Here is a 57671-nt window from a genome sequence, read left to right on the forward strand (position 1 = left end):
ACACCACTAGATCAAATTCCTATGTTAAAGGGAATTAAGGGTGCACCTGACTTTGAACTATTAATTAGCTTAACTCCATCTGGAGACGTAGCTATTGGATGGATTAGGCAATGGGTTACACCTTATGGTGTAAAGTACTTAAACGTTGTACTAGCAATGATGATGCCAACTATTGAGCCCTACTATCCAGAGCAAGTCAAAGCTTTAGTGGGTGCAGACAAGGGAGGAGAATACGAGTTCTTAATTGGAAAGCCAGGTCAAGGAATTAAGAAGGCTGATTCCTTTAGCCTAGGACATATAATGGTAATACTTTTCATAATACTAGCAAACATAGCATACTTCTCCTTGAAGCTCCAGAAGAAGGGGGGTTAAGTAGATGGCCGAGTTTTGGACAGAAGTTGGTATATGGGTTGGAGCTCTCCTAAATATATTCTTATGGAGCATTGCCTATAGAGATAATCCATTATTCAAGTTTGCAGAACATACTTATGTAGGGGCTTCAGTAGGCTATGCACTAGCTGTTTCATTGGCTAGCATTAAAACTTATGGAGTTGATCATGTTACTGCCGGCGAAGCACACTATATCATTCCTATTATACTAGGATTACTCTTATACATGAGATACCATAGAACACTATATTGGCTTTATAGATATGGTATCGCTGTAGTTGTTGGCACTGGTATTACTGCTGCATTTACTCGAACTATAAGTACGAGCTTCTTAGATCAAATTGCAGCAACAGCTAAAGTGAGTCTTGCACAGCCAGAAGCCTTTGCTCTACTAAGTAATGTAATATTCATTGTCGGTGTTACTACTTCGCTATACTACTTCATCTTCACGTTTCCAGTATTACATACTGGAAGTGGTAAGAGAATAGCTGATGTTGGCAGATGGTTTATGATGCTTGCCTTCGGCTTCGCATTTGCTAAAACTGTGGTAACAAGGTATAACTTAATGCTAGGCAGACTAAGCTTTCTATTATTCGACTGGCTTAAATTGGCTGGATAAGTTTCCTCTTTTTTTCTGCTTCTTCTCTATTAATTTCCCTATTTTCTTTGCTTTTAATACAACTTCAAGGGCAGTTCTTCCAAGAATCCTTATCATTGGTTCTTTTCCTTTTTCTCCTTCATCATAGATTATGTCTGGTATTTCACTTAGATTTTTAATCGCTTTCTTTATTCCCCATTTCAATGTAGCTCCTTCAATTTTCTTAATTTCTGGTGGTTCTTCCTCTCTTTTAAATTCTGCAATTTTCATTCCTAATTCTTTGCAGACATCTAATATTTCTTTATCATATTTTATATTTAGTGCAGCTCTGAATTCTGGATTTATTTCCATAGTTGTAAGTATAATTTTCGCCACATGTTTTGATGCTCCGAACTTTGGGCATCCTGCTCCTTTTAATCTTCCGTTTACAAGTGTTATTCTTCCATCTATTGCACAGATATCTTTCACTGTTTCAGCATATAATGGTGCTTCGCCTAGATTCATTCTTACTTCGGGGAGTAGTGGGATTAATTCAGGGGAGTTTTCAATTATTTTTAGTGCCTCTAACACATTTTTCCATACTTGATATTTCTCTGCGTTTTCATATAGAATTGCCATTGGATTTACTGGACCGTGTCCTCTTCCAATTTTTAGTCCAAATTTTACTGTCTTCTCCATGAATTTACTGGCTTTTTGAACGGCTTCTGGTATAGTATATCTTTTTGCTATTAATGCGGTTACTGCAGCTGAAAATGAGCAACCAGTTCCATGTGTAGTCTTACAATATATTTTCTTCTTTTTATATTTGAAGATTTTGCCTCGATAATATAAGATATCAATTACTTCATCTCCTTCTAGGTGTCCTCCCTTTACAACTACTGCTTCTGCTCCCTTCTCTGAAATGTCTTCAGCAGCTTTCTCCATGTCTCCTAAGTCTTTAATCTTATAGCCGACAATTTCTTCAGCTTCAGGGATGTTGGGTGTTACTACAGTTGCTACTGGTATTAAATTTTTTTTCAATTTTTCTATTGCCTCGTCTAATAGGAGTCTTGCTCCTGATTTGGCTATCATTACCGGATCTACAACAGTTGGAATACTATATTCTTCAATTTTCTTTGCCACTGCATCGATTATTTCCTTTGTATAAAGCATCCCTGTCTTAGCTGAATCTGCTCCAATGTCTTCTACTACGCAGTCTATTTGCATTGCAATAAATTCTGGTGGTAGGACATGTATTCCTCGTACTTCGGTTGTATTTTGAGCTGTTATTGCTGTTATGGCTGTCATTCCATGAACCCTGAAGGCTGCAAATGTCTTTAAATCAGCTTGAATTCCTGCTCCTCCACCTGAATCTGATCCAGCTATTGTTAGGGCTTTATATATTTTCATAGGCATCCATTTAGAAAATAGATAATATTCCTATAAATCCTGCTATCACTACTATAAGACCTGAATTTTTCCTGATTTTCTCTATATATCTCTCACAGTCATCTGCATTTTGAATGATTATTGAACCATAGTAGCAAGATGTTATTGTTGATATTGTGATTCCAAGATATAATGCCAAGAAATACCATATTGCTTGACTTGGATTGTTTATAATAGTTGACATGATAAATGCTATGCTTCCTACAATTGTCGGTTTAAAGTATAGTATAAATCCTAGAAGTGTTGATGATCCTGATGGTTTCTCTTCGACTATTTCACATATTTTTCCTGGAGGCTTGCCATGCCAAGGTTGACCAAACACTCCGATAGTACCTAGCCCATATATTAGCATGATTGCTGAGAGTATCATTAATATGCATAGTTCCGTGTTTTTATCAATTATGTTTTCTATTATTAAATGCATACCTGATGATGCAATATACAGTGTGGTTGTTGCTAAAAGTCCTCCTGCAACTGATCTAATTACTTCTAGTACACGTTTTTTCTTGAAGTATAGTATCATAGTTGCTAGTGCTGATGATAAAGAGTATGCTGGTATACTGATTCCAGCTAACAATGCTATTAGAAGTGTGAATGTTTTGTTCATTTTCCCGCCTCAATTATAAATTTTACTGCGTTAAATTTAATATTAGCATAGGGGGACATTAATATCGGAGTCCTTCGGTGGTTATGGTAATGCTTCAATTGTCCACTGATTTATTTATTGCTCTTTGTGTTTTAATATTTTTAGCTTTAATATCCATAAGGTTTAAACTTGTAGATTATACTGGTACAATTGCTGCTTTCATAATTGGTTTTATTATCTTGTTTTTTGGCGGATGGAAATGGTTTGCAATCCTACTTACTTTTCACTTTTTTGCAAGCCTCTTTACCAAGTACAAGTATGATCTTAAATGTAGATTAGGAGTTGCTGAGGCTAAGGGTGGGGCAAGAGCCTGGACTAACGTTATTGGTAATGGTGGCGTTGCCGCCTTTTTTGCATTTGCTGAAGGTCTTTTAGGTGGAGGGGTCTTCTTTGGTGGTTTTCTGGGGGCTATTAGTACTGCTGCAGCAGACACTCTCGCAACTGAAATCGGCCTACTTTACCCTAAAAAACCAAGACTTATAACTAACCTTAAGAGGGAGGTTCCTCCTGGTACCTCTGGTGCTATTTCCCCGTATGGTGAAGTTGCTATTTTTCTAGCTTCAACAATAATTGGTTTGATTGCATTATTAATAAATGTGGAGCCGTCGTTTTCTCCATTTAAGATATTCGTTATATCTATTCTCTCAGGTTTTTTTGGTTCTACATTTGATAGTTTTCTGGGAGCAACCATTCAAGCTCAATATTGGTGTGAAAAATGTGGAGAGATGAGTGAGCATCTCTTTCATAATTGTGGATCTAGAGGTAAACTTGTTAAAGGGTTTTCCTTCCTCAATAATCATGTAGTTAATTTTATGTCAACTGCTTTTGGAGGGTTTATTGGCTTTTCTTTAAGCTTTATTCTTTAAGTTTAAGTTAATATAATTGTTAGTCTGTATTTCTTAGGGGATTATGTTGAATGTAAAGATTGAACGTCTTTCTACTGGGATAATAGAACTCGATAAAATGCTTGCGGGTGGAATACCTAGAGGATTTTTTGTTGCAGTTACTGGCGAGCCTGGAACAGGTAAAACTATTTTATGTTTGCATTTTATTTGGCAGGGAGTTAAGGTTAGCGATAAGTGTATTTATGTAACAACTGAGGAGAGTAGAAGTTCGATAATTCGTCAAGCTGCCCAATTTAACATGAATTTTGAAACTGCAATTGATGAGGGTAAATTGATAATTGTGGATGCATTGCTTTCAGTTGGTGATGATCCATGGTGTCTTCGAACATTAGATATTGAGGAGTTGATAAATAAGGTTATTGAAGCAAAGAGAAAGCTTGGTTATGGTAGAGCTAGACTCGTTATAGATTCTTTATCTGCATTTTGGCTTGATAAGCCTGCTATGGCTAGAAAATATAGCTACTTTATAAAGAAAGTTTTGTCTAAATGGGATTTCACTATAATGGCAACTTCTCAATATGCAGTTACAACTTCTCAAGCCTTTGGTTGGGGTACAGAGCATATTGGTGATGGTATAATTAGATTTAGACGTTTTGTGAGAAGTGGAAGATTAAGGAGGTTTATATTAATTGAAAAGATGCGTCAAACTCCACATGATTTGAGGATGCATGAAATTGAAATTGTTGATGGTAAGGGTTTAATGATTGTTGGTCCTATTGAAATTAGAAAGGAAGATATTTCTCTTCCATTTAAGGTCATGCGAAATATTAAAAAAGCTGAGTATTTGAAAGAACTTGAATTTCCAGAAAATGACGTTAGCATGAATAAGTGTTAAACTGGTTGTTTAACTTTTCTTCTTAGAAAAATTATAGTTAATATGATAGGCATGGTAATGGCAATTATTATGGTAATTTGACTTTCTATTTTGCTGCTCTCTTCTATCTTCTCAATCCAAGTAAGTGTTTTTCCAATTATATATAGGACTGAATAATATGTTTTTTCACATATTTCATTTACATCAATGTCTGTGGTTGGATTATAAAAGTTGAACCAATCTTTTTCTAATTGTTCCCTATTTCCATATAGTTCCATTATTATTGACAATGCCTTATTTTCATATGCGAATAGTATCCAGTTTGCTGATCCTCCGTAAAATTTTCCTCTAGCTATTGGGTGATCAAATATGTTTGCTATTCCTCTTGCAATTTCATTTATATATAACTCCCTGTAAGGGTTTCTTTCATATCCTGGGATTAATGTGGCACTTATTCCTGAATGTAGGTTTATATAGAATTTTATGTTTCTATTTTTGAAAACATTTAGCAGTGCTTTTACCTCTGGCTCGGTTTCAGGTGCAATACCTCTATAGTCGGGGCTTTTATAATCTGTTGATCCACCATCACTCCATCCATATGGAAAATTTCTATTTAGATCTACTCCCCTTGCATTTCTTCTTGCATATTTCAGTAGGATTGGAGGTTTGGCTGGAAGAAATTTTGATGCTTCTACACCATCTGGATTAACCATGGGAATTATTATTAGTGTAATATAGTCTAAAGCCTCGATTTGAGAGCTTTCATTGAGAATTCTTGTAAGAATATATATTGCGGTTTTAACTCCTATTACTTCACTTCCATGCATTCCTCCATCAATAATTATAACTGCCTTCTCTGTTTTTCTAGCCTTTATTTCACAAGCCCAGATATCTCTTCCAAGACAGCTTTTTCCTATAGAGTATATTTGTACTTGATTTTTATTGATTTTTTTAAGAATACTTGTTAACTCTTCCCAGTCTATATAGATGTTTTGGAAGAGCATCCGTCTAAAATGCATGTTAGTCTTTTTTAATGTGACTTCATATTGTCTATCTCCTAGTATTAGGTCTCCTTTTATGAATGAACCTGAAAATTTATCGTAAGTTAATGTTAAAGTTTGATTTGATATAATAATTTCATTTTTGTTGATCTCTATAACTTTGAATTTTGAGTTGTATATTTTAATTTCTGAGTTGATTTTTAATCCTTTAGGTATCCATAGAGGATAATATCTCCATTCCTTTAGTGTCCCATTTTTTAACTTTCTATTTCTCAGTGAAAAAACTGACCAGTAATTTTTTCCATTCACTTCTATTGTTACGTTTATTTGCGGATCTTCATGGTATTCTCTTAATGAATAATATGTTATATTGAAAGTTGTTTCTCCATCTGTGTCTTCATAGAATACGTATATGCCTGGTCTGACATCTATACTTTCCAATATCACTTCTTTTCCTGTTGTTTGGATGGGTGTTAATAGGAAAATTTGGATTGACAATAAAATTAGAATAAAAAGCGTCTTAGTTGATCTTACTTTTACTCTCATTCTTTCACCAGTACTTAAATATTTTATATTTTCTTTCTAATTCATTGGTCCATGATACTCTACCTTCAGCTATTGCCTTGTGAATCTCTATTTGAAGTTTTACTGCTTTTAAATAATCTCCTCCGTAATATGCATTTTCAAGTTCTTTTAGCATCTTCATAAAGTCTTCATCCTTCATAGTGACTAGGGTTCCTTTTTCTCTTACTTCTTCATTTAATATTCCAACTACTCTTACAGGTCTTTTCCCGAGTCTTGATGCAAAGAACATTGCTTGCTTTTCAGAGTAGGCATACACTGTCTCTATGCTTCCATCAGCCATTTTGACTCGAAATGGTATTTTTTCTTTTCTTTTTGCCATTTCTTCACCAAATGAATTTAATACTCTATTTTCTTAAAAATGAAGTGGCTGAGAATATTGCCGTCTAATTTAATAATGAAGCATTATTCGAGGGATGATGTACAAAATGAAATTGTGAAGTGGTGTCATACTTATGTTGAGGGATTTGATAGACTAAAAAAGAGATGGATTGCATTTCACTGTAAACGGGAAAGTGGAAAAGAGAAATTCTTATTGAGGCGGTATTTTAAGGGTGTTCCTCTCCATATTTCTTCTAAATTTGATCTTGAGAAGTATGTTGATTTTTGGGGAAGGATGGGTTTGAGAACTATATATGCAACAGCTAATGTCTATGGTAAATTGAGCAAATTCGAGCATATTGTTGACTTAAATAATATTGTTGCATGTACTCCTACATGGGATATAGATAATGATTTGCTTCATTGGAAAGCTACTATTGATGCTTGTAGAGAGATTGTTTCTTTTCTTGAATCTAATGATATTAGCAAGTCTATTATTGTAAAGTGGAGTGGTGAGGGTGCACATGTACATATCCATCATAATGCCCTTTCTCCAGAGTTAAGGGATAAGCATAATCCTTTAGATTTGGCGTATGCTTTAGTTGAATACACTATTATGAAGCTTGAATGGAAATTTCATAGTCTTTCCTTTTCAGCTGAAAACTTAAGGATTGATAATGAACATGATCCTCAGAGATTGTTTACTTGTCCATTGAGTCTACATAGGTCTTTGAATAGGGTTGCTGTTTGTATTAGTCTAAATGACTTAGATTCTTTTGATCTAAGCTGGACTGATGTTAATTCCTTTAAGCACTATTTAGGATGGGATAAATTTGAAGTAGGAGAGGCTGATGAATTAGCTCTCAAGGCTGTCGAAGTTGTAGGTAGGTGCCCCTTCTTTCCTAGAAGGAGACGTAGAAAACACCCTCCAGTAGATGAACTTATATTGAAGTGGCTTAAGAAATTTGAAGGTTTGAAATGTTAATTTTATTTATACTTCTTTCATCAATTATTTGTTGGTGATCGTTATGGTTAGAAGGGTAATTATAATGGGTGCTGCTGGGAGAGATTTCCATAACTTTAATGTCTATTTTAGAAATAATCCTAACTATGAAGTTATTGCTTTTACTGCTACTCAGATACCGGGGATAGAGAAGAGAGTGTATCCACCTGAATTGGCTGGTCCTCGTTATCCTAATGGTGTTCCAATATATCCTGAAAGAATGCTTCCAGAGTTAATAGATAAATATAATGTAGATGAAGTTGTTTTTTCATATAGTGATGTTTCACATGAATATGTTATGCATAAGGCTTCTATAGCCATGGCTTCAGGGGCAAGTTTTAGATTACTTGGACCAAAGGATACTATGCTTGAGGCTAAAGTTCCAGTTGTGGCTGTATGTGCAGTTAGAACTGGAGCAGGGAAAAGTACTGTAAGCCGGAGAGTTGCAAGGATATTAAAGAAAATGGGGGTTAATGTTGTTGTTGTTAGACATCCAATGCCCTATGGTGATTTACGTAAACAAATCTGTCAGCGTTTTGATAAAATTGAAGATCTTGAAAAACATCAATGTACAATTGAGGAGAAGGAGGAGTATGAGCCACATATTAACTTGGGATTAACTGTATATGCTGGAGTTGATTACGAATTAATTTTAAGAAGAGCTGAGAAGGAAGCCGACTTAATTTTATGGGATGGTGGAAATAATGACTTTCCATTCTATAAGCCTGATTTGTTAATAGTTGTAGCTGATCCAATGCGACCTGGTCATGAGTTAAGATATTTTCCAGGAGAGCTAAATGTTCGAATGGCTGATGTGATTATAATAAACAAAGTTAACTCAGTGGATAGAGAAGCCGTAGAAAAAGTCGAAATAAAAATCAGAGAGGTTAATTCAAAGGCCATTATAATTAGAGCTAATTCAGTAGTTTCAGTGGATAAACCTGAATTCATTAGAGGTAAGAGAGTTCTTGTAATTGAGGATGGCCCTACTCTTTTACATGGAGATTTAGCCTTTGGTGCTGGATATGTTGCAGCAAAGCAATATGGTGCCTGCGAAATAATTTCTCCCTTAACGTGTGCTGTTGGATCTATAAGAGAAGTGGTTGAGAAACGTAACACCCTAGCTATTCCTGCCCTAGGTTATGGGGAAGAACAATTGAGAGAGTTAGAAGAAACCTTGATTAGAGCAGATTGTGATAGTATTGTAATGGCTACACCTACAGATTTAAGACGATTTATTAAAATTGACAAGCCTGTTGTTAGAGTTACCTTTGAGTTAGAGGAAATTAGTAAACCTAACTTAGAGGATGTTTTAAGTGGATTTGTAGAAGAGCACTTGAGGTAAAATTATGAAAAACAAAGTCTTAAAAATCGTACTAGTAATAGGGGATGGAATGGGTGATCGAATAGTTAGAGAGCTTGGAGATAAAACTCCACTTGAAGTTGCTGATACACCGAATTTAGATTTTCTTGCGAAGCGTGGTATAACAGGGATAATTGATGTTATTTCTCCTGGTATTGCTCCTGGAAGTGCGCCTGCACATTTAGCTTTACTTGGATATGACCCAATAAAAAATTATACAGGTAGAGGAGCCTTTGAAGCTATAGGTATGGGCTTACCAATAAGGGTTGGTGATATAGCTTTTAGATGTAATTTTGCAACTGTAACTGATGACTTAATTGTGGTGGATAGACGTGCCGGTAGATGTGTGAGTGAGGGTCCAATTTTTGAAGAAGTTTTAAATAAATTAAGACTTGTTTCTACAGGTAATGTAAAGTTAATTTTTAAGCATTCTATTGAACATCGAGGTGCTTTAGTTCTTAGAGGATCTGGAATTTCCAGTTTGGTTTCTAATACTGATCCAGGAAAGAATGGGTTGAAGGTGTTAAAAGCGATGCCTTTGAGTAATGATGAAGCTGCCATAAAAACAGCTAGAATCATTAATGAATTTACTTTAAAGTCACATGAAGTCTTAAAGGATCATCCGGCAAATAAAATTAGAATTTCAAAGGGTTTACCTCCAGTTAATATTGTTTTATGTAGAGGTGCAGGAACGCTTCCCCATGTTCAATCAATTAAGGATAAGTTTAATTTAAAAGCTGCTTGTATTGCTGGAGTACCTTTAATTAAGGGTATTTGTAAAACATTAGGTTTCACTGTAATTAATGTTAACGGTGCTACTGGAGGATTGAATTCAGATTTAATGGCTAAAGCTAGAGCTACAGTTGAAGTTATTGAAAATTTTGATTTAGTTGTAATTAACGTGAAGGGTACTGATGTGGCAAGTCATGACGGTCTTGTTAAAGAGAAAGTTTGGATGATTGAACGTATAGATAGAATGGTTGGCTTTTTACTTGACAATATTGGTTTGGATAAATTATGTATTGCAGTAACTGCAGATCATGTGACTCCTTTAAGTTATGGTGATCATGTTGGTGATCCATCGCCAGTACTGATTTCGGCTTCAACGATTGTTCCTGATGATGTAAGGGAATTTAATGAGAGAAGTGTTCTGAGGGGTGGTTTGAGGCGAATTAGAGGTGTTGATTTAATGCCATTATTATTGAATTACTCATTGAGAAGTAGAAAGTTTGGAGAATAGATTTTTAATATTCTTTTGAGCAGTTTTCATTTAACCAACAATTTTTACATAGCTTCCATTCTTTATCGTAGCACCATCTTTCTGCTACTGCTCTCAGCACAATCATTTTGGAGGGGTCTTCCGGGAACAATGTTTGTGAAATTGTCTGGTATACTTGGTAATGTAAAGATAGATATGTTAAGTTTTCAAGTTTTTTATCTGTTAGTCCAAGGCTTAAGCTTACTTCAGATACTCCTGTATCTATGGGTGCATTTAATTGGCTTTTAATTTTGCTGTTCCAAATTTTATATACCTTGCTTGTTAAATAGAGGAATATGTCTGCGATGTAGGGATGACCTTCAGGTAAGCATGATATTGATAATCTAATGGCTTCTAATGCTGATAAATTATTTTCAACTATGTTGGATGTTAGTAATCCAAAGTATCTTGCTTTTCTGAGAAATATTGAATCTCGTATTTCTTTAGATACATTAAACATTACATGGTTTCTCAATTTTTTAGAAAATTCAATTATACTTCGTTTGTTAACTCTTTTTATTGATTCAGCCATGTGTCTTAATGTTGTGATTATTTTTTCAATATTTCTTCTAGTTAATTTTCCTATATGTTTACATTCATCTTTGAGTGTGTAATATGTTAAGTCTTCATCTAGGTATTTTTCTAAGGTGTCTATTGTCTTTCTAAATCGTTTTAATTCCTCTGCTGGAGTTGTTCCTCGTTTTCTGAGTTTCCAGTAGTATAGGTCGAAGATACTATAGGTGAAAATGTCCATTAATGCTTTCTTACTTTTTTTATTTATTCCGGATTTCTTCAATCTCATGTAATGATGTTTTATGACGATTATTTCCTTTTTTCTAATAATTTCTTTTAAGTTTTCTAGATATCCTCCTTCGAGTCTTGCTGTAAATTTTGTCAGGTATTCATTCCAGATTTTCCTTTCCCTCATTTCTTTCCCCTCGTGCATATTTCAAATATCCAACATTTTCTCCCAGCTAAGCCATAGCATCTATATGGTTTGGTGCACCATTCATGTCCAACTATCCATAGAAATGAAATTTTAGCAGGGTCTTGTGGGAACAATTCTTCTGCTAGTCTATAAATTGCACGAGATGCTTTTTTTGGATCTCTTCTTAGTTCTTTAAGGGTCATGCAGCTTAACTGTAGCATTCCATAGGGCTTAACTATGTTCCAGTCTATGGGGCATTTAACATATTTCTTTACTTCAGGCCATATTTCAAATATCCAGAAGGCATAGAATGGGAATAGTGTAGCTATTTTTGTTCCTACTGCTGGTAAGCATTCCAGGGATATTGTCAGTGATTCCATTAATTTTTCCGTTGAGTTTTCCGCTTTTGAAAATAGTCTTAGCAATTTTCCTAAATTGTAGGATGTATCCCATCCTGACACTTTAGGTGCAACTTCGAATAGAATGTATGCTCTAAGTTTTATGGCAAATTCATTGAAGTTTTTAAAGGGTCCATATTTTGAAAGAAACTCTGCAAATAATGATATTCCACTTGCAACTTCAATTTTCCTTCTTCTAGCAATTCCTCTTAATGCTCTGCTCTTAAAGAATGCTTCCTTTACTGTTTCAAAATCCTTATATCTGTCTATTTTATCTATTCCTCCAATTAATCCTACTATTCCTCTATATTCTATTTGAGGATCAAATTCCTCTGATGTCCAGAAGAATTGATCCATCATTGAATATAGGAAGCATCCCAGGAGTATTTTTTGTTGGGGATTATCTGGTTTTATTCCTATTTCATCAAATCTGATTAAAAAGTATTTTCTTATTTGTTGTTCATTTTTTTCTATTAAATCTTTTAATTTTTTCCTAATTGTTATGAGTCTTTCTACTTCTTTTTTAATTTTCTTTCTGTCTATGACTTTTGCTAGTAGTAGTTCTTCTAATACTTTTATAGCTTCATTTGTACTTATGCTTCTTTTATCGCCAAATCTCCATTTCTCTGTTTTCACGTAGCTTTTAAGTACTCTTCTAACAGCCTCTGCTTCGCCCAACCCAGCTTTTATTAATGCCTCTGTAATAATTATTGCTTCTTTAGGTGGATCACTCCATTCTTCTGTTGCTTTTTCCATGAACCATTTCCATATCGCATCTATTCCTAGTTTGGCTACTTTAACTGAGTATTCATCGTTTAGTTCTAGTAATGTTAATGCTGCTTCATTTGTTGCTTCGAGGTCTATTTCTGCTACTTCATTTGTTGATGTTAGCCAGAATCCGTCTTCTCTCTGTCCCCTTATTAGGAATTTTATCGCCTTCTCAATTTTTTCTCCTTTAATGTTATGTGATAAGAGTGACCTGATCACTTTAGCAGTTAGGAGAATTGTTCTAGGACTTTTTCCTCTAATGTGCTCTTCTTCTTCTCTCCAGCTTCCATTTATTAATTGTCTTTGTAGTAAGTATTTTATTGCTTTTTTAGTGGCTTCGTTTTTAATTCTTAGTTTTGATAGGAGCTCTACTGCCGTAGCGGTTTCCATTATCCCTGAACTTTTCCCCTTAATCCATTTTTTAGGGAATCCTCCATCTTGATTTTGCAGGTCTACTAGTTTTTTAAGGTATATGTCGAGGTTTTCTATATCAATTTCTAGCTCAGCTAATAACTTAAGTTTTTCAATCCATTCTCCCCATTCCATAATGTATCTTGCAGCTCTTGTCTCAAAGTTTTCTATCATTTGGTTCCTCCATTTCATTGTTCTATTAGTTCTATTACATTGAGTACTGGTGTCTTATTAGTTTTCCTGATTACTCTAGAGTAAGTCTTATTAAGACTTAATGATGAACTTTTTTTGCATGGTGATGACAATTGTCTGCGAGGGTAAAGAGAGTTTGGGGACATTTATATTCAGAGATTATTCGCCGTGATTCCTGCACTTTGTGTGGAGCATGTGTTGCTTCATGTCCAGTTTCAGCTATTGGAATTAGAGACGAGTATCCAGCATTAATTGGACGATGTATTGCATGTGGTTACTGTTATAAGCAGTGTCCTAAAACTCCTACTGACTGGGCTTTAATTGAGCGGAAATTATTTGGAGAGATATTTTCGAGTAGTCCTATTGGATTTATCAAATCTGTTTATGCAGCTAAGGCTATTGATAATGATATAATAGTAGTGGCTCAAGATGGTGGTGCTACTACTGCTCTACTAAATTATGCTTTAGATAATGGTTTGATCGAGGCTGCTATTGTGACTGGGATTGATGAAAAACTTTATTGGAAACCTAAACCGATGATTGCCTTTAATAAAGATGACCTTTTAAAGTCAGCTTCCTCTAAGTATGTTTCAAGTCCATCTTTGATGGCTTTGGCATCTGCTGTTGAAGAATATAACGTTGAGAGTGTTGGTTTCGTAGGTGTTGGATGTCAAATTAGGGCTTTGAGGAAAATGCAATTTTCTGATTGGGGTCATATTAAGTATGGTCTAAGGGTTAAGTTTGCTATTGGATTATTTTGTTCCGAAAGTTTCTTCTATAAAGGCTTATTCGACGACTTCTTAGCTAGTAGGAATATTGATTTATCTAGAGTAACTAAGTTTGAGATTACAAAGGGTAAGTTTATTGTTAAATCTAACGCTGAAATTCTGCTTAGTGTACCCTTGAAGGAAGTTAAGGTTTTTGGTAGATATGGCTGTAAATTCTGTGATGATTTTTCAGCTAGATTTGCTGACATTTCAGTTGGTGGTGTGGATTCCCCTTCAGGATGGACAACTGTTTTGATTAGAACTGATAACGGTGAAAAGTTGTTTAATGATGCAGTTGCTTCAGGATATCTAGAAGTCAAGAAAATGTCAATAGATGATTTGAAGGTCACCGTTAAGCTTGCTAAAATGAAGATGAAGAGTGCTACTGGGGCGGTAGCTCGATCTTAAGTTTCTTTACTAGCTCTTTATACCTATTACGTACTGTGACTTCAGTTACTCTAGCTGCATGGGCAATTTCTTTTTGTGTTCTTCTTTCATTTTCAAGTAATGATGCAATGTATATGGCTGCGGCTGCTAAGCCAGCTGGATCTTTACCTGCAGTTATACCCATGGCTTTAGCCATTCTTACAATATCTGCTGCTCTTCGTTGTACAGTTCCACTTAAATCTAAGTCACTTGCAATTCTAGGTATGAATGCTTCTGGATCTGATAGAGGGACTTTTACATTAACTTCTCTTAAAAGTAGTCGATAGCATCTAGCAACATCTTTTCTACCAGCTCTTGTGAATTTCGCTATTTCATCTAACGTTCTCGGTATTCCTCTAATTCTACATGCAGCATATATTGATGCGGCCATAACTGCTTCAATACTTCTTCCTCTAACTAAGCCTTTTTCTACTGCTCTCCTATAAATTACTGCTGCTTCTTCCTTGATGCCTTTAGGTAATCCTAGTTGGGAGCTTATTCTATCTAGTTCACTCATTGCTTGAGCTAAATTTCTATCTAGTGAGCTATGAACTCTAGTTCTGATTTGCCACTTTCTCCATCTAATAACTTCAATTCTTCTTTTTGGTTCAAGTTTTTTGCCGAATGCATCTTTGTCTCTCCAATCTATGACTGTTGATAATCCTTTGTCGTGTACTGTTAATGTTATGGGTGACCCAACTCTACTTCTTTTTTGTTTTTCTTCTGGTGTGAATGCCCTCCACTCTGGTCCCATATCAATTAACTTTTCAGTTATAACTAGACCGCAATCTGCACATACAATTTCTCCACGTTCGAAATTTTTAATAAGACGTGTACTACCACATTCAGGACATTTTTCGATAACTGATGAAGTTAGCTTTACTTCTTTCTTTTCTTGAGCTTCACTTGAGTTTACAATCATATTTTCCACCTCCTATGTTAGCATGAGAAGCCGTCAGAGAACTAATCGGACATTATAATCCCGTTATATTATACTTCATTCGGCAAATAACGACTTCATTAGCAACATATATATAAACTTTTCGGTATTCTTATATAAACTCTATCTCTTGAGATTTAAAATTGATCTTCATTCTTTATATCTTTAATTTTAAGTTAAGTTTTGCTTCTAAATGTATTGTACCTTATTTTTGTTACTCTTATATTGAGGGTGGTTTTGAAATCTACAAAACACTTAAATAATAGTATAATGATAGTCCAGCTATCGAAGGCTACAAAGAAAGCTTTGTAGCCTTCAATAAAAGTAAGGTGTGCATGTCTGTGGTAAATGTGAGGGATTTAAGGCCTGGTATGAGTCGAGTAAATGTTGAAGTAACAGTGATGAGGGCTTTTCAGCCTAGGACTGTTACAACTAGAGATGGAAGGAGAGTTACCTTAGCGGAGTTCGAAGTATCTGATAATACTGGCTCAATAATACTTACATTATGGGGCGATGACATTAATTTAGTTAAGCAAGGTGACATTGTACGAATAAGAAATGGATATGTAACTTCCTTTAGAGGTGAACCTCGACTGAATATTGGTAGATATGGAAAAATTGAACATTTAACCAGTGAATCTGGAGGCTCTAATGTTAAGCCTTATAAAAGGAAAGCATAATTTATGGAGGAGAAAAGTTTGTCTAAACCTGAAAAAGAAGCTCCTACACTTCCCAAACCATCTGAAGAGGAATTAAGTAGAAAACCCTTAAAGATGGGTGAAGAGTTAGGCTTAACTCCTCAGGGAATATTAGTGCATCTGCATGAATCTGAATCAACGTATCAATTACCTCCCGCAATATATGCTATCTGGTCAAGATGTGATGGTGAAACTACAGTTAAGAAAATGGCAAATCAACTTAGTGAAGAAACAAAAATTCCTACTGAACGAATGGAATCAATAGTATTCGCAATATTAACCACGTTGGCAGAACATCAATTAATTGCATGGAATACATAAGCTCCCCTATCTATTTATTTTAACATAAAACTTTAATTTAATTTTAGATAACTGATTTTATGGAGCCGGGTGGTGTAGCGGCCAAGCATGGCAGGCTCTGGCCCTGCCGACGGGAGTTCGAATCTCCCCCCGGCTACTATACAAGTAAATGAATTGTATTGCTTTTCGGTTTTCAGTTTTGTAGGGATATTATAGAAAACTAGTTATTATTTAGTGTTGTAATATAGTATACTAGAATTTGAATGTATCTTACTAGTTATCCTTTAGTGGTGGTTAGCATGGTCTTTGATGATGAATCTAGTGTGATAACTTTAAAATTTAATGAGTACGATGAAGTGTTATTTTGGTTTAGGAGAGCTTCTGAATTTTTGGTTAAATGTCAAGTTTCAGATCCGTTTGTTGTTGAGGGTTCACTTAAGGGTTTTGTTTCCCCTTGGGAAATTTCTAAGGGAAAGCCTATCCTTGAGGATTTCCATGATACTTTAGAGGCTTCTTGGGTTTGGACTTTTTATACTATGATTAGTGATGACAAGCGTTTCTTAAGTAATATTAGTTTGGCTTGGCTTTATGTTGTATCTAATTGGGATAGATTTATTGATGAAGATGCAATTTATGATTGTACCCATGTAATGTTTGCAGGTTCCATGTATGAGAAGACTTTCAAAGTTATTAAGTATCGAGAGCTTATGGATCATTGTGCATCTATTGTTGCAAGTCATGTTGAGTCTAGGGATAATGCCGATGGTAGGGAATATTCTGATCCGTGGTGGGCTACTGCAATTCTGGCATGGTATGGAAAGCATGTAGCCAATCCACGTTTTCTAGGTATTGCAAAGCGTTTTGTAAATAAATTTTTAGTAGAGGCTGAAGTTAAATTTACGAGATTTGAGGATGAGCCTGAGCATCTTGGACCTGGTAATCATGATTTCTTTTCTACTAATGCAAACAAAGCCATTGCATTAATCGCATCATATGGTGATTCTGAATTATCCAGAAAAATTCTTTTAGAGAATTTCTTGCATATTATCCCAGAGGGATTCATCCATAGACATGTTGATGAGAATGCTTGGAATGCAAATGTTGCAACGGCAATGGCCTTGGCCTATAGAGTTACAGGGGATGAAAGATTCAGAGATGTTTATGTAAAGATTCTCAAGGAACTTTCGAATCGAGATGTTGAAAATGAAGCTGCATTACCGAGACATCCGGATTTTCCAGTTAGAGAATCATGGGTGACCTTTTTCTGGGCACTTGCCCAGGCAGCGTTATCGCTTTTCTGGCCCTTTTCTTGATTTTTATTTAAAGTTTAAATTTTAATTCTTTGCATAAATTTCTTCATGAGAGTTATAGTTTTAGGTTCTGCTCAAGATGGTGGTTTTCCTCAGTGGGATTGCAATTGTATTAACTGTAGTTTATTTAGAAATAATGAGTTAAAGTCTAGATTGAGATCATCAATAGCTTTAGAGGATGAACTAGGTAACTTTGTAGTCTTAGATGCTTCACCTGATTTGAGATGTCAGGTGGAGATGGTTAAATCTAAATTTGGGATGCATGATTTTTCCTCTCGTAGGTTTTCACCTGTTGATGCTGTTTTAATCACACATGCCCATTGGGGTCATATTATGGGTCTACTTGAATTCTCAGCTGGTTATCCCTTTCAAATTCCAGTTTATTGCTCGTCTCGTGTCTCCTCAGTTATATACATCTCTCCTATTTTTAAATCACTCATAGACGGAGGCTTTATAAGGACGGTTACGTTTGATAATTCTCTCATTAGAATAATTAATTACATGGGAAAGGAGACTGAATTTACATTTAAGGCATTTAAAGTTCCTCATCGTGAGGATTTTACTGATACTTATGGTTTTAAGGTTTATCATAGCAAATTATCAATAGCATATATTCCTGACATTAAAGTATTAAATGAAGGAATCATAAGGGAAATTGAAGATGTAGATATACTGTTTTTTGAAGGAACTTTCTTTTGGGATGATGAGCTTCGGCGTATAAGTGGGATTAATAAGACTTCAAAGGAGTTAGGCCATATCCCAATAGTTGAGAGTTTACAGATACTAAGAGAACTAAACGTCCCACTGAAATATTACATTCATATTAACCATACTAATCCTGTCTTGAGGACTGGTAGTAAAGAGAGAAAAATTGTTGAAAATGCTGGGATTAAGATCGTAGATGACGGATTAGTTCTTAATGTCTAAATTCTGCTAAGCATTTCCTTAAAGACTGTATGGAATGCTTCTAATGCCTTATCAATTTGTTCTTTAGTTATCAGTAATGGTGGCTCTATTCTAAGAGTACACCCATATGCTCCGCCAGCTCCTATTAGAAATCCTTTTTTCCTCATTTTCTCCCTGATTTTCTGTGCTTCTCTAACTGCTGGTGTTTTCTTTTCTCTATCTCTGACTAGCTCTACCCCTATCATTAAGCCTAATCCTCTAACTTCACCTATTAATTCATATTTTCTAGCAAGTTCATTTAATCCATCCATAAAGTATTTTCCAAGTATCTTAACTTTTTCGCAGATTTTTTCTTCTAAAATAACATCTATCACTGCTGTAGCTGCTGCACATGAAACTGCATTTGGTCCCCAGGTTGACGAATGGTTTCCTGGTTCAAATGCGTCTGCTATTTCTGCTTTTGCTCCTATCGCTCCGAGAGGTAAACTGCTTGTTAATCCTTTAGCCATTGCAATAATATCTGGTTCAACATTATAGTTCTCTACAGCAAAGATTTTTCCTGTCCTAGCGAATCCAGATTGAACCTCATCTGCAATGAAGAGTCCATCATAATCTCTAATTATTTCAACAGCTTTTTTGAAGTATTCTTGCGGTGGAACGATTATTCCTCCCTCACCTAAAATTGGCTCTGCTAAGAATGCTCCAATATCTCTTGAGGTTTCAAATTTTATGACGTCTTCAAGATATAGTGCACAGTACGTGTCGCATTCTGGGTAAGTCATTTTGAATGGACATCGATAGCAGTAAGGTGCAGGTATTATTTTTATTCCTGGGATGGCAGTAACTGTTGCCATCCCCAATTTATATTTACTTTGACCTGTGAGAGTTGTTGTCATATGTGTTCTTCCATGGAAGCTATATCTTAATGTAATTACATCAAGTCCAGTTTTATTTTTATTTTTAAGCATATATTTTCTCATTAATTTTATTGAGCCTTCAACTGCTTCAGCTCCACTTACACAGAAGAATACTTTTTTATCTCCTTTCATAGGGAGTATTTTAACTAGTTTTTCAGCAAGTATTGCTGATGGGATGTTAAAGTAGTCATATGAAGAATGATGAATTTTCTTTGCCCATTCAATTATTGCGTTTACAACTTTAGAGTGGCAATGTCCTATATTGACTGCTGCATATCCAGCAAATAAGTCTATGTATTCATTTCCTTCAAGGTCTTTTACTATTGCCCCTCTTCCCTCTACAAATACTACGGGTTGTCTATATTTGGGCATGCAGGGGAACATTAATTCTTCTTGACTTTTTACAATTTCTTCTGTTTTTGTAAATTTGACTTCCATATTTTCACGGCCAATTCATTATTTCAAAAATGTATCTAATAATATTTTTTAAATGTTGCTAATCATTTTTATTTCTTTGACTTATTACTTTAGTTATTGCATCAATTATTTTTACATATCCAGTACATCTACATAGAATACCTTCTAATGCCTTCATTATTTCTTTTCTTGTAGATTTCCTTTTCTGATTTAGTAGTGCATATGCTGTCAGTATAAATGCACTTGTACAAAAGCCACATTGAACTGCACCTGAATCTATAAATGCTTTTTGTATTTTATGCAATTCACCGTTTCTTGATAAGTATTCGATAGTTATTATCTCTCTTCCATTAATCTTTGGAGCTAATATTAAACATGAGTATACTGGTTTTCCATCCATCAAAACTGTACATGCTCCACATTCTCCCCTCTCACATCCTCTTTTTACACTTTTAATTCCAAGCTGTCTTCTTAATAAGTCTAGTAGTGTGATATTTGGTGGTGTTTCAACTTCAATTTTCTTTCCATTTAGCGTAAATTTGACTTTCATGTTTATCCTCCAAATGTTAAACCAATTTTTCTTAGTGATTGAATTATTGAATCTCTTGTCAAAATTACTGACATTTCTCTACGGTATTCTGCTGATGCCCTTATATCTGATATTGGCTTAATTTCTTCTGTAACAATCTTAACTTTCTTCTCTATGGTGTTTAAATTAACTTTCTGTTTTTTTAGTGCATTTTCAGTTTTATAAGCTCTAATTGGTGTTGGTGCAATGGCGTTAAGAGCTATCCTCACTTCATTAAAGACGTTATTTTCAACGGTAATTAATGTTGCTACTCCCACTATTGATAGGGTGAAGGCATTTCTTCTCCCTATTTTCAAGAAGCTCATCCCTGCATTTGTTGGTGGTTTTGGTATTATTATTTCAGTTAAGATTTCTTTACTTTTTAGTTCTGTTTGTCTTGGTCCATGAAAGAATTTTTCTATTGGAATTACTCTTTTCTCGTTGATACTTTCTATTTTTAGTTTTGCATTTAATATGAGTAATGGCGGGGCTGTGTCTGCTGCTGGTGAAGCATTACATAGATTGCCTCCTATGGTGGCAATATTTCTAACATGCCATGATCCCATACTTTCTATTGCTTCAGTCAAGGCTGAAATTTTTTCACGTAGAATTTTATTTTCACATATTTCTTGTAAAGTTGTTGCTGCGCCAATTCTTATTCCATCTTCATTAACTTTGATATATTGTAGCTCATTAAGTGATGATATATCAACTAAATTTTCCACTTTTATCCTACCTGTTTTTAAATCTACAATTAGATCTGTTCCACCTGCAATGAGTTTGAAGTTTTTGAGACTATTGATTAATGATAGGGCTTCCTTCAATGTTTCAGGCTTATAGTAATTAAGTTTGGGGATTACGTAGAAGGATGCCATATATTTTAGCCTCCATCCAATGCTGGCCATACATAAATTGTTATATCCTTTGAAAATTCTAGTTTTAGTGCTTCATCCACACTATAGTTTACTCCATTAATAATTAGGAAGTTAAAGGGGTGTCCTCTACCTTTTTCATTAAAGAATATTTTCATTATATTTTCACCATATGATCTGATGAGTTTAGTTAATACTTCCTTAAAGTTTCTTGCTTCTATCATGATTTCCTCTTTACCCACTAGGCTTCTTAGAGGGCCAAATAATAGTACCAGTCTTACATTAGGCATGATTTACTTCCTCCTTTTATTAGGAAGTATATTTTTTCTGAGTTTAATGGAAGCTCTTTTATTCTAATTTTTAGTGCATGTGATACTGCATTTGCAATAGCAGCTGGTGTTGGTATGAGTGCCATTTCACCTACACCTTTGGCTCCGAAGGGTCCGAACTTGAATAGGTCTTGTACGTATATTGGTTTCTCGATCTTTGGAATATCAAGTATTGTTGGTATCACATAGTCAGTTAAGTTTGGGTTAATTACCTCTCCATTCTCATTAAATTCTACCTTTTCCATTAGAGCGAGACCTAGCCCTTGAACTATTCCTCCTTCTATTTGTCCCTCTACAGCTAGTGGGTTAATTATTCTTCCTGCTGCAAGTGATGGCCACATTCTTATTACTTTAACTTTGCCTGTGTAGGTGTCAACTTCTACTTCTGCAATATTGACTATGTAGCTGAATGCTGGATAAGCATATCCTTGTCCCCTTTCATGGTCAAAGCTTCCCTTGGGTAGGAAAAAGTATCCTGTTGCCGATAATTCAATACCTTTACTCCAGGCTTTTTCTATTAGTTTTTTCCATGAAATGCTTTTCTCTTCATTGTTTTTTACATAGATTCTTCCTTTTTTGAACACTATTTTCTCCGGTTTACAGTTAAATATTTTTGCAACGAATTTGCTTAATCTTTCACGTATTTTCGCTGCTGCGAGGAGGATGCCAATTGCACCTATACTTGTTCCTCTTGATGCATGAGTTGCTCCAGTATCTGGTGCATCTGTTGTTCCGAAATGAATGGTTATGATTTCTATTGGTACACCAAGTATTTCTGAGACTATTTGTACATGTGATGTGGTTGGTGATCCTTGACCTATCTCTGTTATCCCTGTGAAGACCTCTATGCTTCCGTCTCTATCTATTTTTATCATGGCATTGGACCAGTCTGGTACTCCTCGACTTGTACTTATTCCATGCCATGCACATGCTACACCGATGCCTCTTCGAATTCTTCCGTTATCCTTACTGTACATTTTTCTTTTTTCTTTCCATCCTGACTTCTCGGCTACTAGTTGTAATGCGTCGCTAATTCCCACTGAATGATCTAGACGTTGGCTTGTTATGGTTAGTGATTCTGGCTTTAGAATATTCTTTAGTCTAAATTCTATGGGGTCCATGCCGAGTTTATTAGCTAATTCATCCATTTGTGCTTCGGCTGCGAATTGAATGTCTGGATTTCCGAATCCTCTGAATGATCCTTGATATACCTTGTTTGTATAAACACAGTATCCATCTATTTTAGCATTTGGGACTTCATATGGTCCTGATGCATGCATTGTTGCTCTCCATAGAATGAATGGACCTCTATTTGCATAAGCACCAGTGTCCATTATGATGTTAACTTCTATAGCTTTCAGTTTTCCTTTTTCACTAGCTCCTGACTTATACTTTATTATGGCGGCTTCTCTTTTACATCTCGCTCTGAACGATTCTTCTCTTGAATAGATTAAGAGTGATGGTCTTCCTGTCTTATAGGCTATTAATGCTGCTTGTGCTGCTACTAAAGGGCCAGTATCATCCTTTCCTCCAAATCCACCGCCAATATATGGTTGAATTACTTTTATTTTTCCTGCAGGTATGCCTAAAACTCTTGAGGTTATTGCTTGTGCTAAGTGAGGATATTGAGCACATGATAGAATGGTAATTTTTCCTTCTCTCTCAGGTATTGCTAATGCTCCTTCTGTTTCTAAGTAGACATGGTCTTGATGTTGAGTTCTATATTTATTTTCAACTATTACTTTCGATTTTTTGAAGCCTTCTTCTATGTTACCTTTTCTAACCTTTGTTGTAAATGCGATGTTACTTCCTCTCTCTTCATGGACTAGTATGTCTTTTCTTTTCATTGCTTCAATTGGGTCAAGTATGGCTGGTAATTTTTTGCAATTAACTTTAACTTTTAGGGCTGCTTCAAATGCTGCTTCTATTTTTTCAGCGGCTATGAGAGCTACAGGTTCTCCATGATATCTAATTTTACCTTCAGCCAGTAATGGTTGATCTGGAATAGCATAGCCAACTTGGTTTTCACCTGGGATGTCCTTATGAGTATATACACCTACTACTCCCGGAATTTTCAAGGCTTCACTTATATCTATTTTTTTGATTATTGCGTGTGAATATTTGCTTAGGACAAGTTTAACGTAGATCATTTGGGGAAAGACATAATCCTCCATAAATTTTGCTTTACCTGTAACTTTGTCTATTGCATCTATTCGCCTTACACTTTTGCCTACAACTGTGAATTCTTTTGCTTTAAGCCATTTTTCAATCAGATATATTGGATCTTCAATTATCTTCATTCTTAATCATTTCTCCTTCTAATTTAATTATAGTCTTGTTTTTAATAATAATGATTATCATTTTCATGTTGGTACAAATTTAAAGGCTTCTTCCATTTCTTCAGTGACTTCTAACTTCATTTTTCTACGTATTTGGTTTGCATATTCTGCTACTGCGAATGGAGGGCATCCATGAATTATTAGAGATTTATCTCTTAATTCTCCTTGTGTAAATATCCAGTATGATTCTCTTCCAGTTGTAGAGACAGCGCATTCGCCAAATATTATTATGAGCCCTCTATCTGTCAATTCTCTAAGTTTTTCTAGTTTATGGGGTATTGGTGTATTCAATCCCACGAAAAAATATAGTTTTTTACCTGATTTTTCTACTTCTTCAAAGAAGCCTGTGTCTTTAAGCATGTATAAAGTGAATTTTATCCAAGCTTTACAAGTTCTACATGTCGCGCCGTCAATGACATGGACTGATGGGAAGTATGGTTCAATAATCTCACAACTTGCAAATCTAAATCTTCTCCTTACATCTTCAATTTTCTCTCCTAAAACTTCTATTTTATTTGGGTCCCCTACACCTAAACCTATTGTATGAGCGATTGCTATAGGTCCAACTTCATAATGTGGATATTCATAGCCAATTATTTTAGCTGCTATTGCATCAGTAGCAATCGGGTCGTCTCCTGCTATTATTAAGTTTAAGTCAACTGGGTCTCCATGTATAGGACCGTCTCCTTCCATACACTTTATGGCATCAATTACTCCTAGTACATACTTTTTTCTTAATGGCCTAATTTCATCAACGAGTTTATACCATAAATCTGATCTATGCCATCTTAGTCTATCTGAGAATGTGTTTGGTAGTCCATGCATTAATTTTATACAACCAGTTATTCCCCCTCCTTCCATACTGGTTTTTAAGACTGGTACTCCAATGATTTTGTCGACTTCAAATATTATTTCAGCGAGTTCTATTTCCTTGATTAAAATGCCATCCTCTATTTTCACTAATCTGCTTTTAAATTTTCCATGCTCATCAAAGGCAACTATTTTTACTCCAATTTCTTTAGCCATTTCCATGTAACCTAAAACTTCCATAACCTCTCTTGTGGTCATTCCTTCTCTCCACCAGTGAGTCATGGCAGATGAGCTTTCTCCTATAATTGGTTCAGCTCCTGCTTCTTTGACCAAGAGTGTAATTGCTCTAGTTACTCGAGGGTCTGTTGTGACTGGTGGTGGTCTAGGGCTAACTAAGTTTGGTTTAATTAAGACTTTTTCGCCTTTATTTACAAATTTTTCAATTCCGCCAAGAAGTTCTATGGATTTTTTAACTGCATTAAATATCTTATCTTTATTGGGAGGAGTTTCAACTCGAGTAATAGCTACTCTAGCCAATAAATCACCTCAAATAAGCTTTGATCATGTACTTTAAAATCCTTAGTGATGACTTTTATTATATCTTTATTAGAATTTTAATTGGATTTCCAATCTTATTTTCAGCAACATTCATAGCCTCATTTATTTCTTCGAGTTTGAATTCATGCGTGACTAGCTTTCTGATTAAATTTAGGTTTTTCATTGAGCTTTTCATTATTTTCTTTATATAATTTGGTGAGGCTGGATTTAAGACACCAATGATGCTTCTTTCAAGACCTGTTAAGTATTTAAAGTCTAATTTTACAGGTTCAGTTATTATTCCAACTTGAACATATGTACCTCCTGGCTTAGTTGCTTCAAATGCGAGTCTTGCTGTAGCTGCTTTGCCGCTTGTTTCTATTGCTATATCGACGCCAAGTCCATCTGTTACTCTTCTAACTTTGCTAACTAGTTTTTCATGTCCATAATTAACTGTATATTCTGCCCCTAATTCCATGGCTACTGATAATAGTCTTTCACTTCTACTAGAAGCTATTATTCTTCCAGCCCCAGCCTGTCTAGCTGCAATTACGGTTGACAATCCAATTGCCCCTAAACCTAATATTAAAATGGTATCTCCAAGTTTAACTGATCTTTCCACTGCATACGCAGCTGTTAAAAACATGTCAGGAATTAAAACAGCATCCCTTAAATCTATACTCTCCGGAATCTTTATTAACGTTCTTTCTGGATTTGGAACTTTCATGTATTGAGCGAAGCATCCGTCAATATTTATTCCAAACATCTTTCTTCTCATACAGAGTTGAGGTTTGCCTTTAATGCAAAATTCACATTTACCGCATGAGGATAAATATGAGCCGATGACCATGTCTCCTGGTTTAAATTTCCTTATTCTTTCCCCTACTCTAAAAACCTTACCAGCATATTCATGTCCTAAGATAACTGGATATTTAGCGGGCGTACTTCCATTAAATAGGTGAATATCTGTTCCACATATGGCTGCATATTCAATTTTTAAGATTACTTCATCTGGTCTTGGAGCTGGTATAGGTTTCTCTTCAAGTCTTAAATCTCGTTTTCCGTGAAGTACAGCTGCTAGCATGATTTACACCAATAACCCTTTTAAACTAGCAAAGTAATATTTTGCGGTAGTATTAGTGGTTATGGTGATAAACTTGAATTTGAACAAAGCAATTGAGAGAGTTGTAAAGAAAGTTGATGAAATGCGTGATGAAATTATAAATTTCCTTAAAGAAATTATAAGTATTCCAAGCATAACTGGAGAGGAAAAAGAAATCCAATTTTTTATAGCGTCGAAATTGAAGGAATGGGGTTTCAACTATGATTCGTGGGAAATTAATGAAAATGAATTATTGAAACATCCTTTAGCTGAAAAACCCAAGATCCCTTATAAAGGAAGACCGATGCTAGTTGGGATCATACATGGTGTTGATGGTGGAAGATCATTAGCATTTAATGGTCATATAGATATCATTCCACCAGGCCCTAGATCTTCATGGAAGCATGACCCATTTGAAGGAAAAATTGAAAATGGCTTTCTTTATGGTAGGGGTGCCTCAGATATGAAGAGTGGTGTAGCCGCATATACGATGGCTGTGAAAATTCTTTTGGATGCTGGATTTAAACCTAAGGGGGACATCTATTTGCACTATGTAATAGATGAGGAATACTCAAGTAACGGCACTCTAGCAGCTCTTCTGAGGGGATATGTAGCTGATGGGGCTATTAATGCTGAAGCAAGTGACCTAGAAGTACAACCAGCAGTTTCAGGTAGTATGTGGTTTACTATTGAGGTACTAGGAAAAACTGCTTCAATGTCAAGAATATGGGAAGGAGTTAGTGCTATTGAGAAATCATGTAAAATAGTGAAGTTAATAAGTGAATTTTATAAGCAAAGGGTTGAAACGAAAAAGCATCCCTTATATCCTGATGTGAGGGGTGTTTTAGCATTGTTCCTAGGTGTTATGGAAGCTGGAACATATCCAAGTGCATTACCAGACAGAGCTACCCTTAAAGGTAGAATGGGTCTTTTACCTGGAGAGAGTATTGGGTCAGCTATTAATGAGCTTAGAGACTATATATATGATAACATTGAAGATGATCCATGGCTAAAATCCAACAGACCAATAATTAAACAAGAAGGATATGCTGGAGAAGGGGTTGAAATTGATATTAATCATCCAATAGTACGAACAATTGTAAGTTCATATAGAGATGCCTTAGGTAGTGATCCAGTAATTAAGGGTCATGAAGGTGCAACAGACATGAGGATACTAATGAAAATGGGGATCCCCACCATATGCTTCGGACCTGGAATGATATCAGAAATGCATGCATATAACGAAAAAGTAAAAATAGAAGACCTAATAAAAGCAGTCAAGGTTATGTCTACTTTCATACTAAAATGGTGCGACTATGAATATATTGGTTGACAAAATTGGGATAAAATGTAGGTATTTATTTCCTTACCAATAATTACATAGTTTTCAGGTATTTTAACATAGCTTTGTTGTTCTACTCTATAGTTTAGAGAGGAACAGAATTGATATCATAAAGAAGATGTAGAGGAGGTGGCTTTTAATGATGTTTATGTTTAATATTGTAAATGAGTTGAGAGATAATTTAATTGTTAGTGGGATATTTAGTGTTTATTAGAAAGTAGTGAAATAAATTGGTAATATATGCTGTTTCATAAAGGCTTAATATTTTCCTTATATAGTTTAATTTTGTGTTGTACATTGTGTTTACCACTGGACGTTGCAATTTACATTGTAAATATTGTGGCGGTAGTTTTTCTAGCAATGTTGTTCCCTGGAGAGTTGAATATTTGATTGATGATTTGAAGCGCTTTATAGATGGTGATAAGAGTCCTATTATTGCTTTTTACGGTGGTGAGCCCTTATTAAATTCAGCTTTTATTCAAAGCGTTATGGATGAAATTAGTTATGCTAAATTCGTTATACAAACTAATGGATTATTAGTTGATTGTCTGCCTGTTAGATACTGGAGAATGTTTGATGCTATTCTTCTTTCAATTGATGGTAGGAAGGAAGTAACTAACTATTATAGAGGACCTAAGGTTTATGAATGTGTTGTTAAGGCTGCTCGATGGTTGAAGTCTAATGGTGTTAGAGCTGATATTATAGCGCGAATGACTGTTTCAGAGAGAAGTGATATTTATACAGATGTTTTACATATTCTTTCTTTGAAGCTTTTTGATCATATTCATTGGCAACTTGATGTTGTCTGGAGCAATCGATGGAGGGATTTTGACTCCTGGTGTGCCAATACGTATAAGCCTGGAATTAGAGCTCTAATTGATCTTTGGATGGAGAGGGCCAGGAATGGAATTATTCTTGGCTTAGTGCCTTTTTTGGCGGTTTTGCGTGCATTAATTTTTGATGAGAAGATTAGTTCTCCTCCTTGTGGTGCTGGTTATTCTTCGGTTGCAATTGTTACTAATGGAGATGTTATTGCGTGTCCAATAGCTATTGATGCTAAGTGGGCTTATCTTGGGAATATATTTGAAAATTGTTGGAATGATGTTTTGGGTAGGAAGTTTATTGGTGAGCCTTGTATTTCTTGTTTATATTTTAATCTGTGTGGAGGGCGTTGTCTTTATGCGTATTATGAGCGTTTTTGGGGTGATGAGGGTTTTAGGAAAATATGTTCTTTAACTTGTTTTATGATTGATGAATTGAAGAGGATTAGTAGTAAAGTTTTAGACTTAGTGATGGATAGAATTATTGATTTAGATTTGTTGAAGTATCCTCCCTTTAATAATACTACTGAGCTTATTCCATGAATTTATCGTTTAATGCCTACTAGTATTAGTCTACCCTCTATTGCATGCGCCTCTATTATTTCAACTCCTCTTTCTCTATACATTTTAAATAGCTCTTGGAGTCTTAATGGGATTACATTTTCAACATGAATTATAATTTTTCTTTTTGAACTATCTTGGAGTTTTATTTTATTGATTATTTGTTGGATATAGGTTTTCATGTCATAGTTTTCCCTCTGGTATTCCATTTTCGTTCCATCCTCTCTTTCTGTAATAGGTATTTATCATTTGTTCCATCTCGTTTAACTTTACAATGTATTTTTTATGTTTGTATTCTACTTCTTCTTTAAGGAATCTGGACGGTAATTTGTCTTCCTCCCTTTTTACGCCCATTTTTATGTTGATTTTTCTTATCATTGTCACTATTTTATTTGCAATTTGTTTTAATTCTTCTACTTTATAGTTGAACCCTGTAGCTGCATTTAATAGTTCAGTCATTATTTTCCAGTTATAAATGTATCTTCCAAATTTACAGATTGGTAGTGAATCATAGAGTATTCCTTTATTCTCTAAATCCATTATTGCATTAACTTTTTCTTCTCCAGTCGAGTATCTATCTCCACCTAGCCCCATTAAGTCAGCGTGATATCCCATTGACCTTAAGTGACATGCTCCTCTAAATGAAATGGCATAAGAAAGTATCATTCCCTTTAATGTTCTTGGATCATAGCCTGGTGGTTCTAGACCTTTCACATGAATGGCCACATCTTTTAATCCTAGTTTTTCTGAGGCTTTTGCTACGCCTTCAGCAAGTAGATTTCCTATTCCCTCTCTCTTTACAATTTTATTGAGTAACCATATGAAGCTATCTACATTTCCATATTCAAGTGTTTTTTCACACTTTATTTTCCTCCTCTTGTATGCTTCTATTGCAAAGGCTATTACATTTCCTGTTGAAATTGTATCTAAACCATAGTCATCTATAAGCATGTTTAGGTATGCAACAGCTATTGTATCTGTAATTTCGCATAAACCTGCTATTGCAAATATATTTTCATATTCTAATGAGACTTTAATTTTTCCATACCTTGAGTGCTCTATTTCTACGTATTGATGACATGCAACTGGACATCCTATGCAGGTCATCTTCTCTTTTCTGTATTTCTTATAGGCATCCCATGAGACTTTTTCGTAACCATCTAATTGAACTTTGCCCCAATATTTTGTGGGGAAGAATCCAAGTACATTTGCAACTTCAACTGATCCTACAGTTCCTCTTAGGGCATAGCTTTGAATTGACTTGTGTCTTTTCATTGACTCATGTAAGTTTCTAGTTAACTCTTTAAGTTTTTCAAGATTATAGTATTCTGTTTGCCTCCTATTTGTTTTAATTGCTATTGCCTTAAGATTTTTTGATCCGAAGACTGCTCCTCCACCTGTTCTTCCAGCCTGTCTCCAGTAATCATTATTCACACATGCAAATTTAACTAAGTTCTCACCTGCAGGTCCAATAGTTAAAATCGAAGTATTACCTTTAATTTGTTCTCTTAACGTTTTTTCAGTTTTAAATGCACTCAAGCCCCAAAGCTTCTTGGCATGATTTATCTCTACTTTTTTGTCGTCAATCATAATGTATACTGGTTTTGAAGCTTTACCTTTTACAATTATTAGATCTATTCCAACCCATTTCATATAGCTTCCAAAGCTTCCTCCAATTACTGAAACACCAAATATTGATGTTAATGGAGATTTAAAGACTAGTATCGCCTTTGTACTCATTGGAATTAAACCGCCGTTGAAAGGTCCGGAGGCTATAATCAAGGTATTATTTGGACTAAGGGGGTTAAAGTCAAAGTTATTATGCATTTCTTTAAAATAAAATGTTGCTAATCCTAGTCCACCAATATATTTTCTGGCAATTTGTTTTTCCAATCTTTCAATCTTAACAGTTTTTTCTGATAGGTTTACTTCGATTATTTTTCCTCCATACCCTGGAATCTTCATCTTTTTCCTCCATAGGCATTATGATTTTATGGTATTAATTATTGTTACTAGACTTTTATTGCAGAGAGCTTCTTATTTTGTGGGGTGCATCGAGAATTTTTCCCTTAATTATTGGTGGTTATTTAACTGATTTTTTGGTCGTAAGAAAATTGTGGTTCTACTGAGTTTTATTTTATCTTTCATAAACTTGTTTCTTGCATTTATGTTTTCATGGATTTTCTTATTACCTATAATGATTGTTGATGGCTTTGCTTCTGGTTTAAGGGAGTCTGCTTTTGCTGCAATAACTGCAGCTTCAATGAGGCCTGGTTATAGGGCTTTAGGTTATGCTTTATGGAGTTTTATACCTATGTTATTTGGAATTCTTTCACCATATATTGCTGGAAAATTTATTGATAACATTGGTATCATCCACGCTATGAGGTTACTTTATATTGTCCCATTTGTTTTTCGCTTATTGCTTGTACTTTAAGGTTCTTGTTTTTGAGGGAAACTTTGGATAATCATGGAGACATATTTACTGTAAGGCATAGTAGTGTGGTAGGTGATTTTAAGGTTTTGTTTAGACATGTTAATCGATCATTTTTATGTTGATTTTGATTTTTGCCTTGATGGGTTTTATAAATGGTTCAGTAGGGGCTTTTAGTGCTACTTATGTAATGAGAGATGTAATTCATTTGACTGCTTCTCAATGGGGTTTAATTTCATTTTCACAGACTGTTAGTAGGTTGCTTTTAGTTTCATTTTTTGCCTATGCTTCAGATCGATTTGGACGTGTTGCTTTTATTGTTTTTCATTAGTTTTAGCTGGTTTTTCTCGATTATTGTTTATTTCAAGTTCAAGCTTTGATTTTGCATTGCTTTCTCTTTCCTTGTCTGCATTATTTTGGGGGTTGTGGGTACTGCTCTTTCTGCTCTATTTTTTGACTATATTCCTAGAAAATTGAGGGGCCGTGCTATTGCTTTGAGGGGAGTTACAGTTCAATTAACTTTAACTATTGGTTTAATTATAGGTGGCCACTTATACCAAGAGACTAGTTATGCTTCTCCCTTTATATTGGCTTCAATAATTGCCTTTCTTGCTTCTGTTATAATATTTGTTTGTATTGGGGAGCTTGCAGTTAGGGAGGAATAAAGTATTTTATTAGAAATTAATTATTTTGTAGCTGAGTTTATTGTTAGGTGCTTGTTATGAAGGAAAGGTATGCATTTACTCTTTATAGGATTGCTCTTTTAGGTGGATGTTGGAAGCCTATATTTATTTCAACGAAGGATTTAGGCAATAGACTTGGTATATCTCAGCAATCAGCTTCTCGTAGGTTAAGGGAGTTAGAAAAAATGGGTTTGATAGTTAGGGATGTTACTAGGAGGGGTCAATTTATAAAGTTGACTGATAAAGGTATTGACGTTTTACGTGAATTATATTCCAACCTTAAAAGAGTTTTTGCTGAAGCACCTCGCTCATTTACCGTTAGAGGATATGTTTTTAGCGGTTTTGGTGAGGGTTCTTACTATATGTCTATACCTTTTTATTACGAGCAGTTCGTTGATAAGCTAGGTTTTAAGCCCTATCTTGGAACCTTAAACTTGAAGTTAAAGAGTTTTCATGATGTTGAGGTTAGAAAGCTTCTGGAGTTTCTTCCGGGAATAGAGATTGAAGGTTTTTCCAATGAGAAAAGAACTTATGGTGGAGCTAAATGTTTTAGAGCTAATATAAGGGGAATTGAAGGAGCTGTCTTAATTATTGAACGTACTCATTATGGTAAAGATGTAATTGAAATAATTTCACCTGTTAAACTTAGAGAGGCTCTTAATTTAAAGGATGGAGATGAACTTGAAGTTACGATTTTCTTAGAGTCATAATGACGTGAATTTATTTTAGGCTGATTTTTTCACTATTTTCTCGATGGGTTCTCCTACAACTTGTGTATTTTCCATTTTGCCAATGCCTTTTAGTGTTGCTAAGTATATGTGTTTTATTTCAGGGGGTGATCCCATAATTTTTGCTACTGTTGTGTCTGTTGCTACTGGGTCTTTTTCAGCAATTATTAAATCCATTTTACTGGTTTCCCATTTACTGGTCCTTTCCCTTCCATTACTATGAAGCCATTTATTACTGTCAAAGCTGGTTTTACAATACTTACAATATCTGATATCTACTATTACTTTGCTAATATTTTTTAAATGGTATTTCATTTTGTATTTTTCTGGTAGTAGGCTGAACATGTTTTTTAATCCAAGTGAACTTTTGTTATTGTATGTGTTTTTAATTTAGCGGCCTCACTATATTGCTTTCTAGAACTATCTTTGGAAGAGTTATTTTCTCTATGACTTCATATTCCTCTAGTTTATTTTTCATTTTTTCTTTGTTTTTGAAAGGTTTATGAAGGGGACTCCATATTTTTCGCAGACATTTTTATTCCTGTTGTAATAACTGCTTTGTCTGCATTTATCATTGTGGCATATGATTCCACTACATAAATTTCATCCTTTATTCTCCTCAGTTTTTGAATTAATGCTTCAATTACTATAGGATCTTTTGTAGCTCCAGTTTCCAGTCTTTTGTTGATATTGAGTTTTTTAGATGTGTTAGATCGCCGATTAATTTAGTGCTTTATGAACCGTCTTTATACTTCTAGCACCCTTTATGATGGCTACTTTGCTTATTTTGTCTTTCTCCTTTTCTTTTCATACATATATTCGAGGCTTAACTTTTCTAATTTATTTAGGATTTGTGGATTTCTATCTATTAGTTCATTAACTAGATGTAAGTATCTTGCTACTCTAATAGTATTTGATGAGATTTTGACTAATTTCTCTCCATTTACAAGTACATAGTGTTCTTGTTTTATGTATTCTCCTACTTCAAATATAGCTTCATTTACTGCTGCATGAACTAGGAGGCAGTGTGGTGACCCGTCTATCGTTAAGACTGTTATGCTTTTTGGTTTAGATGCTCTTATTATTGATGCTATTTTTCCATAGGCTAGTGGGCCTTCACCTTCTGGGCAATACCTGAGTATTACTTTATTTTTCCCCATTTTTTCAATAATTGATGGGTTTACTATTTTTACACATTCGCCTATGATTAATAGGTCTGCATTATGTAGTATTGGTGCTTTGACCCAGGTTTTTAGAAGATTTGCTTCCTTCAACATTTAACTCCTCTTACTTTTGATAGAAGCAAGTATACGCATAATTCTCCACACATTGTACAAGGACCTTTAGCTGCAGTAAACCTATGATACATTTTTTTTGCCCTTTCCGGGTCATAGGACATTTCAAGTATTTTATCCCAGTTTAATGATGCCCTTGCCCTTGATATTTCTAAGTCCTTCTTCATTGCTTTTTCTCCTAACTTTACTATGTCTCCTGCGTGTGCAGCTATTTTTGCTGCAATTAAGCCTTCCTTTACGTCTTCAACGCTTGGAAGTGAGAGGTGTTCTGCAGGTGTTAGATAGCATATTATATCTGCTCCCTCAGCTGCTGCAATTGCTGCTCCTATGGCAGCTGCTATGTGATCGTAGCCTGCAGCTATGTCAGTTACTAATGGACCTAAGACATAGTATGGTGCCCCTTTGCATAATGCTTTTTCTAGTCTTATGTTTGCTGCTATTTGATCTAGAGGCATGTGTCCCGGCCCCTCGACCATTACTTGTACTCCTTTTTCCCATGATTTCTCAACTAGTTTAGCTATATTGAGCATTTCAGCCATTTGTAGATAATCATGGGAATCATGAATTGACCCTGGCCTCAATGCATCTCCAAGACTTATTACAACGTCGCTTTCTCTGACCATTTCTAATAAGTAATCGTAGTTTTCATATAGTGGGTTTTCTTTTTCATTATATATCATCCATGCAGTTAACATTGCTCCTCCTCTGCTCACTATTCCTGTTACTCTCTCATTATTGGCTATTTTTTTAATCATACTTCTTGTAATTCCAGCGTGAATTGTCATGAAGTCAACTCCATCTTTTATATGAAATTCAATGGTGTTGAAGATATCGTCTTCACTCATATGTATCCCTGCACCCTTTTTTCTTGCAGCATCTATGAATGCTTGATATATTGGGACTGTTCCAAAGGGTACTGGTGATATTTCAATTAATTTTTTCCTGATGGTGTCTAAGTCTCCTCCTGTGCTTAAATCCATTATAGTGTCTGTTCCATATTCTATTGCTATTTTTGCCTTTTCAATTTCCATTTCCAAGTTGACGTATGTTGTTGAAGTGCCAATGTTTACGTTAACTTTTGTTTTTAATCCGGCACCTATCCCTATAACCTTTGCTTTTTTCCTTCTAACATTTCTTGGAATTATAATAATTCCTTTTGCTACTCTTCTAGCTATTTTTTCCACTTCTATTTCTTCGTTTAATGCTACTTTTTTCATTTCCTCTGTTATTTGGCCTCTTTGTGCTTCTCTTAATTGGGTTGCCACATTTGTGCCTCCCTTTTTACTAGTTGAATTACATAGATGAGCAATATATTACTTACCTTATGTTATTTTCTTTGTTTTTATGGCTTGTGTGGGGCAAAGTGATTCGATCTGAATAATTTGGTTAATGATTTCGTTGTTTTTTACTAAGCCAGTACTTGGGTCTTTAATTTTTTCTCTGAAGTTCTCTTTTATTTGTGCTTTTATCTCTTTTGAATATTCAAATATTTTTGGACATATTATTATGCATCCACCACAGCCAATGCATAATTCTTTATCTATCTTAACTTTGATCATGTTTCTCGTATTCGTTAATATTAAGTTTACCTAATAAACAAATATTTTTGGTGATTTGTTTGAGGGTTATATTGCTTTCATATACTCCTGAGCCTGAGAGGGTTGTAGCTGCTGCTATTAGGCAGTGTCGAAGTAGTAAGGGGGCAGACGTACTCTACAGAGAGTTAACTGATGATGATGTTAAGCGTTTAATTAGGCTTTGTATTAAAGTGGGTCATTTAAGTCCAATAGAGCATGCTTCCTTTACTTTTCTCATTGAAGGGATTTCTCGTGTAACCTCGCATCAATTAGTTAGGCATAGAATTGCTTCCTATAGTCAACAGAGTCATAGAGTTGTTAATTTGAGGAATGCTTCTTTCGTTATGCCTCCCACTATTGCTTCTAATGCTAAAGCTAAAAGAATATTTGAAGATGTTGTTGAACATGCTAGGGAGAGTTATATTAAGTTAATTAAGCTTGGTATTCCTAAGGAGGATGCTAGATACATTATTCCTCAAGCTGTTGAAACAGCTATTGTAGTTACAATGAACGCAAGGGAACTTATTCACTTCTTTACTTTGCGATTAGCTGAGGATGCACAGTGGGAGATTAGAGAAATGGCAAAGCTCATGCTCAGGGAGGTTTTGAAGGTTGCACCTACCATATTTGAGGATTTTAAAAATTATTTGGAAACTTAATGTATTGGAACTTCGTACCATCTTCTTCCAATGTAATATACTTTTTTCCTCTTAGCTTTCCTGCCAATTACTGGGCATAGGATGATCCCGCCTATAAATCCTCCTATGTGAGCCCAGAATGCTACTCCTGCATAGTATATGAACGGTGCTATTAAGCTTAGGAATCCCATATAAAGCTGATATAGGAACCAGAATCCTATGAAAACTATGGCTGGAAGAGATATTATTATTGGAAAACCGAACAGGGTATATGTCATTATATTAACCTTTGAAAATGGAAACATTAAGAGGTATGCTCCTAGAATTCCTGAAATTGCTCCACTTGCTCCGATACATGGAATTTCTAGGGGATTTATAATTTTTATTGGTGCATGGAATGGCCCATAAATTATTATTGGCTGTGCAAAGAATACTTGAATGATTATGTGTACAATGGATGCTAACATACCAGTTAGTAAATAAAATACTAGGAATTTTATTCTTCCCATTCTCGATTCTACACTGCTCCCAAACACGTGCAAGTATATCATGTTTCCCAGCAGATGGAAGAAGTCTCCATGTAAAAACATTGAAGTGATTAGTGTATGCAATTTTTTCCCTTTTAATATGTATTTTGGAATCATTCCATACTTTAAGGTAGCTATTTCTAAGGCTCGTGCTCCTTTGAATATTAAGTAGAAGAATATTGTTACATTTAATATTAAGATTGTCCATGTGATTATGGGTGTTCTTCTTGCAGGGGCTGCATCTGTTGGAATCATATTTTATCATTTCATTTTACATAGGTGGATTTATTTAAAATATCCTATTAATCTTATTCGTATCAGTTTTTGTAGGTGACTTATTCTGTAATGTTATATAAGACTATGTTAACTTTTTCTATTTAATTTACTATTATGCTTCTAATTTTCCTCTAGTATCTCCTACGAAGTTAAATGAGATAGAATGGTTTTCAATAAGCTCTTTTGATAATCCTATTTTCAATACCAGTTTTCCTGCTTCATTCTTATGTAAGTCGGTTACTGGTCATGTTAACCTAATTTTGTCTTATATGTTGATTTTGTCTTTTTGTCACTGTTTCTAGCTTTCTTTACCTGGAAAGTTGATTTACATATGTAAAAAAGAATTAAAATTTTAGAAAAAGATAAATTTTTTATTTTTCTATTTTATTTATAACTTGACTATTGGAGTTGATGTTCTTGGGTTCATGCATGAGTAATAGCCTTAAATATTTGTTTTATCCACGTTCAGTGGCTATTGTTGGGGCTTCCCGTACTCCAGGTAAAATTGGATATGAAATTTTAAGAAATGTTATAGGTTTTGGATTTGAAGGTGAAATTTATCCAGTAAATCCTTATGCCACTGAGATTATGGGTTTGAAAGTTTATCCTAGTATTCTTGATATTCCAAGTGAAGTTGATTTAGCCATAATTTCAGTTCCAGCGAAAATTGTCCCGAAGGTTTTAACTGAATGTGGATTGAAGGGTGTTAAGGTTGTTGTTATTGTTAGTTCAGGCTTTTCAGAGATTGGAAATGTTGAGGCTGAACGTAAACTTATTGAGATTGCAAGGAATTATGGTATGAGGATATTAGGACCCAATGTCTTTGGTGTGTTGTATACTCCTTCGAAGTTAAATGCAACTTTTGGTCCTATGAAGGTTCTTAAAGGCTATATTGCATTTATCTCTCAGAGTGGAGCCCTTGGAATAGCTTTGATGGGTTGGACTTTTCTAGAGCGGATTGGATTGTCTTCTGTTGTTAGTGTTGGGAATAAGGCGGATATTGAAGATTCAGATTTACTTGAATTCTTCATGGATGATGAGAATTCAAAAGTTATATTAATTTACATGGAAGGATTAAAGGATGGTAAGAAGTTCGTTGAAGTTGCTAGGAAAGTTTCAAGAGTTAAGCCTATAATTGTTTTGAAGGCTGGAAGATCTAAGAGGGGTGCACTGGCTGCCGCTTCACACACTGGCTCTTTAGCTGGTTCTGATGAGATTTATAGTGCCGCATTTAGGCAGGTGGGTGTTTTGAGAGCTAAGTCAATTCAAGAGGCGTTTGATTGGGCTAGAACAATGGTAAGTCAGCCTCCGCCATTAAATGAAAATGTTGTTGTTATAACTAATGGCGGTGGGGCTGGGGTTATAGCGGCTGATGCATGTGAGGAATATGAATTAAATCTTATGGACTTACCTGAGGATCTTGCTGCAAAGTTTAGAGAATGCATGCCTCCATTTGGAAGTACTAGGAATCCAGTTGACTTAACTGGTGAAGCCACAGAGGAGGCATATGGCGATTCGGTTAGAGTTGCGCTAGACGATCCTAGAGTTGGAGCTGTATTAGTTCTTTATTGTCATACTGCCATAACCGACCCAGGTATGATTGCTCGGTCTATAGCTAGAAGCTTTATTGAAGCTAGAGCTCCTAAGCCACTAGTGGTTAGCTTTATTGGCGGAGTGGAGTGTTATGAAGGTTTAAAGCTTTTAAATGATCTTGGTGTTCCAGCCTATCCTTCTCCTGACAGAGCAGCTGCTGCCTTAGGTGCGTATTACCGATGGGCAAGATATGCAGGTGTAGTTAAAAAATTATTTTAATTATTTTCTTATTTTCTGAAGAACATATTCAATTATTTTTTCTGCAATATTAAGTTTTGTTACTGTTTGTAGTCCTTGCCATCCTGGTTGACTATTAATTTCTGTGATATAGTATCCTTTAGGGCTTTCTAGAATGTCTACTCCTGCAATTTCACATCCAGTTGCCTTTGTAGCTTTTACAGCTAATTCTTCTAATTCTGGAGATAATTTTAATGGTTTTGGTTTTGCTCCTTGAGCTATATTTGTTTTCCATGAGTTTGATTCTCTGTACATGGATGCTATTACTCTATTTCCAATTACGAAGGCTCTTATATCCCTTGTACCATGTGTTATGAATTCTTGAATATAGATTACCTCTCCTATGAGATTAATTGTTCTAAAGACTCTAATTGCAATGTCTGGGTCGGTGATTCTTGTAATTCCTATACCTCTTGCACCAAATAATGGTTTAACTACTATGTCCTCTCCTAATTCATAGAATGCTTTCATGGCGTCTTCAATATTCTCTGTTATTGCTGTTTTTGGTACTGGTAAATTCTTTTCTTCTAGGAGTATTAATGTTTGATACTTGTCTAGACATGTTTCTATGGCCTTTGGATTGTTAATAACTGGTAAGCCTTTCCTCACTAACTTGTTAAGTATGTCAAGTCTAAATATGCACTGGTCGAGTGTTCCTCTTCCTATTGGTCTAACTATGAGTGCAGAGATTGCTTCTAGAAGATCTATTCCAGATTGCTCAATGTATGGTCTATAACCTATACGTGCAATCATTTTTGAGAGGGTGAAAAATTGAGCTTTATGACCCTTATTTTCAATTGCCTCTTTAAGCTGAACTGAGTACCATGACTTTGGTTTCCTGGTTAATATTCCAATTATCATTTCAAGTAAATTTTATTTGTCTCTACGTTTTAATGTTCTGTTAGTTTTTAAACCATCTCATTGGCTTTATGTAATTTTTGCCTTTTGCTTCAAAGGAGCCTATCTGTATTCTATAGTAATTCTCATTTTTTCTTTTGTCATAGACTTCTTCTAATTTACCTTTTACTATGATTTCCTCATTTGTCTTGGCTATATCACAGAAAATTCCTTCGTAACTTACGACTTCTCTTATATTGTTAACTACTGGTCCTTTTATGACTTCTACTTTACTTATGATATATTTGCATGGATAGAAGATTGCTTCAGTTGAGTCAATTATTTTGCATTTTATTTCGATGATGCCTTTTGATTTAAATTTCTTGTCTTCATGTCTCTCTTTTACTTCTTCTTCTAACTTAACTGGGTGGATTGAGAAGAATGTTTCCTTATATTTTCCGATATTCCATCTTTCCTTTAAAAGTTTCAGTGATTCTTCGTATGATAATTCATGTATTCTGGAGATGTTTTTTGCATGTTTTTTAAGTTCTTCTTTATTCAATTTTCTGAAGTCTTCTTCTTCATTGAATAGTGAGTTTATAATTTCTCTTACTTTCAGTGAGTTTTTTAGTCCATATATAGTTATGTCTATATCTGAAATTTTTGGGTTGTGTATCTTAACTAAAATTGAACCTGTAATGCCGAAAAAATTGATAGAGGTTTTGGTTTTCTTTGAGATTATTGAAATCATTTCTTTCACTTTTTCTTCTAATGGATCTTGTGGGCTTTTCATGATTTCCTTTAACCTTTCCTCAGGTTTATAATGGCTTCTTATGTCTTCATATGGTATGCCCGTTATTTCTATGTTTAGGTATGGATCGAAGTAGACATAGTTGGGGAAATTATTTTTCAAGTATTGCTGAACTTGTAATACTCCCTGGGCACTATAGTATGGTAATATTCTACCATATTCAATTTTGTTTCTTTTCCATCCTAGTCTGGCTGCCTTTACGTTGTTCCATGGTATGTATTTTAGGTATGAGATAACTCTGTTCTTAGGGTGAATATTACCTATGACGCAAAAAAGCATATTTTCTTTTGTTTCAATGAAATCCTTGTCTCTGAATTGTCTTTTCATTTTTGTCAACTATTTTACTACTTCAAATTCAATTGACCGTATTATTACGTCGCAATTTATAAATCCACTTTTATATGTTTTCCCTGTTTTTCTACTTGTCATCGATATAGCTGCAGGAGCGAAGAGTGCTGGGTCAATTTTATAGAAGTCATAGTCGTAGCTTTTGAATATTTCGTAGAATGGTTTGCCATAATCCTTTGATACACATGATGGTGCTTTAGAAATAAAGTTTTTCAATTCTTCTTCATCTTCATAATCTACGAGGTAGGTTGCTTCTCCTCCATATAGTATCATGTCATTTGTTCTTCCCATCATTATTGTGGCGTCTGGATGTATTGGTGCTATGGGTGCAATTCCTGAACCATTTAGTATCTTTTTTATATCAAATTTTAATTCATGAAGTTTATGAATTCCTGTTTCGACGATTCTCGCGCTTATTTGAACTGATCCAGCTATACTGTTTGTAGGTGTGACTACAATGTATAGGTTTTTTATTTCTATGCCACATTTTTGTGCTATTAGTTCTATTGCTTCTTTTGTAGGTAGTTTTGAAGTTTCGAGAACTATTACTGCTTCGGTAGAGGTGTCTTCATATCCTATTTCTTCATATAGTTTCTTCGGCTTTTTGGATAATGCTCTTGCTGGGCCTGATCCCATTGCAAAATATTTTCCTGCTTTTATTGCCCAACCTGCATATTGCGAGGCCATGCAAGCTATTACTGGATAGTCTGTGTATACATTGACTGCGGGTAGCATTATTCCATTATAAAATGAATGTGTTAGAGTTACTTCTGCTAATCCTCCTAAGCATATTTTCGATGCATATATCCCTGCAAGAAAGCCACCCTTAACTTTTACTCCGCAATCAATTATTGTAGCTCCAGTTTCATCTTCAATAATGTTAACGTTTAATTCATCACTTTTACTTATCATTTTGTCAACAATTTTTAATGCTTTTTCATTAACACTAATCATTCTTCTCTCAACCCCAGTTTTTCTACTAATTTTTCTAATTGAAGATTATTGGCTTTAGATATATAGAGTCTACCATTGGCTTTTCTGCTGGCTGAGTAGTCTCCAATGAACAGGTAGAATTGTTCTTTAATCTTCTCTTTTTTAACTTTAACTCTGTCAACTATGTCCTCTAGGTAGAATGACGGAAGTATGCTGTCTACCTTTCCGCATATCACTATTTTTCCTCCAGTCATATTCGCTCCAGCTCGTCCAACACAATTTCCTCTAATGAGTATACTTCCGCCCTGCATGTCAGCTCCTGGATATTCTAGGCAATTTCCGTCAATTATTATTGTTCCTTTTCTCATGCCTCTTCCAGCTTCTACTCCACAGTCGCCATGTATTATTATCATCCCACCTTTCATTCCACGTTCTAGTCTTTTTCCTCGTAGTCTTCCTCCAACATAGTTACCTGCACTTCCATGAACCTCTATAATTCCGCTTTCCATTTCCATTCCAACCCATGAGCCTACATTTCCCTTTATAATGATTTTTCCACCTTTCATTTTTGCACCTATATAGTGGCCTGCATCTCCATTTACTACTATTTCTCCAAATTGCATTTCTTCACCTATTCTCCATAGTTTAGGTGATGATTCTTCAATTATAATTCTAATTTTTTCTGGGTTGCCTGATGTTTTTCCATGGATGCTAAAGAGTTCTCCAAGTGTTCTCTTTCTTTTACCTTCGAAAACTATGAGTTTCATTATGTCTTTAATTTTTTTCCCGGCAATATTCTCTGGTTTTATCGAGTCTAACTCAACTGGTACTTTAAATTCTTTTTTAGGGGTGATTATAACTTCAAATATTTCTTTAACTTGCTCCATATTTAGACCTCCAATCTAATTGGATAGGGGTTTCTTAATTCATGATCATGTATTTCATAGTTTTCAAAGCTAATGGTGTATATTTCACTGAATCTGCTTTTTACTTCTTCAAGTGTATTTTTCATTAGATCTTCTTTCACTTTCACGTTGACATAGTATGTTTTTCCATAGTTATGCGTTAATATCTCTCCATTTCTAGCTATTATTTCACCATTTTTTATTGTGTATAATGCTCTTTGGAACAACTTCTCTACGCTTTCATAGTCCTTTGAGAAATTAATTTCCTTTGGATTTAAATCATATATTGCAATATCTGCATCTGCACCTATTCCTAGATGTCCTTTGAAGTAATGTATCCCTAATAGTTTTGCTGGTGCTGCTCTTGTGATTATGGCTATCTCATATAATGTATATTCACGGTCAATTGCTGGTAGAATTGCTTCTCTTGCTGCCCTTTTATTTATTTTTTCTATTATTTTTTCTCTAGCATTTTTACTCATTAGCCATGTTATTACTGTTGGATAGTTAATGAATGGTGCACCATTCGGGTGATCTGTAGTCATTATTACTCTCCATGGATCTTTAATTAATAATGCAAGTTCTAATCCAATGCACCATTGTAATGCATGAACGAAATTACCTTTCCGATATCTTATTGGTACAACTCCTGCTGCTGCCTCATTTTCAACTTCAGATCCACCCCATTTCCATTTAGTTATATGATATAATGCATGTTCAAAGGGAGCGTCTGCAGTCATTGTTGTAGCATTTCCGAACATTATTTGTCCAGTGTCAATACTTACATGGCTTACTGAGTTGACGTATTTTGCTATTTTTTCTGATCTTGTTTTGAGTGTGCTCCAATTTATCCCACCATAACTATTGAATTGTACATGTGTTATGTGTATGTTAATTTTATTGTCCCCAGCATATTTCGCCACTGTTTTCATAGTTTCAAGGGTTATTTCATAGTTTCCTGGAATTCCTAGTCTATTGCAGTGGACATGTATTGGGTGGGGTAGTTTTAGTGTTTGATTTATTTTACATAGTTTCTCTACGACTTCTCTTGGTGTTAAATTATATGGTGTTATTTGGTCATCAATGTCTAGTCCATATCCTTTACCTAGACTCCAAAGAACTGCACATCCTGGATCAACTAATTTGACTGCATAGCTTTTAGTTGCCTTTAAAATCCATGCTATAAATGCTGTGGCCTTTTCTAAATCTCCTTTCTCTAAGAATTCTAGCAATATTCTGTTTGAGTCGAGGAGAACGAAGCATGCTTTATCTAGTATCGGTATGTCATCTAACTCTTCGTGTGTGTGTCTGATTTTTAATGGTGGTGCAGCTGGTTCAATAGCAGTGGTCCATCCCATTATGACATATTGATATCCTGTTATTGTTGTTGATGGTGTCGTAATTCCTGTTCCTGATCTCCTTATTCCAGGGATTGCTTCAAAGTAGAATTTATGATGTTCTTCTGGAGTCATCAGTCTTCCTAGATTAACTTTTGTTCCAGCTATATGTGTATGGAGATCTATTCCACCTGGCATCACCGTTTTTCCAGATGCATTGATAATTTTTGCTTCTGTTTCATCTATGGCACTTGGAGACACTATTTTGCCATCCTTTATTGCGATATCCATTTTTTCTCCGTTAATGTTGTTTAGAGGGTCATAAACATATCCATTTTTAATTAATATTTCCACGGTTATAGCCTCCTAAGATTTTTCACTTCTTTTATTATTCTCTTCAAAATTGCTTCATCGCTAAGTATTCCTCTTGGAGGCTCTACAATTTTCTTTAAATGTAAAACTACTTTGTCCATTCTATATGCTGATCCTTCACATTCTATTCCAGCATATGCTGATGGAATTATTATTTTGGATATTAAGCATGTCATATTCCATTTTGGATCTATTGTTATAACTGGTATTTTTGTTAAGTTTTTGACTGCTATTGCTGGGAAATGCGCTACTGGGTCTGAGGCAACTATTAATGCTGCATCTACGTCTCCGTTGATTAGTAGCTCTGTCGCTGAGGTTACTCCTGGATTGTGTCTTGGATATCCTCTCATAAAATCTAATGCGTATGGAAAGCCTGTTAACCATAGTGATGCCATATTTGCTCCTACAACATTATAGTGGCCCCTCATGGGTAAAAGTACGAACTTGGTCCACTCATTTAAATCTTGAACTAATTTTATTACCTCTTCAATATTTCTGCCCTTACCCCTCGTCATTGTAACTCCTAATCCGAATAGTATTGCCCCAAATTTTGCTGATTTCATCATATCTGCGAGTTCATAAATTTTCTCTAATGATACTCCTCCTACATCATCTACTTCTACATCTAGATCGTTTACAATCATCCTTAATGCTTTTATTAGTTCATAATCTGAGTTTGGCTTGATTTTTATGAATAAGTCTGCTATTTTCGCTGTTGGCGTTTCCCTTACATCTATTACAACTATTCTTCTATCTCTTCTTGATTTTATGTACGTTCCTTTAGCCATCGCACTATATCTTGCTAGATGTCTAGGATGAGCGAAAACTGGATTACAGCCCCAGTAAATTATTAGGTCTGCATAGTTTCTAATTTGTCCCAATGTGGCGGATACGGTTCCTACCTCCTGAACCCCTAGAATTGTCGGTCCATGGCACATCACACTTGTATTATCGAAAGCTGCTCCTACAAGTTCTGCTAATTCAATTCCTAATCTAATGGCTTCAGTTGAAGTTGAGCTCCAACCATAAAGTAAGGGGTAAGATGCCTCCACCAGTATTTCTGCAGTTTTTCTTATTGCTGTTTCATAGTTTATTTTGATATATTTTCCTTCTTCTCTGATTAGGGGGGTTAATATTCTATTTTCAAGTCTATGTAATATCTTTGATTTACCTAATTGACATGCCCTCTTCACTTCAACTATCCTATTACCTTTGACTCTGACTTGGAGGTCATCGCATAGGCATCCACAAAATGTACATACAACTGCCTCATAGATCTTTTCTGCTCCCTCTTTTTCGGTTTCCACTTTATCTTGTATTATGCTTAATGGTTTTACTTCATAGTATTTTTCTATTAGTTCAGTTATAAGTAATGGTTTTTTCTCAGTAACTGTTACTTCTGCATCTACTCCCTTAAAAGTTGGCATTCCTGAGCCATATGTATTATAATCACATACTATGTTTGCCCATGGCCCCATAGGCATAAACGCTACTCCTTGATGCTTATATCTTGACTTGACTGCAAATGCTATTACACTACCGAAGCCTGTTTTCACTTCTACAGCTTCACCGTTAGATATACCAAGTTTCTCCATATCTTCTTCATCTAATTCAATTATAGCTACTTTTTTGAAATATTCTCTAGTTATTTTACCGATGTCAAGTGTTACTCCTTGATCTAAACTTCTTCCAGTTATGAGTGTGACATTTATTTTCGATGAAGTCATGATGCTTTTTTACCTCCTGGTTTTTCAATGAGCTTTTCTTTTCTCAGTATGGTGCCATCTTTGTAGTGTGGTTTTCTTACAAGGTAGTCTCCATGTTTTTCAATTTCTCTAGCTTCATCTGCAAGCTTAGCTGCATATCTCATCATTTCGTGTGCTGCGGCACAAAGGAGTGTATATTTCTCCCATTCCTTTATTTTGAAGCATGCTTCTGTTGTTAAGTTAGCAACACGTTTTGATATTTCAAAGGCGGCCATTGCTTTTGCTTTGGCATATGGATTGTTAAAGTTTGCTGCTTTTACTGCATTTTCCCTTTTAACTACAATGAATGGTAATTCTGGTTTTTCATTTCTTTTTATAGCCTCTATAACCTTGTCAATTGCTTCATAGATTATATGATATGCTCCAGTTATAGCTAGAACTTTAATTAAATCTGCATTATAGACTGCCATTTCAATAGGATCAAGAAATTCCCTTCTAGCTCCAAGCATTGAATCTGCTTCCACAATAATGTAGCCTACATTCTTCTCTTTGAGCTTGTCTGCAACTTTCTTGGTTGGGGCGTCTGCTATAACGATTACAGGTCGCGCCTTCTTTACAGCTAAATCTATTACTTTTGTTGGACCAGGTAAAGCTGCATTAGGTGAAACTATGATTATGAGATCAGCATCAAATTCTAAGGCTCTTTTAGCTATGTCTTCCGACCTAATTTCATCAAGCTTTGAACCGCTGCCGAAAACTCGGACATCTATATCTTTCCTGTCAGCTCTCTCATCTAGTAAGTATTCTATTAATGGTCCACTTCCAATGCATCCAACTTTTATTATACATATCTTCACAACCACATTTTCCAAGTTAAACCCTCCGCATTGCATTATTACCTATATGATTGATTTAAGCTTTAGTATTATCGAGTGAAGCGTATAAATATGAAAGTTTCTTGAAATTATATCGCGGTGGAGGTGTATTTACTTGATTGTGAATGGTGTTGAGGTTGAGGAAACTTTTGCTGAGGCTTTTCCAATGTATGCTACCAGAATACTGATCACTGCAATTAATGAGAAATGGGCTTTAACTGCAGCTCAAGTTGCAACTGGATTTGCAAGTTCAATTATAGCAGCTCCTGCTGAAGCTGGCATTGAGGGATTAGTTCCTCCAGATGAAACCCCTGATAATCGTCCTGGATCTCTAATACAAATATATCATCGATCTATTCCTGAATTAAAATTTCAAGTTCTAAGTAGAATTGGTCAATGTGTTTTAACTTGTCCTACAACAGCAGTATTTAATGGTTTGCCTAGAGCTAAACGGTTAATGAATATTGGTGGGCCTCTATCTAAATTTGGAGATGGATTTGAATTTAAAGATCAGATTTATGGCAAAACTATGTGGCGTATACCTGTCATGGAAGGCGAGTTTCTCATTGAGGAGCGTATTGGAGTAATTAAGGCTGTAGCTGGTGGGAATTTACTAATTTTAGCTGAAAATCTTGAAGCAGGACTAAAGGCCGCTGAGAAAGCTGTTGAAAACATTAAGAGAAAAGTTAAGGGTGTCATTATGCCTTTCCCAGGAGGTATTGTTCGTTCTGGTTCTAAGGTTGGCTCCATGAAGTATCCTAAACTAAAGGCTACAACAAATCATTTGTTCTGTCCAGTGCTCAAAGATAAGATCCCAGATACACAGGTTCCCCCCGAAGTAAACTGTGTATATGAAATTGTAATTAATGGATTAGATGCTAAAAAAGTATTGAAAGCTATGGGTGTAGCAATAACGGCTGCTACAACTGTTAAAGGTGTGAAGAAAATCACTGCAGCTAATTACGGTGGCAAGCTAGGCAAATATAAACTCTATACAACTGAAGCTGTAAAATTGGTATCCGAGTAACCTACTTTCTCATTCATTATTCAGAACAACATTAATGATAGTTGAAACTACATTGTAAATGGCGGTTTTTGATGAAAAGGAGTTTTATATTTCTATTTTTAGGTTTTCTGGGGTGGACTCTAAACTATATTTATAGGATGATAGTTCCTCCCATTTTGCCAATAATTGCTGAAGAGTTAATGCTAAGTAGTTTTGAAGCAGGTATGTTAATGTCAGCTTTCTTTATGGCTTATGCTTCAATGCAGATTCCTGCTGGCTTCTTGAGTGATAAATTTAATAGGAAAAACATAGTCTTTCTTTGTATTCTCCTTTCCTCATTATCGGCTTTACTTACTGGAATAGCTACAACATATTTTCATCTCTTATTTGCTAGAGTCTTCTTTGGATTTGTGGCAAGTATTTTTTATTCTCCGATGATATCGATGATATCTGATGTATTTGAGCCAAGGTTGAGAGGGAAGGCAATTGGATTTTTCATGTCTGGTTCACGGCTTGGATCAGCTTTAGCACCAATAATAGGTGTTATAACAGCTTTTCATTTTGGTTGGAGAACTGCTTTTCTAGTAACTGCTTTTCCAGGAATGTTTCTGGCAATACTTTTTTTCTTACTTGTTAGAGAGCCTAGAAGGAGTAGTTCTGGTTTAGGTTCTCTTTCTCAAATTAAATCGGCTTGGGATACTTTATTTCTCGCTTATGTTTTACCTTTTTTGATGCTTATGGCTTCTATGTGCTTGAGTACTTTTCTACCTTTATATCTTATTTCTCGGAAGGGGTTGAGTATTGGGGAGGCAGCTATGATTACTTCTATTTCTTCTGGCATTGGTTTTTTTGGGCAAGTTATTGGTGGATTTTTAACGGATAAAATAGGTTATAAGCGTTCATTTATTTTGACTTTATTTATTGCTCTATTTATAATTCCTTTAATTCACTTTTCACAGAAAAGTTTAATTATATTCCCCGTAGCTGTTTTCGGTTTCATTAGTGTAGCTGGAGCTGCACCAATAATAACTTATACTATTGAATTTTCGCCAAGTGAGGTTAGAGGTTTGTCTTTAGGTATTGGTAATACTACTGGTTTTATTGGGGCTTCTCTAGGTTCTGCTGTTGGTGGTTTAATTATAGATTTTCTTGGCTATGAGTTTCTATTGATATTTGTCTTTATAATTTATGTTACTGGATGTATACTTTCTCTTAAAATGAAATCTCACAGTTAATTTATTATGGACGTTAAATAGTCATTTTAATTTGTTGTAAATTATTTTTATTATATCTTTTAATCTTGGCATGCTGTTTTGTGCACCAATTTTTGTTGTTGATATTGCTGCTAGAATATTGGCAATTTTGGCTGCCTTCTCTATGTCATATCCATTCAGTATGGCCCAGATAAATCCTGCTGAGAATGCGTCACCTGCACCTGTACTATCTACTGCTTCTACTTTGTATGGGGGAATTATGATTTTTTTGTCTTTAGTATACGCTACTGCTCCTTTTCTACCTCTTGTGATAATAATACTATTTATACCTAGATTTAATAGGTCTGAAGGTTTTTCGAGGCTAGTTTTTCTTATCAGTTTTTTCCATCCTACTTCATTTGTTATCATGTATGTTGTATTGGATATTATTCCCCGTAGTTTTTCTAGTCCCATTTCAGCGAAGGGAGTTAGCATCCTATATATTACAATTTTTCCTTTAGACTTAGCATATGAGGCTATTGTAGATGCTACTTCAACATAGACCTCTCCTATATATACGACTTTGCTAATGTCTATGTAGTCCCATGCTACTTCATCTGGTGATGATAATGATAGTGTTTTTTCATCTGCTATTGTTATTATTCTTTTTTCTCCACTTTCTACAAGTATTATGGTTTTAGGAAGTTTTGCTTCTCTAATAATTTTTATTCGAGAGACATTTACTCCTTCTTGGAATAGTTTTGTTAATATTAGTCTACTTGCTTCATCGGTGCCTATTCTACCTATGAATGCCGTCTTTATCCCTAATCTAGATAATCCTACTGCTACATTTGCTGCTGATCCCCCTGCACTTGTAACAATGTTTTTTGCTAATATTGTCTCATCAAATCTAGGTATTCTATCATAGTTTACAATCATGTCGAGTGCTGCTGAGCCGAAAACTGAAACCTCTATTTTATCATCAATCCATCTTAAACTTCTCAGATACTCTGAAATGTATTCTTCTTCTAATATTTGATAGTATTCTGTTAGGTTTATGTTATGTTGTATACAGAATTTAGCTATGCTCTCAATGTACATCTTGAAGAGTTGTTTAAATGTTTCTTTTATTTCTTCAATTTGCATTTCCTTGGGTGATGTTAGAAAGGTTATAACCCATCTGCCTAGTGTTGAAGGTTTATACCATTTTACCCAGAAACTTCTTTTCCCCCTGACACATTTCTCGAATCCTTGTTCTAGTATATTTGAGTTTACAAATTCTTTTAATTTTGCTAGTATTGTCTTATTTGAGTAGGGTAGTTTTCTAATTAATTCTGATTGATATGTTTTTTCACTTAACTTAATGTTTCTTAATATGTCAACAGAGATTTTTGAGCTGAAAATTGATAATAAGACCTTATAGTGGTACTTGTCTTCTATTGGGAGTGGAATTATCCAGGGCCATACTTTCATTTCTTTCTCGCCCATTTTTCCCACTTACATAAAAGTTATATTGGAGTGTAAATATTAAGTTAGCTTCATATTCTATGTTTCTGTCTCCTCGTAGAATTTAAAATAAATAAGATGAAGCTTATGGAATTTCTATCAACCCTGATTTTCTTAAGACTAATGTCAATCCTGAACCTATAATTGTTGCAGCTATTAACATTGTTGCTCTTTCAGATGCTGATACAGGTAGCATATACATAAATAGGGCTGGGATGTCTGGTAAGCCTAAACTTGCAAGCCATTTTTCAATAGCTCCCCATGGAAAAACTATTCCCAATGTGTTGATGAATATTAGGTTGCCAGTCATGTGATCTGACATTATTCCAACATAGCTTGCTAGTGCTACTCCAATCATATTTCTTATTTTACTTCCAGACCATATGAAATCTGATATTCTCCACTGAAATATAAGGATTATTATTAGTGCTATAATGTGCATTATTGGATATAGTGGAGCTGACATGCCTACCCAAGTCATATACCATCCTAAAACTAGGCTTCCCATTATTATTAGGGAGAGTATCCATGTCCTCCTATTAAATATTTGAGATGAAAGTCCTCCTGCCGTAAGTGCTCCTATTAATGGGCAAGGTGTCATGATGAGGCCTACTAGTCCCGGAGTTCCTGGTGGAAGGAACCAAGCGAGTATGGCGCCTAGAAATGCTGATAATCCTCCTAGCCATGGTCCAAGAATTATTCCATAAACTGGGCCTAATGCAGCTAAGACTATATCTATTTTACCTACACCACCAATTATTGGTACTCCTGGTAGAGCTGAGAGCGCAACATATAGACCGGCGAAGACTGCTGTTAATGAAAGATTTTTAGTTGATATTTTCACTTTCTTTTCCTCCTTTTCAATCCCATTAACTGTAGTCTATTACATTTTAATGTAGCTATGTATGTTTCAGATATAAAGGTTATGGGCTTTAGTTTATAAATGTCTTTTAGCTTCCTAGTTTTAGGGTGTAGAGAGAATGACTTTGAATAGATATCCCATTGAAGGAGATTTCATTGAATCTATAGATAATTTAATCTTTGATGTTAAGGGTTTTCTCCACCCGCCAGAGAGAATTGTTGCTTATGTTAGATTTATACCTGATGTTAATGGTGATCGAGTTAGAGGCAACTTGAAATTTCGAAAGATATATTCTCTGCATGAACGTGATTCCTTCGTTAAGTCTTCTTTTCCAGAGTATATTTATTTTGATCCTGTTTTTAATAGGGAGATTGAAGCTGTTCCAGTTAATAAAATAAGGAAGTATTATGATCCTCTCAATAGAACATTGCAAATGATCAAAAATAAAGATAGCCTAGATAATCTCGAATCTCTAGCTTTATCATTTATAGAGTTTTTGAGTGATATATCAAGTGTACCTATTACTAAAATTGGTGCTACTGGTTCCCTTCTAGTGAAACTTCATAGAAGTTCATCAGATATTGATGTTATAGTTCATGGAAGAAGTAATTGTTATCAAATTTATGATGCATTAAAGGAATCCTTAGGAAAATCTCTATTTGCTAGAAGATATAACTTAAATGGATTGCAAGCCCTTTATAATTTTAGATTTAGAGATACAAGAATCTCTTTTAATGATTTCATTAGAGTTGAGTCGCGAAAAGTTTTGCAAGGATTCGTTAATGAAACACATTTTTATATTCGATTGGTTAGGGACGTAGATGAACTAGATGAAAAATATGGTGACAAAACCTTTTTCCCTATAGGTCGATGTAGGATTAAAGCTAGAATTATTAACAGTTCTGAAGCTATTTTTACTCCATGTAAATATTTGATAGATGATGTATATTTCATAAATGGAAGACATGTTTCTAATTTGATTGAAATTTACTCCTTGAGAGGTAGGTTTTGTGAATGTGCATTTAAAGGTGAATGGGTTATTGCTGAGGGTAAGATTGAACGTGTTGTATGCAAGGATGGATTTACATATCATAGGCTGTATTTAGGTGACTCAGTTTATGACTTCTTGATTTTAAAGTAATTTTAAGCAATCTTTATAACGCTTGTTTTTTATTGATTTTTAGGTGTTAAAATGACTTTTATTATAACTGTCACTGGAAAAGGTGGTACAGGTAAGACTTTACTTGCTACTTTAATTGTAAAGCATCTGATTAGATTGTTTGATAATGCCTCTATCCTTGTTGTTGATGCTGATTCAAATACCAATTTAAATAAAGCTCTTGGTGTTTCGTTTGAGAAGACTTTGGGAGATTTAAGGGAGGAATTCATTAATCCTCCAGAATTGTCCGACGGTGCCAAGGATTTATATTTTGAGAGCATGCTGTATGAGGAGGTTCTGGTGGAGTTAGATAATTTTGATTTCATAGCTATGGGTAGGCCAGAAGGTCCTGGTTGCTATTGTTACGTTAACCATTTATTAAGGCATGCATTAGACAAGCTTATTAAAAATTATAATTTTGTAGTTATTGACTGTGAAGCTGGACTTGAACACTTGAGTAGGAGGACTACAAAGAATGTCGATGTAATGTTGATTGTTGTCGATTCAAGTGTGAGGAGTATAATTACTGCTGAGAGAATTAGAGAGTTGACGAGGAATCTTGAATTAATGGTAAAGGATATTTATGTTGTGATAAATAGAGTTAAGAAGAATTTCCTTCCAAGAGTTTTAGAAGAGCTTTTACGTAGAGGTTTTAAGATTATTGGCTCTATTCCAGAAGACCCAGTTGTTATTGATTATGACTTTAGGGGGGAGCCGTTGATTAATTTGCCGGATGATTCTTTGGCTGTAAAATCTGTTGGGGATATTATTTCACGGCTATATCCTATTATTAAATCAACAGTTTAATTTCGTTTTTTAACGAATAATAGAAAGTTTATGGTCGAAATATCTAACGCACAACTCTTAAATGTATTGTAGTTAAAGAATATCGGAAGCAATAATGCTTGACGTTGTGTGGGATTATGGTTGAGAAAGGTCCTTTAAGATTTACATTTAAGAAAATTAAGTCAACTGACGTATCACTTGAAGATGTTGAGGTGGCCATTGGAAGACTGGCAATTGAAGAGGAATGGGAGCCAATGGGTCCTACTCCAATGCCTAAAATTGAAACGCTACGTTCTTGGGATATGAAGCTCTTAAAGAGATACAAGCCATTTTATATGCCATTTTGCGATTTGTGCTGTCTCTGCACTTATGGTAAATGTGATTTAACTGCTGGTAAGAAGGGATCCTGCGGTTTAACTCTTGATACTCAACAAGGAAGAATAGTTTTGCTTGCATGTGCTATTGGAGTTTCCACACATACTAGTCATGCAAGAGAGTTAGTTGATCACTTAATTGAACGCTATGGTGAGGATTGGCCAATAAATTTAGGTTCTGAAATACATGTTGAGATGCCAATTACACGTCTCATTGTAGGAATTAAACCAAAAACCCTTGCAGACTTGGCTTTTGCATTAAGTTATGTTGAGGAGCAAATTGTTCAGACAATTGCAGCTGCTCATACTGGTCAAGAGAGTAGTTATCTTGACTTTGAGTCTAAAGCTTTACACTTAGGAATGCTAGATCACGTTGCTATGGAGATAGCAGATGTTGCTCAAGTAATTACATTTGGTTTTCCCAAGGGAGACCCAGAAGCACCATTAGTAGAGCTTGGATTAGGATGTGTAGATATATCGAAGCCTGTCATTCTCTGCATAGGGCACAATGTTTCTGGTTCAATAGATTTAATGGATTTTCTGGAGAAGAGTGGTCTTGGTTCTCCTGGTGAAATGATTGAAGTTGTAGGTTTATGCTGTACTGCTCATGATATGGCTAGATATAGAAAAACTGCTAAGATTGTTGGTCCTATATCTTATCAACTTCGCTTTATAAGGTCTGGTGCTGCTGATGTCATTATTACTGATGAGCAGTGTATTCACACTTCTGTTCTACATGAAGCACAAAGGGTTAATACACCATTGATTACTGTTTCGAATAAAGCGTTACGTGGACTTGAGAATGTTTCTGACAAGCCGGTTGATGAAATAGTGAATATGTTGGTTTCTGGTAAAGTGCCTGGAGTAGCAATTCTTGATTTAGAGAAAGCTGCAGCTGTAGCTGCTTTAACTGCTCTTAGAATTGCTCCACTAAGGAAAAAGTTTAAGGTTATACCTGATAAGAGGGAGCTAATTGAAATTGCCTCTAAATGTGTGAATTGTGGTAATTGTAGAAGGAATTGTCCAATAGATTTACCTGTAGATGAAGCTGTGACTTTCGCAAAGAAGGGTGATTTAAGTAAACTTGTTATACTTCATGAGGTATGTTTGGGTTGCGGTAGATGTGAAAGTGCGTGTCTAAGGAAAATTCCTATATTAAGTTTGATTACTGGTGCTGCTGAACATAAGATTAAAACTGAAAAATATTTGGTGAGGGCAGGGAGGGGTCCAATAAAGGATACTGAGATCAGAGAGGTTGGCTCACCTATTGTTCTAGGTGAAATTCCAGGTGTAATTGCCTTTGTTGGTTGTGCCAATTATCCTAATGGTGGAAGAGAAGTTGCGATGATGGCTGAGGAGTTTCTAAGAAGGAGATTTATTGTTGTTACTTCAGGCTGTGCTGCAATGAGTATTGCTGAATATCGCACTGAAGAGGGCACTACACTATATGAGGAGTATTCTGGCGCCTTTGAAGCAGGTGGACTTGTAAATGTTGGTTCATGTGTAGCTAATTCACATATAGCTGGGGCGGCAATCAAAATTGCAAATATATTCGCTAGGAGAAATTTGAGAGCTAATTTTGAGGAGATTGCTGATTACGTGTTAAATAGAGTTGGAGCTTGTGGGGTTGCGTGGGGTGCATATTCACAAAAGGCTGCTTCTATAGCTACAGGTTTTAATAGACTTGGTGTACCTGTTATTATAGGTCCACAGGGGGCAAAGTATAGGCGTCTATACTTAGGGCGGAAGGAGGATCATGAAGCCTTCACTGTGTATGATGCTAGGACTGGTGAAAGAGTGTGGGTTGGGCCTGCACCAGAACATTTAGTCTATGTTGCTGAAACTAAGGAGGAAGCAATGGTGATGGCAGCTAAGCTATGTATTAGGCCTAATGATACAACTAAGGGTAGAATGATAAAACTTACCCACTATGTAGGATTGTATAAAAAGTTCTACGGTATTTTACCTGACGATCTACATATGTTCATTAGGACAGAGGCTGACATACCAATAACTTACAAATTTGAAATTATTGATTACTTAAAGAAAGTTGGTTGGAAGCCGTGGGAGAGACCAGTAGTAGATCCAACGTTGTTAAAGCGTTTAGTTAGGAAGCGTAAGTAGGAGGTGAAGATTTTGAGTGTAATTCCTTGGCAATTTGGTAATGTGCCTGGACCTAAAACTGCTTTAAAGCTGAATGGCGAGGTTGCTGGAAGACTTATCAAAGCTTCTAAGAAGCCATTAATTATAGTGGGAGCAGATGCTTTGAAAATTAAACTTTCAGAAGATAAATGTCTTTTAGATTTCTCAATTGAACTTTCAAAGTTGGCTAATGCCCCTATTGTTGCAACTGCAAATACTCTCAAAGCCTTTCTTGAAAGGAATTTTAAGCCTACCTTAGTTTTAGGATCTGTGGAGATAACTGATCGTCTCAGAGATTCTCAGTGGAGTGTTAATGGTTCAAATCCGCATGACCTAGTAATTTTCATTGGAATCACCTATCAACTTCAATCACAGTTGCTATCAACATTAAAAAACTTTGCACTTCACTTAAAGACCATGTCTTTAGATAGATATTATCATCCAAATGCGTCATGGGCTTTTCCAAATCTCCCCCACAATAAATGGGTAGAAAATCTTAATACGATCCTTGAGGTTTTAAGAAAGGAGAAGGAGTGAAAAGGAAATGTCGGCTTTTGAAGGTTTCCCTATTGAAATAAGTCCTGCATTTGAAGGTCAAAGAGTTAGAAGGAAGGACATGTACGTCGAACTTGGGGGACCTAAAGTTGACTACAAGTTTGAGCTTGTACGTGTAAAGTCTATGGAGGAAGTTGAAGATGGAAAGGTGGAAATCATTGGTCCTGATCTAATGGACCTTAAGGAAGGGGCCTCTTATCCTTTTGCAATTCTTATTCATGTAGCAGGAGAGAGACTTGACACTGATTTGGAAGGTGTGATTGAACGTAGAATACATATGTACACCAATTATATTGAAGGAATTATGCATTTGAATCAAAGATACGATATTTGGATTCGGATTGCTAAGAAATCAGTTAAAAAAGGTTTAAATTCATTTTCATGGTGGGGGAAAGCCTTAATAACCTTATTTAAATCAGAGATGCCTTACATTGAGAAGATGCAGGTAACCTTTATAACTGAACCCGAACTTATCAAAGAGAAATATGAAGAAGCGCTTAGAATTTATGAAGAACGCGATGCTAGAGTCAGAGGCTTAAAGGATGAAGAAGTAGATATGTTTTATGGATGTGTTCTTTGCCAGTCCTTTGCACCAACACATGTCTGTGTTATTACTCCAGAGAGAATATCGCTTTGTGGTGCTCTAACATGGCTTGATGCTAGAGCAGCAGCTAACATTGATCCAAAGGGTCCAAACTTCCCTATACCTAAAGGCGAATTGATTGATCCAGTTAAGGGTGAATGGAGTGGAATTAATGAAGTGGTATCTAAGAGGTCGCTTGGAGAAGTAACTAGAGTTTACCTTTACAGTATGTTTGAGTATCCTCACACTTCATGTGGATGCTTCGAAGCTATAGCCTTTTATATTCCTGAAGTTGATGGTATCGGAATTGTCCATAGAGGTTTTAGAGGAGCTTCTGTAAATGGCTTACCGTTCTCTACCATGGCAGCTCAGACAGGAGGAGGCCAACAATCTGAAGGTTTCTTGGGAATTGGAATTGAATGGGT

Annotated in this window: 57 protein-coding genes, 1 tRNA gene and 1 pseudogene (1 of these 59 running past the window's edge); 28 read left to right on the plus strand and 31 right to left on the minus strand. The window is 35.3% G+C overall.

From position 1 onward, the window contains the following. Together ACW8TM_RS00480 and ACW8TM_RS00485 are read left to right on the plus strand one after the other, a co-directional pair. On the plus strand, positions 1-372 hold a 372-nt coding region (locus ACW8TM_RS00480), incomplete at its 5' end, for a hypothetical protein (RefSeq protein WP_491531309.1). Positions 373-376: 4 nt separating this feature from the next. Then, positions 377-1009, plus strand: a complete 633-nt coding sequence (locus ACW8TM_RS00485; RefSeq protein ID WP_491531310.1) for a hypothetical protein — start codon at positions 377-379, stop codon at positions 1007-1009. Here ACW8TM_RS00485 and ACW8TM_RS00490 read toward each other — a convergent pair. Then, positions 980-2377 carry a bifunctional hydroxymethylpyrimidine kinase/phosphomethylpyrimidine kinase gene (locus ACW8TM_RS00490; RefSeq protein ID WP_491531311.1) on the minus strand — a complete coding sequence of 466 codons (1398 nt, stop codon included), beginning with the start codon at positions 2375-2377 and terminating at the stop codon, positions 980-982. The genes ACW8TM_RS00485 and ACW8TM_RS00490 overlap by 30 nt on opposite strands. A gap of 10 nt (positions 2378-2387) precedes the next feature. Beyond that, positions 2388-3023 (minus strand): hypothetical protein, encoded by a 636-nt coding sequence (locus ACW8TM_RS00495; RefSeq protein ID WP_491531312.1) that lies wholly within the window; start codon positions 3021-3023, stop codon positions 2388-2390. A gap of 89 nt (positions 3024-3112) precedes the next feature. Between ACW8TM_RS00495 and ACW8TM_RS00500 the strand changes: the two genes are divergently transcribed. Together ACW8TM_RS00500 and ACW8TM_RS00505 are read left to right on the plus strand one after the other, a co-directional pair. Further along, on the plus strand, positions 3113-3928 hold the full coding sequence (locus ACW8TM_RS00500; protein WP_491531313.1) for a DUF92 domain-containing protein: 816 nt from the start codon (positions 3113-3115) through the stop codon (positions 3926-3928). Between the two features lie 43 nt (positions 3929-3971). After that, on the plus strand, positions 3972-4802 hold the full coding sequence (locus ACW8TM_RS00505; protein WP_491531314.1) for a KaiC domain-containing protein: 831 nt from the start codon (positions 3972-3974) through the stop codon (positions 4800-4802). On the opposite strand, the gene ACW8TM_RS00510 is transcribed toward ACW8TM_RS00505, so the two are convergent. Both ACW8TM_RS00510 and ACW8TM_RS00515 read right to left on the minus strand, forming a co-directional pair. Further along, on the minus strand, positions 4799-6328 hold the full coding sequence (locus tag ACW8TM_RS00510; protein ID WP_491531315.1) for a M14 family metallopeptidase: 1530 nt from the start codon (positions 6326-6328) through the stop codon (positions 4799-4801). The genes ACW8TM_RS00505 and ACW8TM_RS00510 overlap by 4 nt on opposite strands. 4 nt (positions 6329-6332) lie before the next feature. Continuing rightward, the gene (locus tag ACW8TM_RS00515; RefSeq protein WP_491531316.1) at positions 6333-6686 is read right to left on the minus strand and encodes a hypothetical protein; all 354 of its coding nucleotides are present in this window, start codon (positions 6684-6686) and stop codon (positions 6333-6335) included. Between the two features lie 57 nt (positions 6687-6743). Between ACW8TM_RS00515 and ACW8TM_RS00520 the strand changes: the two genes are divergently transcribed. The 3 genes from ACW8TM_RS00520 to ACW8TM_RS00530 are packed head-to-tail and all read left to right on the plus strand — an operon-like array spanning position 6744 to position 10291. Beyond that, complete coding sequence (locus tag ACW8TM_RS00520; protein WP_491531317.1) at positions 6744-7670, plus strand: hypothetical protein; 927 nt, start codon at positions 6744-6746, stop codon at positions 7668-7670. A 43-nt stretch (positions 7671-7713) separates the two neighbouring features. After that, positions 7714-9033, plus strand: a complete 1320-nt coding sequence (locus ACW8TM_RS00525) for a cyclic 2,3-diphosphoglycerate synthase (protein WP_491531318.1) — start codon at positions 7714-7716, stop codon at positions 9031-9033. A gap of 4 nt (positions 9034-9037) precedes the next feature. Beyond that, positions 9038-10291: a 2,3-bisphosphoglycerate-independent phosphoglycerate mutase gene (locus ACW8TM_RS00530; RefSeq protein ID WP_491531319.1), complete on the plus strand. Its 1254-nt coding sequence runs from the start codon at positions 9038-9040 to the stop codon at positions 10289-10291. Between the two features lie 4 nt (positions 10292-10295). Here the strand turns inward: ACW8TM_RS00530 and ACW8TM_RS00535 are convergent, their stop codons facing one another. Both ACW8TM_RS00535 and ACW8TM_RS00540 read right to left on the minus strand, forming a co-directional pair. Further along, the gene (locus ACW8TM_RS00535) at positions 10296-11237 is read right to left on the minus strand and encodes a hypothetical protein (protein ID WP_491531320.1); all 942 of its coding nucleotides are present in this window, start codon (positions 11235-11237) and stop codon (positions 10296-10298) included. Continuing rightward, the gene (locus ACW8TM_RS00540; RefSeq protein WP_491531321.1) at positions 11234-12988 is read right to left on the minus strand and encodes a prenyltransferase/squalene oxidase repeat-containing protein; all 1755 of its coding nucleotides are present in this window, start codon (positions 12986-12988) and stop codon (positions 11234-11236) included. Before ACW8TM_RS00540 ends, ACW8TM_RS00535 begins: the two co-directional genes overlap by 4 nt. A gap of 131 nt (positions 12989-13119) precedes the next feature. Here ACW8TM_RS00540 and ACW8TM_RS00545 point away from each other — a divergent pair, with 131 nt between their 5' ends. Next, positions 13120-14181 (plus strand): Coenzyme F420 hydrogenase/dehydrogenase, beta subunit C-terminal domain, encoded by a 1062-nt coding sequence (locus ACW8TM_RS00545; RefSeq protein ID WP_491531322.1) that lies wholly within the window; start codon positions 13120-13122, stop codon positions 14179-14181. Here the strand turns inward: ACW8TM_RS00545 and ACW8TM_RS00550 are convergent. After that, positions 14156-15121, minus strand: a complete 966-nt coding sequence (locus tag ACW8TM_RS00550) for a transcription initiation factor IIB (RefSeq protein ID WP_491531323.1) — start codon at positions 15119-15121, stop codon at positions 14156-14158. The genes ACW8TM_RS00545 and ACW8TM_RS00550 overlap by 26 nt on opposite strands. Positions 15122-15480: 359 nt before the next feature. Here ACW8TM_RS00550 and ACW8TM_RS00555 point away from each other — a divergent pair, with 359 nt between their 5' ends. The 5 genes from ACW8TM_RS00555 to ACW8TM_RS00575 all read left to right on the plus strand — a co-directional run bounded on the left by ACW8TM_RS00555 (position 15481) and on the right by ACW8TM_RS00575 (position 18374). Next, a complete protein-coding gene (locus ACW8TM_RS00555; RefSeq protein ID WP_491531324.1) occupies positions 15481-15819 on the plus strand; it encodes an OB-fold nucleic acid binding domain-containing protein in 339 nt (112 codons plus the stop codon). Between the two features lie 18 nt (positions 15820-15837). After that, complete coding sequence (locus ACW8TM_RS00560) at positions 15838-16158, plus strand: PqqD family protein (protein WP_491531325.1); 321 nt, start codon at positions 15838-15840, stop codon at positions 16156-16158. A 63-nt stretch (positions 16159-16221) separates the two neighbouring features. Further along, positions 16222-16294: transfer RNA gene (locus ACW8TM_RS00565), tRNA-Gln, on the plus strand. 142 nt (positions 16295-16436) lie between these two features. Beyond that, positions 16437-17450 (plus strand): hypothetical protein, encoded by a 1014-nt coding sequence (locus ACW8TM_RS00570; protein WP_491531326.1) that lies wholly within the window; start codon positions 16437-16439, stop codon positions 17448-17450. Between the two features lie 45 nt (positions 17451-17495). Then, on the plus strand, positions 17496-18374 hold the full coding sequence (locus ACW8TM_RS00575; protein ID WP_491531327.1) for an MBL fold metallo-hydrolase: 879 nt from the start codon (positions 17496-17498) through the stop codon (positions 18372-18374). On the opposite strand, the gene ACW8TM_RS00580 is transcribed toward ACW8TM_RS00575, so the two are convergent. The 7 genes from ACW8TM_RS00580 to ACW8TM_RS00610 form a co-directional block, all read right to left on the minus strand. Further along, complete coding sequence (locus tag ACW8TM_RS00580) at positions 18371-19708, minus strand: aspartate aminotransferase family protein (RefSeq protein ID WP_491531328.1); 1338 nt, start codon at positions 19706-19708, stop codon at positions 18371-18373. The two genes, ACW8TM_RS00575 and ACW8TM_RS00580, sit on opposite strands and share 4 nt — an antisense overlap. A gap of 58 nt (positions 19709-19766) precedes the next feature. Next, positions 19767-20237: a (2Fe-2S)-binding protein gene (locus ACW8TM_RS00585; protein ID WP_491531329.1), complete on the minus strand. Its 471-nt coding sequence runs from the start codon at positions 20235-20237 to the stop codon at positions 19767-19769. A gap of 2 nt (positions 20238-20239) precedes the next feature. Next, complete coding sequence (locus ACW8TM_RS00590; protein ID WP_491531330.1) at positions 20240-21130, minus strand: FAD binding domain-containing protein; 891 nt, start codon at positions 21128-21130, stop codon at positions 20240-20242. A gap of 5 nt (positions 21131-21135) precedes the next feature. Next, positions 21136-21417, minus strand: a complete 282-nt coding sequence (locus ACW8TM_RS00595) for a ubiquitin family protein (protein ID WP_491531331.1) — start codon at positions 21415-21417, stop codon at positions 21136-21138. Next, a complete protein-coding gene (locus ACW8TM_RS00600) occupies positions 21405-23756 on the minus strand; it encodes a xanthine dehydrogenase family protein molybdopterin-binding subunit (protein ID WP_491531332.1) in 2352 nt (783 codons plus the stop codon). Before ACW8TM_RS00600 ends, ACW8TM_RS00595 begins: the two co-directional genes overlap by 13 nt. Before the next feature lie 63 nt (positions 23757-23819). Continuing rightward, entirely contained in the window at positions 23820-25142 is a 1323-nt protein-coding gene (locus ACW8TM_RS00605; RefSeq protein ID WP_491531333.1) for a DUF362 domain-containing protein, read from the minus strand. Positions 25143-25200: 58 nt separating this feature from the next. Next, positions 25201-26226, minus strand: coding sequence for a zinc-dependent alcohol dehydrogenase (locus tag ACW8TM_RS00610; protein ID WP_491531334.1), 1026 nt, complete (start codon positions 26224-26226; stop codon positions 25201-25203). 73 nt (positions 26227-26299) lie between these two features. On the opposite strand from ACW8TM_RS00610, the gene ACW8TM_RS00615 reads away from it, so the two are divergent. Beyond that, complete coding sequence (locus ACW8TM_RS00615) at positions 26300-27577, plus strand: ArgE/DapE family deacylase (protein ID WP_491531335.1); 1278 nt, start codon at positions 26300-26302, stop codon at positions 27575-27577. Positions 27578-27885: 308 nt separating this feature from the next. Further along, positions 27886-28950, plus strand: a complete 1065-nt coding sequence (locus ACW8TM_RS00620) for a TIGR04084 family radical SAM/SPASM domain-containing protein (protein ID WP_491531336.1) — start codon at positions 27886-27888, stop codon at positions 28948-28950. Positions 28951-28952: 2 nt separating this feature from the next. On the opposite strand, the gene ACW8TM_RS00625 is transcribed toward ACW8TM_RS00620, so the two are convergent. Beyond that, positions 28953-29177, minus strand: coding sequence for a hypothetical protein (locus tag ACW8TM_RS00625; RefSeq protein ID WP_491531337.1), 225 nt, complete (start codon positions 29175-29177; stop codon positions 28953-28955). Beyond that, positions 29152-30933 (minus strand): aldehyde ferredoxin oxidoreductase family protein, encoded by a 1782-nt coding sequence (locus tag ACW8TM_RS00630; protein ID WP_491531338.1) that lies wholly within the window; start codon positions 30931-30933, stop codon positions 29152-29154. Before ACW8TM_RS00630 ends, ACW8TM_RS00625 begins: the two co-directional genes overlap by 26 nt. A 151-nt stretch (positions 30934-31084) precedes the next feature. Between ACW8TM_RS00630 and ACW8TM_RS00635 the strand changes: the two genes are divergently transcribed. From ACW8TM_RS00635 to ACW8TM_RS00650, 4 genes are all read left to right on the plus strand, one after another. Beyond that, the gene (locus tag ACW8TM_RS00635; RefSeq protein ID WP_491531339.1) at positions 31085-31405 is read left to right on the plus strand and encodes a hypothetical protein; all 321 of its coding nucleotides are present in this window, start codon (positions 31085-31087) and stop codon (positions 31403-31405) included. A 124-nt stretch (positions 31406-31529) separates the two neighbouring features. Further along, positions 31530-31733, plus strand: a complete 204-nt coding sequence (locus tag ACW8TM_RS00640; protein ID WP_491531340.1) for a hypothetical protein — start codon at positions 31530-31532, stop codon at positions 31731-31733. Between the two features lie 55 nt (positions 31734-31788). Continuing rightward, entirely contained in the window at positions 31789-32067 is a 279-nt protein-coding gene (locus ACW8TM_RS00645) for an MFS transporter (RefSeq protein WP_491531412.1), read from the plus strand. 56 nt (positions 32068-32123) lie between these two features. After that, positions 32124-32795, plus strand: a complete 672-nt coding sequence (locus tag ACW8TM_RS00650; RefSeq protein ID WP_491531341.1) for a DUF120 domain-containing protein — start codon at positions 32124-32126, stop codon at positions 32793-32795. A 15-nt stretch (positions 32796-32810) separates the two neighbouring features. Here the strand turns inward: ACW8TM_RS00650 and ACW8TM_RS00655 are convergent, their stop codons facing one another. The 4 genes from ACW8TM_RS00655 to ACW8TM_RS00670 all read right to left on the minus strand — a co-directional run bounded on the left by ACW8TM_RS00655 (position 32811) and on the right by ACW8TM_RS00670 (position 35667). Then, positions 32811-33203, minus strand: a complete 393-nt coding sequence (locus ACW8TM_RS00655) for a DUF362 domain-containing protein (RefSeq protein ID WP_491531413.1) — start codon at positions 33201-33203, stop codon at positions 32811-32813. A 392-nt stretch (positions 33204-33595) separates the two neighbouring features. Beyond that, positions 33596-34090, minus strand: a complete 495-nt coding sequence (locus ACW8TM_RS00660) for a 4Fe-4S ferredoxin (protein ID WP_491531342.1) — start codon at positions 34088-34090, stop codon at positions 33596-33598. Continuing rightward, complete coding sequence (gene thiC / locus ACW8TM_RS00665) at positions 34084-35373, minus strand: phosphomethylpyrimidine synthase ThiC (protein WP_491531343.1); 1290 nt, start codon at positions 35371-35373, stop codon at positions 34084-34086. The genes ACW8TM_RS00660 and thiC overlap by 7 nt, the downstream gene beginning before the upstream one ends. A 57-nt stretch (positions 35374-35430) precedes the next feature. Beyond that, positions 35431-35667 carry a 4Fe-4S domain-containing protein gene (locus tag ACW8TM_RS00670; RefSeq protein WP_491531344.1) on the minus strand — a complete coding sequence of 79 codons (237 nt, stop codon included), beginning with the start codon at positions 35665-35667 and terminating at the stop codon, positions 35431-35433. A 59-nt stretch (positions 35668-35726) separates the two neighbouring features. On the opposite strand from ACW8TM_RS00670, the gene thyX reads away from it, so the two are divergent. Beyond that, on the plus strand, positions 35727-36344 hold the full coding sequence (gene thyX / locus ACW8TM_RS00675) for an FAD-dependent thymidylate synthase (protein WP_491531345.1): 618 nt from the start codon (positions 35727-35729) through the stop codon (positions 36342-36344). Here the strand turns inward: thyX and ACW8TM_RS00680 are convergent. Then, a complete protein-coding gene (locus tag ACW8TM_RS00680) occupies positions 36341-37105 on the minus strand; it encodes a rhomboid family intramembrane serine protease (protein WP_491531346.1) in 765 nt (254 codons plus the stop codon). The two genes, thyX and ACW8TM_RS00680, sit on opposite strands and share 4 nt — an antisense overlap. Positions 37106-37555: 450 nt before the next feature. On the opposite strand from ACW8TM_RS00680, the gene acs reads away from it, so the two are divergent. Continuing rightward, a complete protein-coding gene (gene acs / locus ACW8TM_RS00685; protein ID WP_491531347.1) occupies positions 37556-38938 on the plus strand; it encodes an acetate--CoA ligase alpha subunit in 1383 nt (460 codons plus the stop codon). On the opposite strand, the gene ACW8TM_RS00690 is transcribed toward acs, so the two are convergent. From ACW8TM_RS00690 to ACW8TM_RS00725, 8 genes and pseudogenes are all read right to left on the minus strand, one after another. Beyond that, complete coding sequence (locus tag ACW8TM_RS00690) at positions 38939-39817, minus strand: RimK family alpha-L-glutamate ligase (RefSeq protein ID WP_491531348.1); 879 nt, start codon at positions 39815-39817, stop codon at positions 38939-38941. Positions 39818-39857: 40 nt separating this feature from the next. After that, positions 39858-40931: a hypothetical protein gene (locus ACW8TM_RS00695; RefSeq protein WP_491531349.1), complete on the minus strand. Its 1074-nt coding sequence runs from the start codon at positions 40929-40931 to the stop codon at positions 39858-39860. A gap of 9 nt (positions 40932-40940) precedes the next feature. Next, positions 40941-41906 carry a methenyltetrahydromethanopterin cyclohydrolase gene (gene mch, locus ACW8TM_RS00700; protein WP_491531350.1) on the minus strand — a complete coding sequence of 322 codons (966 nt, stop codon included), beginning with the start codon at positions 41904-41906 and terminating at the stop codon, positions 40941-40943. After that, positions 41903-42772 carry a formylmethanofuran dehydrogenase subunit C gene (locus ACW8TM_RS00705; protein ID WP_491531351.1) on the minus strand — a complete coding sequence of 290 codons (870 nt, stop codon included), beginning with the start codon at positions 42770-42772 and terminating at the stop codon, positions 41903-41905. Before ACW8TM_RS00705 ends, mch begins: the two co-directional genes overlap by 4 nt. 2 nt (positions 42773-42774) lie before the next feature. Continuing rightward, entirely contained in the window at positions 42775-44481 is a 1707-nt protein-coding gene (locus ACW8TM_RS00710; RefSeq protein ID WP_491531352.1) for a formylmethanofuran dehydrogenase subunit A, read from the minus strand. A gap of 2 nt (positions 44482-44483) precedes the next feature. Further along, the gene (locus tag ACW8TM_RS00715) at positions 44484-45806 is read right to left on the minus strand and encodes a formylmethanofuran dehydrogenase subunit B (protein WP_491531414.1); all 1323 of its coding nucleotides are present in this window, start codon (positions 45804-45806) and stop codon (positions 44484-44486) included. Positions 45807-45917: 111 nt separating this feature from the next. Then, positions 45918-46226: pseudogene (locus ACW8TM_RS00720) on the minus strand (molybdopterin dinucleotide binding domain-containing protein); the annotation flags it as partial. Beyond that, a complete protein-coding gene (locus ACW8TM_RS00725; protein ID WP_491531415.1) occupies positions 46223-47068 on the minus strand; it encodes a F420-dependent methylenetetrahydromethanopterin dehydrogenase in 846 nt (281 codons plus the stop codon). The pseudogene ACW8TM_RS00720 and the gene ACW8TM_RS00725, both read right to left, overlap by 4 nt. A gap of 127 nt (positions 47069-47195) precedes the next feature. Here ACW8TM_RS00725 and fhcD point away from each other — a divergent pair, with 127 nt between their 5' ends. After that, positions 47196-48107, plus strand: coding sequence for a formylmethanofuran--tetrahydromethanopterin N-formyltransferase (gene fhcD / locus ACW8TM_RS00730; RefSeq protein WP_491531353.1), 912 nt, complete (start codon positions 47196-47198; stop codon positions 48105-48107). 71 nt (positions 48108-48178) lie between these two features. Continuing rightward, a complete protein-coding gene (locus ACW8TM_RS00735; protein WP_491531354.1) occupies positions 48179-49321 on the plus strand; it encodes an MFS transporter in 1143 nt (380 codons plus the stop codon). A 21-nt stretch (positions 49322-49342) separates the two neighbouring features. Here ACW8TM_RS00735 and ACW8TM_RS00740 read toward each other — a convergent pair whose 3' ends face one another. Both ACW8TM_RS00740 and ACW8TM_RS00745 read right to left on the minus strand, forming a co-directional pair. Further along, a complete protein-coding gene (locus ACW8TM_RS00740; RefSeq protein ID WP_491531355.1) occupies positions 49343-50767 on the minus strand; it encodes a carbohydrate kinase family protein in 1425 nt (474 codons plus the stop codon). A 103-nt stretch (positions 50768-50870) separates the two neighbouring features. After that, positions 50871-51629: a hypothetical protein gene (locus ACW8TM_RS00745; RefSeq protein WP_491531356.1), complete on the minus strand. Its 759-nt coding sequence runs from the start codon at positions 51627-51629 to the stop codon at positions 50871-50873. Positions 51630-51765: 136 nt separating this feature from the next. On the opposite strand from ACW8TM_RS00745, the gene ACW8TM_RS00750 reads away from it, so the two are divergent. From ACW8TM_RS00750 to cdhC, 5 genes are all read left to right on the plus strand, one after another. Then, the gene (locus ACW8TM_RS00750; RefSeq protein ID WP_491531357.1) at positions 51766-52788 is read left to right on the plus strand and encodes a hypothetical protein; all 1023 of its coding nucleotides are present in this window, start codon (positions 51766-51768) and stop codon (positions 52786-52788) included. Between the two features lie 51 nt (positions 52789-52839). Next, positions 52840-53613, plus strand: a complete 774-nt coding sequence (locus ACW8TM_RS00755) for an ATP-binding protein (RefSeq protein WP_491531358.1) — start codon at positions 52840-52842, stop codon at positions 53611-53613. Between the two features lie 116 nt (positions 53614-53729). Beyond that, on the plus strand, positions 53730-56090 hold the full coding sequence (gene cdhA / locus ACW8TM_RS00760) for a CO dehydrogenase/acetyl-CoA synthase complex subunit alpha (RefSeq protein WP_491531359.1): 2361 nt from the start codon (positions 53730-53732) through the stop codon (positions 56088-56090). Positions 56091-56102: 12 nt separating this feature from the next. Next, positions 56103-56645, plus strand: coding sequence for a CO dehydrogenase/acetyl-CoA synthase complex subunit epsilon (gene cdhB / locus ACW8TM_RS00765; RefSeq protein ID WP_491531360.1), 543 nt, complete (start codon positions 56103-56105; stop codon positions 56643-56645). A 7-nt stretch (positions 56646-56652) separates the two neighbouring features. Next, positions 56653-57671: the 5' portion of a CO dehydrogenase/CO-methylating acetyl-CoA synthase complex subunit beta gene (cdhC, locus tag ACW8TM_RS00770; RefSeq protein WP_491531361.1), read on the plus strand. Its footprint extends 415 nt past the window's final position; 1019 of the gene's 1434 nt are visible here — the first part of the coding sequence; it begins with the start codon at positions 56653-56655; its stop codon lies beyond the right edge, outside the window.

The organism is Candidatus Culexmicrobium sp., from assembly GCF_058356305.1.

Coding starts and splice junctions, on each gene's coding strand:
- ACW8TM_RS00485 (WP_491531310.1), top strand. CDS start 377: ATGGCCGAGTTTTGGACAGAAGTTGGTATATGGGTTGGAGCTCTCCTA.
- ACW8TM_RS00490 (WP_491531311.1), bottom strand. CDS start 2,377: ATGAAAATATATAAAGCCCTAACAATAGCTGGATCAGATTCAGGTGGA.
- ACW8TM_RS00495 (WP_491531312.1), bottom strand. CDS start 3,023: ATGAACAAAACATTCACACTTCTAATAGCATTGTTAGCTGGAATCAGT.
- ACW8TM_RS00500 (WP_491531313.1), top strand. CDS start 3,113: ATGCTTCAATTGTCCACTGATTTATTTATTGCTCTTTGTGTTTTAATA.
- ACW8TM_RS00505 (WP_491531314.1), top strand. CDS start 3,972: ATGTTGAATGTAAAGATTGAACGTCTTTCTACTGGGATAATAGAACTC.
- ACW8TM_RS00510 (WP_491531315.1), bottom strand. CDS start 6,328: ATGAGAGTAAAAGTAAGATCAACTAAGACGCTTTTTATTCTAATTTTA.
- ACW8TM_RS00515 (WP_491531316.1), bottom strand. CDS start 6,686: ATGGCAAAAAGAAAAGAAAAAATACCATTTCGAGTCAAAATGGCTGAT.
- ACW8TM_RS00525 (WP_491531318.1), top strand. CDS start 7,714: ATGGTTAGAAGGGTAATTATAATGGGTGCTGCTGGGAGAGATTTCCAT.
- ACW8TM_RS00530 (WP_491531319.1), top strand. CDS start 9,038: ATGAAAAACAAAGTCTTAAAAATCGTACTAGTAATAGGGGATGGAATG.
- ACW8TM_RS00535 (WP_491531320.1), bottom strand. CDS start 11,237: ATGAGGGAAAGGAAAATCTGGAATGAATACCTGACAAAATTTACAGCA.
- ACW8TM_RS00540 (WP_491531321.1), bottom strand. CDS start 12,988: ATGATAGAAAACTTTGAGACAAGAGCTGCAAGATACATTATGGAATGG.
- ACW8TM_RS00550 (WP_491531323.1), bottom strand. CDS start 15,121: ATGATTGTAAACTCAAGTGAAGCTCAAGAAAAGAAAGAAGTAAAGCTA.
- ACW8TM_RS00570 (WP_491531326.1), top strand. CDS start 16,437: ATGGTCTTTGATGATGAATCTAGTGTGATAACTTTAAAATTTAATGAG.
- ACW8TM_RS00575 (WP_491531327.1), top strand. CDS start 17,496: ATGAGAGTTATAGTTTTAGGTTCTGCTCAAGATGGTGGTTTTCCTCAG.
- ACW8TM_RS00580 (WP_491531328.1), bottom strand. CDS start 19,708: ATGGAAGTCAAATTTACAAAAACAGAAGAAATTGTAAAAAGTCAAGAA.
- ACW8TM_RS00585 (WP_491531329.1), bottom strand. CDS start 20,237: ATGAAAGTCAAATTTACGCTAAATGGAAAGAAAATTGAAGTTGAAACA.
- ACW8TM_RS00590 (WP_491531330.1), bottom strand. CDS start 21,130: ATGGCATCCTTCTACGTAATCCCCAAACTTAATTACTATAAGCCTGAA.
- ACW8TM_RS00595 (WP_491531331.1), bottom strand. CDS start 21,417: ATGCCTAATGTAAGACTGGTACTATTATTTGGCCCTCTAAGAAGCCTA.
- ACW8TM_RS00600 (WP_491531332.1), bottom strand. CDS start 23,756: ATGAAGATAATTGAAGATCCAATATATCTGATTGAAAAATGGCTTAAA.
- ACW8TM_RS00610 (WP_491531334.1), bottom strand. CDS start 26,226: ATGCTAGCAGCTGTACTTCACGGAAAACGAGATTTAAGACTTGAAGAG.
- ACW8TM_RS00625 (WP_491531337.1), bottom strand. CDS start 29,177: ATGGAATACCAGAGGGAAAACTATGACATGAAAACCTATATCCAACAA.
- ACW8TM_RS00630 (WP_491531338.1), bottom strand. CDS start 30,933: ATGAAGATTCCAGGGTATGGAGGAAAAATAATCGAAGTAAACCTATCA.
- ACW8TM_RS00650 (WP_491531341.1), top strand. CDS start 32,124: ATGAAGGAAAGGTATGCATTTACTCTTTATAGGATTGCTCTTTTAGGT.
- ACW8TM_RS00660 (WP_491531342.1), bottom strand. CDS start 34,090: ATGTTGAAGGAAGCAAATCTTCTAAAAACCTGGGTCAAAGCACCAATA.
- ACW8TM_RS00670 (WP_491531344.1), bottom strand. CDS start 35,667: ATGATCAAAGTTAAGATAGATAAAGAATTATGCATTGGCTGTGGTGGA.
- ACW8TM_RS00680 (WP_491531346.1), bottom strand. CDS start 37,105: ATGATTCCAACAGATGCAGCCCCTGCAAGAAGAACACCCATAATCACA.
- acs (WP_491531347.1), top strand. CDS start 37,556: ATGAGTAATAGCCTTAAATATTTGTTTTATCCACGTTCAGTGGCTATT.
- ACW8TM_RS00690 (WP_491531348.1), bottom strand. CDS start 39,817: ATGATAATTGGAATATTAACCAGGAAACCAAAGTCATGGTACTCAGTT.
- ACW8TM_RS00695 (WP_491531349.1), bottom strand. CDS start 40,931: ATGAAAAGACAATTCAGAGACAAGGATTTCATTGAAACAAAAGAAAAT.
- mch (WP_491531350.1), bottom strand. CDS start 41,906: ATGATTAGTGTTAATGAAAAAGCATTAAAAATTGTTGACAAAATGATA.
- ACW8TM_RS00705 (WP_491531351.1), bottom strand. CDS start 42,772: ATGGAGCAAGTTAAAGAAATATTTGAAGTTATAATCACCCCTAAAAAA.
- ACW8TM_RS00735 (WP_491531354.1), top strand. CDS start 48,179: ATGAAAAGGAGTTTTATATTTCTATTTTTAGGTTTTCTGGGGTGGACT.
- ACW8TM_RS00740 (WP_491531355.1), bottom strand. CDS start 50,767: ATGGGCGAGAAAGAAATGAAAGTATGGCCCTGGATAATTCCACTCCCA.
- ACW8TM_RS00750 (WP_491531357.1), top strand. CDS start 51,766: ATGACTTTGAATAGATATCCCATTGAAGGAGATTTCATTGAATCTATA.
- ACW8TM_RS00755 (WP_491531358.1), top strand. CDS start 52,840: ATGACTTTTATTATAACTGTCACTGGAAAAGGTGGTACAGGTAAGACT.
- cdhA (WP_491531359.1), top strand. CDS start 53,730: ATGGTTGAGAAAGGTCCTTTAAGATTTACATTTAAGAAAATTAAGTCA.